Raw genomic sequence first — 55,910 nt, 5'->3', positions numbered from 1 at the left:
GTCGGTCTGACCGTCAGCGCCTCCCAGGAGCTGAAGATCTACCGCGAGATCCCGACGCTGTTCCTGGCCAACGACCTGACCGGCAACTCCGAGCTGTGCTCGTTGTTCCTGCACGCCGATTACCGCACTGGCCTCAACGGCCGCATGCTGGCCAAGGCGCGGATGCTGTTCATCGCGGAATTCCCGCAACTGTTCGGCAACAAGATCATCGCCGAGATGCGTGGCATGTCCGATGAAGCCGGGCGTTCGCCGTTCTGGGAAAGCCTGGGCCGGCATTTCTTCAAAATGGAGTTCAGCCAGGCCGATTACCTGACGGGGGTCGGCAACAAGGCTTTCATCGCCGAACTGATGCCGAAATTCCCGCTGTACACCTGCTTCCTCTCCGAGGATGCGCGCAAGGTGATCGCCCAGGTTCACCCCGACACCGAGCCGGCGCTGGCCATGCTCAAGAGCGAAGGCTTCAGCTATCAGGGTTATGTCGACATTTTCGACGCCGGTCCGGCGGTGGAATGCGAAACCGCCAAGATCCGTGCGGTGCGCGACAGCCAGGCGCTGGTGCTGGCCATCGGCACCCCGGGTGACGATGCCACGCCGTTCCTGATCCACAACCGCAAGCGCGACGACTGCCGCATCACTGCCGCTCCAGCACGTTACGCCGCGGGCACTCTGGTGGTCGATCAACTAACAGCCAAACGTCTTCAACTGACGGCAGGCGATCAGGTACGTGCTGTGCCGTTGTCGGCCCAGCCAGTTTCTCGGGAGTCGAAATAATGGGCACGCTATACATCGCGGGTGAATGGCTGGAAGGCCAGGGCGAAGTCTTCGAATCGTTGAACCCGGTGACCCAGCAAGTGCTGTGGTCCGGCAATGGCGCTAACGTCGCGCAAGTCGAGTCAGCCGTGCAGGCTGCCCGCCAGGCCTTTCCGGTTTGGGCCAAGCGCTCGCTGGAAGATCGTATCGGCGTGCTGGAGGCCTTTGCCGCCAGCCTGAAAAATCACGCCGACGAACTGGCCCGCTGCATTGGTGAAGAAACCGGCAAACCGTTGTGGGAGTCGGCCACCGAAGTCACCAGCATGATCAACAAGATCGCTATCTCGGTGCAAAGCTACCGCGAACGTACCGGCGAGAAGAGCGGCCCATTGGGCGACGCCACCGCGGTATTGCGCCACAAGCCTCACGGTGTAGTGGCGGTGTTCGGCCCCTACAACTTCCCGGGCCACTTGCCGAACGGGCATATCGTTCCGGCGTTGCTGGCCGGTAACAGCGTGCTGTTCAAGCCGAGCGAGCTGACGCCGAAAGTCGCCGAGCTGACGGTTAAGTGCTGGGTCGAAGCCGGCTTGCCGGCCGGCGTGCTGAACCTGCTGCAAGGCGGGCGCGAAACCGGGATCGCTCTGGCGGCCAATCCGGGTATCGACGGCTTGTTCTTCACCGGTTCCAGCCGCACCGGCAACCATTTGCACCAACAATTCTCCGGGCGTCCGGACAAGATCCTGGCGCTGGAAATGGGTGGCAACAACCCGCTGGTGGTCGATCAGGTCGCTGACCTCGATGCCGCGGTCTACACCATTATTCAGTCGGCGTTCATTTCCGCCGGTCAGCGCTGCACCTGCGCTCGTCGTCTGCTGGTACCGCAAGGCGCCTGGGGCGATTCGCTGCTGGCGCGTCTGGTGGAGGTCAGTTCGACGATTGCAGTCGGCGCGTTCGATCAGCAACCGGCACCGTTCATGGGCTCGGTGATTTCCCTCGGCGCCGCCCGCGCGCTGATGGAAGCCCAGGAACACTTGCTCGGTAACGGCGCCGTGGCGCTGCTGGAAATGACTCAACCCGTCACCCAGGCTGCGTTGCTGACGCCGGGGATTCTCGACGTGACCGCCGTGCAGGATCGCCCGGATGAGGAGCTGTTCGGCCCGCTGCTGCAAGTGATTCGTTACGCTGATTTTGAAGCCGCGATCGCTGAAGCCAACGATACTCAATATGGTCTGGCGGCCGGTTTGCTGTCGGATTCCGAAGATCGTTATCAACAATTCTGGCTGGAAAGCCGCGCCGGTATCGTCAACTGGAACAAGCAGCTGACCGGAGCCGCGAGCAGCGCACCGTTCGGCGGCGTGGGGGCCTCGGGCAACCATCGCGCCAGCGCCTATTACGCGGCGGATTACTGCGCGTACCCGGTGGCGTCGCTGGAAACACCGAGCCTGACGTTGCCGACGGCGCTGACCCCAGGCGTGCGCATGTCGTAAGACCGCATCGCGAGCAGGCTCGCTCCCACAGGGTTTTGCATCGTCCCTGAATATGGGATCTGCCACTCCCACAAGTACAGCGCAGCTCATGTGGGAGCGAGCCTGCTCGCGATTGCCGCGACTCGCAATTCCTGTAGGAGCGAGCTTGCTCGCGATGACCGCGAAGCGGTCGAACCGAATGTATAACAACAGATTTTCTGTGGAGCCTCACCGATGAAATCCTATGAAGTCAATTTTGACGGTCTAGTGGGGCCGACCCATAACTACGGCGGTCTGTCCTACGGCAACGTCGCGTCCCAGAGCAACAGCCAGCAGTCCTCCAACCCGAAGGAAGCGGCGCTGCAAGGCCTGGCGAAAATGAAAGCGCTGATGGAAATGGGCTTTCAGCAAGGTGTGCTCGCGCCCCAGGAACGCCCGGATGTGGCCGGCCTGCGTAAGCTGGGTTTCAGCGGCACCGACGCGCAAGTGATCGAGCAGGCGGCCAAACAGGCCATGCCGTTGCTGGTCGCCAGCTGCTCGGCCTCGAGCATGTGGGTGGCCAACGCCGCCACCGTCAGCCCGAGCGCTGACACCGCTGACGGTCGCGTGCATTTCACCGCCGCCAACCTCAACTGCAAATACCACCGCAGCATCGAACACCCGACCACCAGCCGCGTGCTGGGGGCGATGTTCGCTGACCAGAAACACTTCGCCCACCACGCCGCGTTGCCGGCGGTGGCGCAGTTCGGTGACGAAGGTGCGGCCAACCACACACGCTTCTGCCGTGAATACGGCGAAGCCGGCGTCGAGTTCTTCGTGTACGGTCGCAGCGCGTTCGATACCCGCTACCCGGCCCCGCAAAAGTATCCGGCGCGCCAGACACTCGAAGCCTCGCAAGCGGTCGCCCGCCTGCACGGATTGAGCGAGGAAGGCGTGGTCTTCGGCCAGCAGAATCCATCGGTGATCGATCAGGGCGTGTTCCATAACGACGTGATTTCGGTGGGCAATGGCGAGGCGCTGTTCTATCACGAGGACGCGTTCCTCGACACCGACTCAATGCTGGCTGAGCTGCAGACCAAGCTGGCCAAGCGTGGCGGCAATTTCAAGGCGATCTGCGTACCGCGCGCCCAGGTGACGGTCGAAGACGCAGTGCGTTCCTACCTGTTCAACAGCCAGTTGCTGTCGCGCGCCGACGGTTCGATGCTGCTGATCGTGCCGCAAGAGTGCCAGAACAACGACCGCGTCTGGCAGTACCTGCAAGGCCTGACCAGCTCCGGCGGGCTGATCCGCGAAGTGAAAGTCTTCGACCTCAAGCAGAGCATGCAGAACGGCGGCGGCCCGGCGTGCCTGCGGCTTCGTGTCGCGCTGAATGAAACCGAGCTGGCGGCGGTCAACTCAGGGGTTATCATGACCGCGCCGTTGTACGACACACTGACCCAATGGGTCGACAAGCACTACCGCGACGTCTTGAGCGAAAGCGATCTGGCGGACCCGCAATTGTTGCTTGAGTGCCGGACGGCACTGGATGAACTGACACAAATCCTTAAACTGGGCGCGGTTTATCCATTCCAGATCAATTGAAAGCCCGCGTCCGGTTCCATCAGAGCCAGGCGCGCCGCTTTATTTCCAGATGAGAACGTACTAATGAGCGATACCCTGCAGCTGATCCTTGAAGACACCGACGGCACTCAACTGGAAACGACCTGCACCCGCGTTGCGGTGATGTGGCAAGGCAAGGAATTGTGGATCCAGCACGACGGCCGCGGTCAGTTATTGATCGGCGTGGACGTCGAAGAAGGCGATGCTGAATACGCCAACCTGCTGTTGCGCCCATTGGCGACTAACCTTGTAAGTCTGCAACTGGAAATGGAACCGGCTGAAGTCGGTGACGACGACCACGTGCATGGCCCGGATTGCGCACACGACCATTAAGGAAATTGCTCTATGCTCGCCCTCGGCAAACTGCTTGAACTGACCCTCGCCGGCCGCGAACCGGCGGAGAAGACTCAACTGACTGTCGAAGGCGTGCGGATGCGCTGGTTGAGCGAAGGTGCGCTGGAAGTCCGGTCACCCGAGGCTCGCGACAACGGCATGGATCTGCTGTTGTCGGCCGGCATCCACGGTAACGAGACCGCCCCGATCGAGTTGCTCGACCGTCTGTTGCATGACATCGCCCGTGGTGATTTGAAGCCATGTGCACGCATTCTGTTCCTGTTCGGGAACCCCGAGGCCATGCGCCGCGGCGAGCGTTATATCGAGCAGGACGTCAACCGGCTGTTCAACGGCCGTCACGAACTGACCAGCGGTTCCGAAGCCTTGCGCGCTTGCGCGCTTGAGCGTCTGGCCGCGAGCTTCTTCAGCCTGCCGGATCGCAGCCGCTTGCACTACGACCTGCACACCGCCATTCGCGGCTCGAAGATCGAGCAGTTCGCGCTGTATCCGTGGAAAGAAGGGCGCCAGCATTCACGCCAGGAGCTGATGCGCCTGCGCGCCGCCGGTATGGACGCGGTGCTGTTGCAGAACAAACCTTCGATCGTGTTCAGTTCCTACACCTACGACAAGCTCGGCGCCGAGTCCTTCACCCTGGAGCTGGGCAAGGCCCGGCCGTTCGGGCAGAACGAAGGGGTCAACGTCGATCTCCTGGAAACCCGCCTCAAGCAAATCATCGAAGGCAACGAACCCTCATTCGCCGAAGACGGGCTGGACGGCTTGCAGCTGTTCAGCGTGGCGCGGGAAATCATCAAGCACAGCGAAACCTTCCACCTGCACCTGCCGGCGGATATCGAGAACTTCTCGGAGCTGGAAAAGGGTTACTTGCTGGCGGAAGACATCGCCCAGACTCGCTGGATCGTCGAAGAAGACGGCGCGCGAATCATCTTCCCCAATCCAAAGGTGAAGAACGGCTTGCGGGCCGGGATTCTGATAGTGCCGACCACCGCCAAAGACCTGGTCTGACCCGGATCTCGATCCAACACAAATCTAATGTGGGAGCGGGCTTGTGTGGCGAGGGGGCTTGTCGGAACGCCGCATCGCCCCGTTCGATTGCGAAGCAATCGCAAAACCGGTCACTGCATTTCTAATGCTAATTTGCGGTGACTGGCTTCAGGGGCGCTTCGCACCCCAACGGGGGCAAGCCCCCTCGCCACAACAAGCCCGCTCCTACAGGGTCTTGTGTTTAAACCGCTACCGCCCGCGGTTCGCTGCGACGCAGCGCGCGAGTCTTGTGCAGGGTATCGGCACAGGTCTTCGCCGCTTCCTGACCTTTATGCACAAAATGCTCGAAGAAGAACTTCTGATGTTCTTCGCCGGCATGGAAGTGGTGCGGGGTCAGTACCACCGAGAACACCGGGACTTCGGTTTCCAGCTGAACCTGCATCAGGCCGCTGATCACTGACTGGGCGACGAACTCGTGGCGGTAGATTCCGCCGTCCACCACCAGCCCGGCAGCGACGATGCCGGCATAACGGCCGGACCTGGCCAGCAGCTTGGCGTGCAGCGGGATCTCAAAGGCGCCGCCGACTTCAAAGAAGTCGATGTCACTTTCCTGATAGCCCTGGACGAGCATTTCAGCGACAAAACCTTTACGGCTCTGGTCGACGATTTCCTTGTGCCAGCAGGCCTGGATAAACGCGACGCGCTCGCCCTGATGGTTTTTGCTCTTGCTATCGATTGCGGTGGGTTGCATGTGTTCTGATTCCTGTTTGTGTGAAAAACAGGGCTTATGAATCGAATGGGATTTAAGGGTACGTTTCGGTCGATCGTGCAATTACCTGCACGAATGCCTTGAGACGGCCCTTTGGCGCCAATCCCGTTCTCTCTTCATCCGGACTATGACCGTCGGCCCCGGGATCACACCGGGTCTGCTGACCTTGCCGACGCAAACTGCCGAAGCCGTCCGTGTCACCAAGCGCTCGCGGGCTATGCGCATTGCGCGCAATTACCGCCGGTGGGGAGTTGCACCCCGCCCTGAGAACGTTGCCGCCAGCATTTCTGGCGGCGGTGAATTTTTAACACATATTTCTGAGCTGCGCATCGTTGCTTTTTGATGATATGAATCGAATTTTCCGTTGGCTTGAACAGGCTTTTCTTGGCCTGTGCCTTGATTATCCCGTGCGATGACCGCAGTAATTCAGTTCGAAAGGGATTTTCCCGTTAGTTAGCGGCGACGTTCGCGTCCCATTACCGAGGCCTGTTCCATGAGTGTTATCGATCTTCGTAGCGACACAGTGACCCAACCGACTGCCGGGATGCTTGAGGCCATGGCAACTGCCGCCACCGGGGACGATGTGTACGGTGAAGACCCAACGGTCAACCGCCTTGAAGCCGAACTTGCCGCGCGCCTGGGCTTTGCTCAAGCGCTGTTTGTCCCCAGTGGCACCATGAGCAACCTGCTGGCGTTGATGGCTCACTGTGAGCGCGGCGACGAATATATCGTCGGTCAGCAGGCGCATACCTATAAGTACGAAGGTGGCGGGGCGGCGGTGCTCGGATCGATCCAGCCGCAGCCACTGGAGGTCCAGGCCGACGGCTCGCTGGACCTGGCCCAGGTGGCCGCGGCGATCAAACCGGACGACTTCCATTTCGCCCGCACGCGCTTGCTGGCCCTGGAAAACACCATGCAAGGCAAGGTGCTGCCGCTGGAGTATCTGGCCCAAGCCCGCCGTTTTACCCAAGAGCATGGCCTTTCCCTGCACCTGGATGGCGCGCGACTGTACAACGCCGCGGTCAAGCTCGGTGTCGATGCGCGGGAGATCGCCCGGCATTTCGATTCAGTGTCGGTCTGCCTGTCCAAAGGCCTTGGCGCGCCGATTGGTTCGGTGCTCTGCGGCACGCCCGAGTTGATCGGCAAGGCGCGGCGCCTGCGCAAGATGGTTGGTGGCGGCATGCGCCAGGCCGGCATTCTCGCGGCGGCGGGGCTGTATGCGCTGGATCATCAGGTGCAGCGCCTGGCCGATGACCATGCCAATGCCCAGTTGCTGGCCGAAGGCCTGCGCGCGGCGGGTTATACGGTCGAGCCGGTGCAGACCAACATGGTCTACGTGCAGATGGGCGAGCGGGCGGAGGCGATCAAGCCTTTTGCGGCTGAGCGCGGGATCAAGCTCAGTGCCGCCTCGCGTTTGCGCATGGTCACTCACCTGGATGTCAGTCGCCCGCAGATCGAGCAGGTCGTCGACACATTTGCCGAGTTTTCCGGAAAATGATAATACGTTCGGTCTAATTGACCCTTTCTATCGTATAAACACGCTGTACCCAAAGCGCAGGGCCGATATAATGCGGCCCTTTGCCGTCGCTCCGTCTATTGACGTTTTGCACCGGCCTTTGGCCGCAGTCTCCGTGGAAGAACCTAATGAAAAGCGCAGAAATCCGTGAAGCCTTCCTTCGCTTCTTCGAAGAGCAAGGCCACACCCGTGTAGCCTCCAGCTCTTTGATTCCGGGCAACGATCCAACCCTGCTGTTCACTAACGCGGGGATGAACCAGTTCAAGGACTGCTTTCTGGGCCAGGAAAAGCGCGCCTATACCCGCGCTGTCAGCAGCCAGAAGTGCGTACGCGCCGGCGGCAAGCACAACGACCTGGAAAACGTCGGTTATACCGCTCGTCACCACACTTTCTTCGAGATGCTGGGTAACTTCAGCTTTGGCGATTACTTCAAGCGTGATGCGATCACCTACGCCTGGACCTTCCTGACCTCGGTCCTGGGCCTGCCCAAGGAAAAACTCTGGGTCACGGTCTACGCCAGCGATGACGAAGCCTATGACATCTGGACCAAGGAAATCGGGGTTCCGGCCGAGCGTATGGTCCGTATCGGCGACAACAAGGGCGCACCGTACGCTTCCGACAACTTCTGGACCATGGGCGATACCGGCCCGTGCGGTCCGTGCACCGAGATTTTCTACGATCACGGCGCCGACATCTGGGGCGGCCCTCCGGGCTCGCCGGAAGAAGACGGCGACCGTTACATCGAAATCTGGAACAACGTGTTCATGCAGTTCAACCGCACCGCCGATGGCGTGCTGCATCCGCTGCCGGCACCGTCGGTGGATACCGGCATGGGCCTGGAGCGGATCAGTGCCGTGCTGCAGCACGTTCACTCGAACTATGAAATCGACCTGTTCCAGAGCCTGCTGAGCGCTTCGGCCAAGGCCGTCGGTTGCACCAATGACAACCAGGCTTCGCTGAAAGTGGTCGCCGACCACATTCGCTCCTGCGGTTTCCTGATCGCCGACGGCGTGCTGCCGTCCAATGAAGGTCGTGGCTACGTGCTGCGCCGGATCATCCGTCGCGCCTGCCGCCATGGCAACAAGCTGGGCGCCAAGGGCAGCTTCTTCTATCAGATCGTTGCCGCACTGGTCGCCGAGATGGGCGATGCCTTCCCTGAACTGACCCAAGGCCAGGCGCACATCGAACGCGTACTGAAAGCCGAAGAAGAACAGTTCGCCAAGACCCTGGAGCAGGGCCTGAAGATCCTCGAGCAGGATCTGGCCGAGCTTAAAGGCGACGTAGTGCCGGGCGATGTAGTGTTCAAGTTGTACGACACCTATGGCTTCCCGATGGACCTGACCGGCGACATCGCCCGTGAGCGCAACCTGACCATCGACGAAGAAGGTTTCGAGCTTGAAATGGAAGCCCAGCGTGTACGTGCGCGGTCGGCCAGCTCGTTCGGCATGGACTACAACAGCCTTGTGAAGGTTGATGTGGCTACCGAGTTCACCGGCTATAAAGCCACCAGCGGTTCGGCCAAAGTGATTGGGCTCTATAAAGACGGGCAATCGGTCGACGTGTTGAGCGAAGGCGAAGAGGGCGTGGTGGTTCTCGATCAAACGCCGTTCTACGCTGAATCGGGTGGTCAGATTGGCGATTGCGGCTATTTGCAGGCCGGCGTTACACGCTTCGACGTACGCGACACCACCAAGACCGGCGGCGCGTTCCTGCACCACGGTGTGCTGGCTTCGGGCAGCCTGATCATCGGTGCAGAGGTCGAGGCTCAGGTCGACGCCGACGTGCGGCATGCCACTTCGCTGAACCACTCCGCAACCCACTTGCTGCACGCCGCGCTGCGTCAGGTACTGGGTGAGCACGTGCAACAGAAAGGCTCGCTGGTCGACAGTCAGCGTCTGCGCTTCGACTTCAGCCACTTCGAGGCGATCAAGCCCGAGCAGCTCAAGGCCCTGGAAGACATCGTCAACCGCGAAGTGCGTAACAACACCGCGGTCGAAACCGAAGAAACCGATATCGAAACCGCCAAGAAAAAAGGCGCCATGGCGCTGTTTGGCGAGAAATACGGCGACAACGTGCGAGTGCTGAGCATGGGCGGTGATTTCTCCGTCGAGCTGTGCGGCGGTATCCACGCCAATCGCACCGGCGACATCGGCCTGCTGAAAATCATCAGCGAAGGCGGTGTAGCGTCCGGTGTTCGTCGTATCGAAGCGCTGACCGGCGCTGCGGCGCTGGCGTATCTGAACGGCGCTGAAGAACAACTCAAGGAAGCGGCGAGCCTCGTCAAAGGCAGTCGCGACAACGTGATCGACAAGCTCCTGGCTGTGCTTGAGCGCAACCGCGCGCTGGAAAAGCAACTCGAGCAGTTGCAGGCCAAGGCCGCCAGTGCCGCCGGTGACGATCTGTCGGCTAATGCGCTGGATGTAAAAGGGGTGAAAGTGCTGGCCGTGCGTCTGGACGGTCAGGACGGCAAGGCGCTGTTGGCCTTGGTCGATCAATTGAAGAACAAACTCGGCCGCGCAGTGATCCTGCTCGGCAGTGTCCATGAGGAAAAGGTCGTTCTGGTTGCAGGCGTGACCAAAGACCTGACTGGCCAACTCAAAGCCGGTGATTTGATGAAGCAAGCCGCTGCGGCAGTGGGCGGGAAGGGCGGTGGTCGTCCAGATATGGCGCAAGGCGGTGGGGTTGACGCTGGCGCCCTGGATGGCGCACTGGCCCTGGCCGTTCCGTTTGTAGAGCAGGGTTTATAAGGCTGCGTGCCGAGCCCGTCGTCTAGTGACGGGCTTCGCAGCTGTTTGAGTGATTATTGGGCGCCCTTCATGGGCAGAGGCGGCTTTGAAATGGCTTTGATCGTACAGAAATTTGGAGGCACCTCGGTCGGCACTGTCGAGAGAATCGAGCAGGTCGCCGACAAGGTTAAGAAATTCCGCGAAGCCGGCGATGACCTGGTGGTTGTGTTGTCTGCAATGAGCGGCGAGACCAACCGTCTGATCGATCTGGCCAAAAAAATCAGTGGTGACGGCCAACCGGTTCCCCGTGAACTGGATGTGATTGTCTCCACGGGCGAGCAGGTGACTATTGCCCTGTTGGCCATGGCGCTGATCAAGCGTGGTGTGCCGGCGGTGTCTTACACCGGTAACCAGGTGCGGATTCTGACCGATAGCGCGCACAATAAAGCGCGCATATTGCAGATTGATGACCAGAAGATTCGCTCCGACCTGAAAGCCGGTCGCGTGGTTGTGGTCGCCGGTTTCCAGGGCGTCGACGAGCACGGCAACATCACCACCCTCGGTCGTGGTGGCTCCGATACCACCGGCGTGGCGCTGGCCGCCGCCCTGAAGGCTGACGAGTGCCAGATCTATACCGATGTGGACGGCGTCTACACCACCGATCCACGCGTCGTGTCCGTGGCTCAGCGCCTGGACAAGATTACCTTCGAAGAGATGCTGGAAATGGCCAGCCTCGGTTCCAAGGTGTTGCAGATCCGTGCGGTCGAGTTCGCCGGCAAGTACAACGTTCCGCTGCGCGTATTGCACAGCTTCAAGGAGGGTCCGGGCACCCTCATTACTATTGATGAAGAGGAATCCATGGAACAGCCGATCATTTCCGGCATCGCTTTCAACCGCGATGAAGCCAAGCTGACCATCCGTGGTGTGCCAGACACTCCCGGCGTGGCCTTCAAGATTCTCGGCCCGATCAGTGGCGCGAACATCGAAGTCGACATGATCGTGCAGAACGTTGCGCACGATAACACCACCGACTTCACCTTCACCGTGCACCGCAACGACTACCTGGCGGCTCAGTCGGTCCTGGAAAACACCGCTCGCGAGATCGGTGCCCGCGAAGTCGTTGGCGATACCAAGATTGCCAAAGTGTCGATCGTTGGCGTTGGCATGCGCTCCCATGCGGGCGTTGCCAGCCGCATGTTCGAAGCGCTGGCCAAAGAGACCATCAACATCCAGATGATTTCGACTTCGGAAATCAAGGTGTCGGTGGTCATCGAAGAGAAGTACCTGGAACTGGCTGTGCGCGCTCTGCACACGGCTTTCGATCTGGACGCACCGGTCCGACAGGGCGAGTGATGCGTTAGCCGAAGGGCGCGGTTTATCCGCGCCTTTTGTTTTCTTGATCGGCGCGGCTCAAACCTGTTCTTTTGCTCGCGCTAGTCAATACTTAGGCATGTAGGGCTACGACCGCTCCGGTTGTGGGTCGAGTGCCTTTTTTTTGCAGACTGTTGTCCCTGAAATGAAATGCGTGAGGAGAAAGGTATGCTGATTCTGACTCGTCGATGCGCAGAAAGCCTGATTATTGGTGATGGCGAAATCACTGTGACGGTGCTCGGCGTCAAAGGAAATCAGGTGCGTATTGGTGTCAACGCACCCAAAGAAGTAGCGGTTCACCGCGAGGAAATCTACCTGCGGATCAAGAAAGAGAAGGATGAAGAACCAAGCCATTAATTTTTATTGATTTTTTGCTTTGCAAACGGGGAAAAGGTTGGTTATTATACGCCCCGTGTTGCGGAGAGGTGGCCGAGTGGCCGAAGGCGCTCCCCTGCTAAGGGAGTACACCTCAAAAGGGTGTCGGGGGTTCGAATCCCCCCTTCTCCGCCATTATTTATCTAGTACGTTGTAATCTGGCTTCTTCGGTAAGTTATTGAAATTACTAGAAAAAAGCGCTTTACAAAGAGATTGAACGGACTATAATGCGCGGCAACAAATGCACTCGTAGCTCAGCTGGATAGAGTACTCGGCTACGAACCGAGCGGTCACAGGTTCGAATCCTGTCGAGTGCACCATTTAAGGGTTGTTTGCAGTGATGTGAGCAACTTGCTTCAACCAGCGGTGGTCTGGTCTAACAAACACAAATGCACTCGTAGCTCAGCTGGATAGAGTACTCGGCTACGAACCGAGCGGTCACAGGTTCGAATCCTGTCGAGTGCACCAAACATGAAAAGCGCCCCAGTCCTCACGGACTGGGGCGTTTTTTTTCGTGGTGATTTTTTTAGGTGGCGCAGGGTGCCCGCTCAATCGGCCGTGGTGATGCGAAGGTAGCTACGCTGCGTCCATTGGGCCCTTAGTCTCGGCGCCGCACCCCAAAGGGGCGTGTGGGGGCATTGAAGCCGCTATCGCGAGCAATCGGGCGTCGACCGGCTGCTCGTACCAGGTTGCTCGATCACCTGTAGATACTCCGTTACCGGCCTGCCTCTCGCGGATGTACCCAAATCCCACTGTAGGAGCTGCCGTAGGCTGCGATCTTTTGATCTTGGCTTTTGGTCGGTGTGCATATCCTGCGGTATCGGCCACTTAAGGTTTCGCTCTTGCAGCCAGCCCTTTCAAGGTATTTGCGCTTAAGTACCCGGTCTGTCGAACATGTTGCACGCGCAGCCTTGCGTCCGGAATTAGATGACCACTGCACGAGGCTACCGTTTAGAGGTGCCCCGGGCTTCTGCTATTTCGTGAAAATAGCGAGGCATCCCATCAACTAGCCATCGCTGTAGGCAGATTCGGCAAAGGTTATAGGGACGTTCCTGATGCGACTTCAGGGGGTGTCGCGGTCGCTCAAGATAATCCATCGTTCGGATTTCTCTGGCTGAACCCCTTCGCAAGGAGCGAACACCCCATGAGCAAGTTGTCCACTTGGCTTTTTGGCCGGAGCTACACTGACCGGAACTCTGTGTTTGATGTGCGCGATGCCCCGATTTTGCCGACGCCCGACACAGGCCCGGTCCGCGCATCTTTGCCCCCTGAACCAGGCGCCAACGCACTGCAACCGCTGAAAAACTGGAGCCATCCGTTCAACGACCAGCGCAACCCGCTGCAGCAGTTGACCCACTTGGCCAAGGCGACGGCGGGCTATTATCCGCTGGGGATCAATGGCCTCTGGCACGGCGGCGTGCATTTCGACAGCGGCACCGCCGACGGCCTGGATCAATCCAGCGTGCAGTGCCTGGCCGATGGAGAGGTGGTGGCCTACCGCATCGACACGCGCTCGCCGACCACGGCCTACTGGGTCCACAAGCTGTCCGTAAAGAAACCCTTCTCGCGCAATTTCGTGCTGGTCCGCCATCGCCTTCAGCCGCCCAAGATCGAGGGCAGCCCGGACACACCACCGAGCCTGACCTTCTACAGCCTGTACCTGCACCTGCAGGACTGGGCGGTTTACCAGGAGGACCCCGCCCTGGCCCGCCCGGCGTTCTGGCCTGAGGCGGCAGTCCGTCGGGTCAAGGCGACAGTGAACGACGTCCGCCCCGGCCAGCCAACGCAACGCGGCCTGAACGTGCGCAACCAGGCCGCCTGGCGGGGAACGGTGCTCGACCTCCTGCCACAGGGGGCGGAGGTGACGGTCAGCGGCGAGGGTGATTACCGCAAGCTGGAGAACACCCTCGCCCCGGCCAAGCTGACCACTGCCGAGGGCTCCCTACGCGGCTATGTTTCCATCACCCAGCTGAGACAGAGTGCCGGAAACGAATATCACGTCGCGACACGCTGGGGCTCGCTCAACGTTCGCGCCGAACCGAGCTTTCACAGCGCCGTTCTCGAGAAACTGCCGGATGGCACGAAAGTCACGGTCAGCGGTGAAGGCGAGTACCGCAAGCTGGAACACATCAACCAGTACGTGCATTTCAAATCGCTGCAAGGCGCACTGGAACCGCTGGCGCAGGATCGGGTGGTGGTGCTTGATTCGCCCGTCGCCATCAAGGCCGGGGAGTTGATCGGTCACCTCGGCCGGTATCAGGACTGCCATGCTGAGCGCCCGGAAAAGAAACTGCATCTGGAAGTATTCAGTGGCGATGACATCGATTTATTCATCGAAGCCAGTCGCGCCTGGGCCCAGCGCCTGCCGGATAAAGACAGAACCTGGTTGAAGCTCGCCCAAGGCACCGCTGTGGTGACTCATCAAGAAAATGCCACTGCCGCACAGCTGAAAATGTTGAGTGCAGCCAGCCCACTCAGTGCTGCCGACTTGCTAGTCCTAAAAAGCTTGCTTGATGGTCTGTCGGCCGACAGAAAAATCCAGGTGGCCGCGAGCGGTAGCCGCAAAGCCAGCAACTGGTATCGCCTGGATGGGCTGCTGCACGACGCGGACAACAAGCTGCTCGACGGCTGGGTGCGCGAAGAAGTAGGCGTCACGCCTTGGCTCAGTCCCTGGTCGTGGGAGGGCTATGACGTTATTTTCGACTACAGCACGCCCAAGCACGCCATGGCCTCGTTTCTCAGTGCTGTCGACCACTTCAGCGAAGCGCAACGCGAACGCTATCGGCCCCTGGCCGACAAAGACGACCAGGGGCCGATGAAGAGTCGGCTGTACGACATCATCGACCGCAACCGCGACGGCAAGATGACCGCCGAAGAACTGCAAGCGGTCCTCCACCTACCAGCCCACGCGCAAGCGATCTCGCAGCTGATCATCCGTAAAGAAAGCGAATGGTTTCACCAGACGCAGAAGTGGGACGCGCTGGATGAATTGCTCGGCCATGGCGGCTCGACTCCGCACTTGAACTGGTTGGCGGAGAAGCAGCGGATCGAGCAACTGAGTTGGTGGGGCGAGGTCGCGGAGAAAGTGGGGTTGCCGTCGTGGGGGAAGGTGTATCACTTTCATCCGGTGGGGTTGTTGGGGACCTTCTCAATCGCTAATCCTCTAGAAATTACTCATGAACAGTTGAAGCAGATATTCCCCGCTGCAGACGATGATGATATCGATGTTGTATTAAATGAGATCAACGGCCGCCTGGCTGAATTCAAATTAGACACCAGGCTAAGGCAATGCCACTTCTTTGCTCAAATCAAGGGGGAAGTAGGAACCTCCATGAAGGGGGTTACTGAAAGCTGGGAGTATTCGCCGACAACGCTTAAATCATTCAGTGTCTACTACCGTGCACATCCAGCCGAGGCAGAAGAGGATGGGTACTTAAAAGACGCGCAGGGGAGGTTTGTTCGCAGAGCGAATCAACGGGAGATCGGGCGTAAGCACTTTCAACGGCTCAATGGAAACCGAGATTCGCACCCTGATGATGGGTATAACCTCCGAGGAAGGGGATTGATACAGATTACAGGGTATGAAAAATATCACGGGTACATGCGTGATTATAATAAATACTGGGCGGGGGTTGCTCCTGACACAGTAAGCAACCCGGAATTGATTGGTTTAATGCCAAACGCCATCAGAAGTGCACTTTGGTTTTGGCTCTACAAGGAACCCTACGTTGAAGACCGTGGCCGAGGGCTTTCCGATGTAAGAGGTGTTACTCGTATCGTGAATGGTGGCGCAACTGGGTTGGATGATAGGGAGTTGGCCTATGTTTTAATTGAAGGAATATTGAAGTGAGCAGAAAAGTCGCGGTGCTTATATTTGCAGCTAAGTTAGTGATGCTTTTTCCATTGGTGACGCAAGGTGGCGAAAAAAACCTGTGTACCACTGCTGAAATAAATATTGCGTCATGTGAGACAACCAAGGGTAAATATGTGTCATTTTGCGCGAATCAAGGAGGTAATATACATTACAGGTTCGGAGGTCTCTCGAAATCTGAGTTGATCGTTAAGTTTTCTGAGAAAAGAAAAATGTTTCGCTGGGTTGATCTCGAAACATATACTACGTTCTTTGGGTTTAATAGGGGGGCTATTCATATGTTTTCGGAGTGCCACAAGAAACTTTTGGTGCCACAGCATTTTTAGTAGTAAAAAAAACCGATGAGGTGTTTTCTTATAATGATACTTATACATGTGTGTCCAATTCGTTTGGGGATAAGTATCTGAAAAACAAAGCAATACAGGATGTTGAAGATTCTCTGGTCAGGACGAAGGATGGTCTCATGTTCCCGCCATTAAAATAGTATTTTTTACGACTGTAAAAATTTAGCGTATCACGAATAGTGGATGAGAGATCAGGCTTGTTTTATATGCATTACGCGGTACTGTTTTTTACGCAGCGACCAAGTGTTTAGCAAGGAAATCCAGGATAAGTAACAAGTAGATTCGACTCCTGAGGAGCAGGCAAAAAAAATCCGGAGCCCTTATCAGGTTCCGGATTTTTTTCCTCATCAAGGAGCGCTCAACGATCCTCAGTCAGGCTCTCAGAACAACTTCAGCTTCGGCGCTTCTTCAGCCACTGGCTCGTTCTTCGCGGTCTGTTCGTTCCAGCCGCCACCAAGGGCCTTGTACAGATTGACCTCGCTGGCCAGCTGCGCAAGACGATCGGTGATCAATGCCTGCTGTGCGCTGAACAACTGGCGCTGGGCATCGAGGAAGGTCAGGTTGCTGTCGACGCCGATCCGGTAGCGACGCTCGGCCAGGCGGTAGTAGTCCTGGTTGGCGTTGACGAAGTCACGCTGGGCCTGCAACTGTTGGTTGAAGGTCTGGCGTGCGGCCAAGCCATCGGAGACTTCCTGGAAGGCGGTCTGGATGGACTTTTCGTACTGTGCGACGGTGATTTCTTTCTGGATTTTCGAGTAATCCAGGCTCGCTCTCAAGCTACCGGCATTGAAGATCGGCAGATTGATTTGCGGCTGGAACAACCAGACCCCCGAACCGCCTTTGAACAGACCGGACAGGTCCGGGCTTGCCGTGCCGGCGTTGGCCGTCAGGCTGATGCTCGGGAAAAACGCTGCTCGTGCCGCGCCGATGTTGGCGTTGGCCGCCTTGAGCTGGTGTTCGGCTTCAAGGATGTCTGGACGACGTTGCAGCAAGTCCGAAGGCAGGCCTGCGGGTACTTCGCTCAGCAGGTCGTTGGCTAGCGGCTGACTGCCTGGCAGGTTGGCCGGAATCCGGGTGCCCAGTAACAATGCGAGGCTGTTCTCGTCCTGTGCGACCAGACGGGTATAACGCGCATATTGAACCCGTGCGTTTTCCACGGAAGTCCGCGATTGGCTCAGATCCAGCGCCGAGGCCACCCCCACTTCGTTGCTGCGCGCGGTGAGTTTGTAACTCTCCTCGAATGCACGCAGGGTGTCCTTGGTCAGCTGGAGCAGTTCCTTGTCGGCCTGCCAGGTCAGGTAGGCGTTGGCCACGCTGGCCACCAGGCTGATCTGGGTGCTGCGCCGCGCTTCTTCAGTGGCGAAGTAGCTCTGCAGCGCTTGTTCGCTGAGGCTGCGAACCCGACCGAACAGATCCAGCTCATAGGCGCTGATACCCAGGGTCGCCGAGTACTGGCTGGTAATGCCCGACTCGCCGGTTTGCGACAGGTTCGCCGGAACCCGCTGACGGCTGCCGCTACCGGTCGCCGAGACGGCCGGGAACAGGTCGGCGCGCTGGATGCGGTATTGAGCCGCAAAGGCGTCGATGTTCAGGGCCGCGACACGCAGGTCGCGGTTGTTCTCCAGGGCGGTCTGAATCAGCTGTTGCAGCGCCGGATCATGGAAAAACTGCTTCCAGCCCTGTTCAGCGGCCGCCATGTTGGCGGCCTGGGCAGGGTCGTAGGCCGGACCTTGCGGGTACTGCGCCGCGACCGGCGCTTCCGGCCGCTGATAATCAGGTATCAGCGAGCAACCACCGAGCACGAATGCGGTAATTGCCAGGGAGAGTAGCGACTTGCTCATTGGCCAGCCTCGTTTGCAGTTTCAATGGAATCGGGTTCGTCCGCGACTTTTCTTTGGCCTATGGAGGACACGGTGACAAAGAACAGCGGCACCCAGAAGATCGCCAAAACAGTCGCGGTGATCATACCGCCAATTACCCCGGTACCGATCGCATGCTGGCTGCCGGAGCCCGCACCGGTGGAGATTGCCAGCGGCACCACGCCGAGCACGAAGGCCAGCGACGTCATGATGATCGGTCGCAGACGCATCCGGCAGGCTTCAATGGCCGCCTCGGTCAGGGTGCGTCCCTGTTCGTGCAGTTCCTTGGCAAACTCGACGATCAGAATGGCGTTTTTCGATGCCAGACCGATGGTCGTCAACAGGCCTACCTGGAAGTACACGTCGTTGGACAGACCGCGCAGGCTGGTGGCGAGCAGGGCACCGATGATCCCCAATGGCACCACCAGCATGACCGCGATCGGGATCGACCAGCTTTCATAGAGTGCCGCCAGGCAGAGGAACACCATCAGCAGCGACAGTGCATACAGCGCTGGCGCTTGCGAGCCGGACAGACGCTCCTCATAGGACAGACCGGTCCAGGAGATGCCGACACCCGCCGGCAGTTTCTTGGCCAGGGCTTCGACTTCGGCCATGGCTTCACCGGTACTGTAACCGGGTGCCGGGGCGCCGAGGATTTCCATGGCTTCCACACCGTTGTAGCGCGACAGCTTGGGTGCACCGTAAATCCACTCGCCCTTGGCAAAGGCGCTGAAGGGCACCATGGTTCCGCTGGCGTTGCGCACGTACCATTTCTTGATGTCTTCGGGGCTCATGCGGGCGCCGGGCTGGCCTTGTACGAAGACCTTCTTCACCCGACCGCGGTCGATGAAGTCGTTGACATAACTACTGCCCAGTCCGATCGACAGGGTGGTGTTGATGTCCGTCATGGTCAGGCCCAGGGCGCTGGCGCGTTCGTCATCGATAGTCAGCTGGTATTGCGGTTCATCGTTCAGGCCGTTGGGACGGACCTGCGACAGCACCTTGCTTTGCGCTGCCATGCCGAGGAACTGGTTGCGTGCCGCCATCAGCTTGTCGTGACCGATACCGGCACGATCCTGCAGGAATACGTCGAAACCGGTGGCGTTACCCAATTCCAGTACCGCTGGTGGCGCGAAGGCGAACACCATGGCGTCACGGAAGGTGAGGAAGTGCTGCTGCGCACGGGCGGCGAGTTTGAATACGCTGTTTTCCGCAGAGCGTTCATCCCAAGGCTTGAGCATGATGAAGGCCATGCCCGAGCTTTGGCCACGGCCGGCGAAGTTGAAGCCGGTCACGGTAAATACCGAGTTGACCGCATCGCCTTCACCGCCGTCGGCGCTTGGGCGCAGCAGGAACTCACGCATTTCGTCGACCACCACCTGAGTCCGCTGGGCACTGGAACCGGCCGGGGTCTGCACCTGGGCGAACAGTACGCCTTGGTCTTCTTCCGGCAGGAAGGCTGTGGGGATGCGGGTGAACAGCCAGATCATGCCGACCACGATGATGATGTAAGCCAGCAGGTACGGGGCCTTTTGCTTGAGCATGTTGGCGACACCGCGCTCGTAGCTTTTTACGCCACGGTCGAAGTTGCGGTTGAACCAGCCAAAGAAGCCGCGTTTCGGTACGCCGTGCTCGCCCTTGGGAATCGCCTTGAGCATGGTGGCGCAGAGCGCCGGCGTGAAGATCAGGGCGACCAGAACCGAGAGCGCCATGGCCGAAACGATGGTGATCGAGAATTGCTTGTAGATCACCCCGGTCGAGCCACTGAAGAACGCCATCGGCAGCAGTACCGCCGAGAGCACCAGGGCAATACCGACCAGGGCACCTTGGATCTGCCCCATGGATTTCTTGGTGGCTTCCTTGGGTGAGAGTCCTTCTTCGCTCATCACCCGTTCGACGTTTTCCACCACGACGATCGCATCGTCCACCAGCAAGCCGATGGCCAGCACCATACCGAACATGGTCAGGGTGTTGATGCTGAAACCGAAGGCCGCGAGGATCCCGAAGGTCCCGAGCAGTACCACCGGTACGGTCATCGTGGTGATGACCGTGGCACGGAAGTTTTGCAGGAACAGGAACATCACCAGGAACACCAGTACGACTGCTTCGACCAGGGTTTCAACCACACCCTTGATCGACTCGGTTACCACCGGGGTGGTGTCGTACGGGAATACCACTTCCATCCCTTCCGGGAAGAAGGGTTGCAGGTCACTGATGGTCTTGCGCAAGGCTTTTGCGGTGTCGAGTGCGTTGGCGCCGGTGGCCAGTTTGACCGCCAGACCGGAGGCCGGACTGCCGTTGAACTGGGCGCTGATGCTGTAGTTCTCGCCGCCCAGGCCGACATCGGCCACATCACCCAGACGCACTTGCGAGCCGTCTTTGTTGACCTTGAGCAGGATGGCCTGGAACTGCTCGGCAGTCTGCAGGCGCGTCTTGCCGATGATGGTGGCGTTCAGTTGTTGCCCCGGAGCCGCTGGCAAACCACCGAGTTGCCCGGACGAGACCTGGACGTTCTGCGCGGCGATGGCGGCTTTCACGTCCACCGGAGTCAGGTTGAAATTGTTCAGCTTGGCCGGGTCGAGCCAGATACGCATGGCGTACTGGGCACCGAACACCTGGAAGTCACCGACGCCCGCGGTCCGCGAGATCGGGTCCTGCATGTTGGAAACGATGTAGTTGGACAGGTCGTCCTTGGTCATGCTGCCATCGCGCGAGACCACGCCGATCACCATCAGGAAGTTCTTCACTGCCTTGGTCACGCGGATACCCTGCTGCTGCACTTCTTGCGGCAGCAGCGGGGTGGCCAGGTTCAGTTTGTTCTGAACCTGAACCTGCGCGGTATCGGAGTTGGTGCCCTGTTCGAAGGTCGCGGTAATGGTCATGCTGCCGTCGGAGTTACTTTCCGAGGCCACATAACGCAGGTTGTCGATACCGTTGAGCTGCTGCTCGATGACTTGCACCACGGTGTCCTGCACGGTCTGCGCAGAAGCGCCGGGGTAGGTCACCTGGATCGCGATAGCGGGTGGCGCAATGCTTGGGTACTGGTTGATCGGCAACTTGAGGATCGATAGAGCCCCGACCAGCATGATCACCAGGGCAATTACCCAGGCGAAAATCGGACGGTCGATAAAAAATTTCGACATGGTTTACTCCCCTTTGCCGCCTGCAACTGCGTTTGATGTCTGTGCAGGGGCCGGGTTTTTCGTAGTCACGTTGGTCGCCTCGGTGGCCTTGACTTCAACGCCAGGTTTGACGTATTGCAGGCCTTCGGTGATCAGGCGATCGCCGGCTTTCAGGCCATCCTCGATCAGCCACTGGTTGCCGACCGTGCGGCTGGCCTTGAGCTGACGCAGTTCGACCTTATTATCCGGGCCAACCACCAGAGCGGTCGGAGAGCCTTTCAGGTCGCGGGTCACGCCCTGCTGTGGGGCGAGAATCGCGGCGGCGTTCACCCCGGACTGCAACTGCGCGTGGACGAACATGCCCGGCAGCAGCGTGTGATCGGGGTTCGGGAACACGGCACGCAGGGTCACGGAACCGGTGGTTTCATCCACCGAGACTTCGGAGAACTCCAGTTTGCCGTCCAGTTTGTACTGGCTGCCGTCTTCCAGGGTCAGCTTGACCATGGCCGCATTCGCGCCGGCCTTTTGCAGGCGACCGCTTTCCAGTTCGCGGCGCAGCTCGAGCAGCTCAACCGAGGACTGAGTGACGTCGACATAGATCGGGTCCAGTTGCTGAATCACCGCCATGGCATCGGCCTGGCCGCTGTTGACCAGTGCACCTTCGGTGACCGAAGAACGACCGATACGCCCGGACAGCGGGGCGAGCACTTTGGTGTAGCGCAGGTTGATCTGCGCGCTTTGCAGGCTGGCTTCCGATTGCAAACGATTGGCCACGGCCGTGTCGTATTCCTGGCGGCTGACGGCTTGCTCGCTGACCAGCTGCTTGTAGCGATCGGAAATCGACTTGGTCGATTGCAGGTTCGCCTGTGCGCTTTTCAGAGTGGCTTCATAGACCGATGGATCGATCTGGTACAGCTGCTGGCCGGCCTTGACCTCGCCACCTTCCTTGAACAGACGCTTGAGAATGATGCCATTGACCTGAGGGCGGACTTCCGCCATGCGGAACGACGTGGTGCGGCCCGGAAGCTCGGAAGTCAGGGTAAAGGCTTGAGCTTGCAGGGTAACGACGCCGACCTGAGGGGCTTGTGGGGCAGGGGCTGCCTCTTCCTTTTTGCATCCGCTGAGCAGCGCTGCCAGGGCAACGGCAGCAACCAGAGCGGTGATAGCTGGCTTGAATTGCATGAAAATCCTCGGGTCAGGCGCGCAAAAGCGCACTAGAAAGGTGGAAGGGTAAAAAATGTGCGCTGAGTAGATAAGTAGCTTGCTAAGTAATATACTTACGTTCATGGTTGTTTGTAAATACCTTGGTTACGTATCGATACCGTTACAAAAGCCATAAAAGGTGTGATTTGTAGGCCGGGGACGAGACCCGAGAGACTCGCCCCATATTTGTTCAGATGATCGTTACCCATCGCCTGAAACGCCCTGATTGAGGTAGTACTGTCATGGTCCGTCGTACCAAAGAGGAAGCCCTGGAAACCCGTAGCCAGATACTCGAAGCGGCAGAGAAAGCCTTTTATGAGCGGGGTGTGGCGCGGACCACGCTGGCGGACATCGCAACGCTGGCGGGTGTTACGCGCGGGGCCATTTACTGGCATTTCAGCAACAAGGCGGATCTGCTCCAGGCCATGCTCGACACCTTGCATGAGCCGTTGGATGAGATGGCCAGGGCCAGTGAAGATGAAGCCGAACTCGACCCCTTGGGTTGCATGCGCAAGCTGCTGATTCATTTGTTTCATCAAGTTGCCCTGGACCCGAAGACCCAACGCATTAATGACATTCTGTTTCATAAGTGCGAACTCACCGATGAAATGTGCGATCTGCGTCAGCAGCGCCGCATCGCCACCCTGGATTGCAATGTGCGGATCGGGCTGGCCTTACGCAATGCGGTGAATCGAGGGCAGCTTCCCGAGAATCTGGATACCGCCCGAGCTGCGATCAGCATGCATGCGTTTATCGACGGCATCCTTTACCAGTGGCTGCTGGCACCCGACGCCTTTGAGCTGCACAGGGAAGCCGAACGCCTGGTCGATACCGGATTTGACATGCTGCGCTTGAGTCCAGGCCTGCGCAATCAGGACAAAATGAGTAATTAAGTGCGGTTGTGTCAACAGTAAGGCGCCGGAAGATCGACCGTTAGTTCGCCTTGTTTTGATGGGGTGCCTTTATATACGTGATAGCGCTATCTTGACAGGTAGCGAGCTATGTATTTTGTAGGGAATTTGTTGCGAGTCTGTGAATGAGTGTGAACACCCCGCCGTACAAGGGCTCCGAGCAGCCGGTCAAAGGCATCGTACTGATTGGTCTGGCGGTATTGCTGTTCTCCAGTCACGACGCGCTGTCCAAATATTTGTCGGGTTTTTATCCCATCGTCATGGTGGTGTGGGCTCGTTACGTGGTGCACACGCTATTGATGTTGGTGATCTTTGTGCCCCGCAGCGGTTTTTCCGCGGTGGTGCGCACCAAGCGCCCCGGGCTTCAGGTATTGCGCGCGCTATGCCTGATCGGTACCAGCCTGTTTTTCACCACGGGCTTGCGTTATATCCCGCTGGCCGAAGCCACGGCGGTCAACTTCCTCGCGCCGTTGCTGGTGACGGCCTTGTCCGTTCCGCTGCTCAAGGAGCAGGTGACCCGTAGCCAATGGTTGGCGGTGTTGGCCGGTTTTGTCGGCGTGCTGATCGTGGTGCGTCCAGGCGGCGCGCTGTTTACCCCGGCGATAATCCTGCCGTTGTGCTCGGCGCTGTGCTTTGGCTTCTATCAATTGCTGACCCGCAAGCTCAGCGGCATCGACAGCCCGACTACCAGCAACTTCCTTACCGGTATTCTCAACAGCCTGATCATGAGTGCGCTGCTGGCATTTTTCTGGAGCACGCCCACACTCATTCACGCGTTGTTCATGATCGGCCTGGGCACCTGCGGCATGCTCGGCCATATGCTGCTGACCCAGGCCTTTCGCCACGCCGCACCGGCGATGCTCGCGCCCTTCAGCTACGGGCAGATCCTGTTTGCCGGGATGTATGGCTACCTGATCTTTGGTCATACGCCGGATATATTCGGCGTCATCGGCATTCTAGTGATTTGTGTCAGTGGTCTGGCCGTGGCCTGGGGGCAGCGCAAGGGCTAAGCTGACGCAGTAGCGAAAATCGGGGAAGACAGTGCTGGATGGCTCTATCTTCTCCCGGCCCGAGCAAACAGGCCGTGGCCGCATACGTGTGCGTCGTGGTGAATTCGAGGAAGAATACGTGAACAAGATTTACTCGAGTGCTGAATCCGCCCTGCAGGGGCTCGTCGAAGACGGTATGACTCTCGCAGTCGGTGGCTTTGGGTTGTGCGGTATTCCTGAGGCCTTGATCGAGGCATTGCGCGACACCGGCAAGCGCGAGCTGACGGTGATCAGTAACAATGCCGGCGTCGATGGCTTTGGTCTGGGTCAGCTGCTGACCACCCGGCAGATCCGCAAGATGATTTCCTCCTATGTTGGCGAGAACAAGGAATTCGAGCGCCAGTACCTGGCCGGTGAGCTGGAGCTGGAGTTCACTCCCCAAGGCACCCTGGCGGAAAAACTCCGGGCCGGTGGTGCAGGCATCCCGGCGTTCTTCACCAAGACCGGCTACGGCACGCTGGTGGCCGAAGGCAAGGAAACCCGTGAGTTCGATGGCGAGTGGTACGTGATGGAGCGCTCGCTGCGCGCCGACGTGGCCCTGGTCAAAGCCTGGAAGGCCGACAAGTCCGGCAATCTGCTGTTCAACAAGACCGCTCGCAACTTCAACCCGCTGGCGGCTATGGCGGCCAAGGTTTGCGTGGTCGAGGTGGAAGAAATTGTCGAGATCGGTGAGCTGGATCCCGATCAAGTCCACTTGCCGGGTATCTACGTGCAGCGACTGGTGCTCAATGCCCAGCCGGAAAAACGCATCGAACAACGCACTGTGCGGAGCGCCTGATCATGGCCTGGACTCGTGAAGAAATGGCGCAACGCGCCGCCCAAGAATTGCAGGACGGTTTTTACGTCAACCTCGGTATTGGCTTGCCGACCCTGGTGGCCAACTATATTCCCGAAGGCATGGACGTCTGGTTGCAGAGCGAGAACGGCTTGCTCGGCATCGGCCCGTTTCCCCTCGACAACGAGGTCGATCCGGACCTGATCAATGCCGGTAAACAGACCATCACCACCTTGCCCGGCAGTAGCTTCTTCAATAGCGCTGACTCCTTTGCCATGATCCGTGGCGGTCATATCAACCTGTCGATCCTCGGGGCCATGCAGGTCTCGGAGCAGGGCGATCTGGCCAACTGGATGATCCCCGGCAAGATGGTCAAGGGCATGGGCGGGGCGATGGACCTGGTGGCCGGCGTCAAACGTGTGGTGGTGTTGATGGAGCACACGGCCAAGGGTGGTAGCCATAAATTGCTCAAACAGTGCGACCTGCCCCTGACCGGTGTCGGCGTGGTGGATCGGATCATCACCGATCTGGCGGTGCTGGACGTGACCGAGCAAGGTTTGAAGCTGGTTGAACTGGCGGCGGGTGTGAGCCTGGAGGAATTGCAGGCAGCGACCGGGTGTCCGGTCAGCGCTTAAAGGGGGGCTGAAAAGATCGCAGCCTGCGGCAGCTCCTACGCCGGGCCGGGTTCACCTTTTAAATAGCAGGTGTACACAGAACTTGAGCTGCCGAAGGCTGCGATCTTGGCGATCTGGTACGCGCTGAAAGTCTCTGGTTTATCCCCAAAAAGCCCCGTCTCTCACAAGTCGGGGCTTTTTGCTTTTATAGCACTGGGTAATCGATATAACCCACCGGACCTTTGGCATAGAAGGTTTCCGGATGCGCCTGGTTCAGTTCGGCATCGGCCTTCAGGCGTGCCGGCAGGTCCGGGTTGGCGATGAAGGGCACGCCGAAGGCGATGGCATCGGCCTTGCCGCTGGCCAGCCAGGCGTTGGCGCTGGCCTTGGTGAAGCGTTCGTTGGCGATGTACGGGCCGCCGAAGGCTTCCTTGAGTTGCGGGCCGAGGCTGTCGGCACCTTCTTTCTCACGGGAGCAGATGAACGCGATGCCGCGTTTGCCCAGTTCACTGGCGACGTAGGTGAAGGTCTCGGACAGGTTGTCGTCACCCATGTCGTGGGAGTCGGCCCGCGGTGCCAGGTGCATGCCGACCCGGCCAGCACCCCAGACTTCGATCACTGCGTCAGTCACTTCGAGCATCAGCCGTGCGCGGTTTTCCAGGGAGCCGCCATAGTGGTCGGTGCGCTGGTTGGTGCTGCTTTGCAGGAACTGGTCGAGCAGATAACCGTTGGCGCCATGGATTTCCACTCCGTCGAAACCGGCGGCCTTGGCGTTCTCGGCACCCACGCGGTAAGCGTCGACGATCTCGGCGATTTCAGCGGTTTCCAGTGCCCGTGGTGTCGGGTAGTCGGCCAGTGGACGAACCAGGCTGACATGACCTTTGGGCTGAATGGCGCTCGGGGCCACCGGTGCTTCACCGTTCAGGTAGGACGGGTGGGAAACCCGCCCGACGTGCCACAGTTGCAGGAAGATCCGCCCGCCAGCGCCGTGAATGGCCTTGACCACGTTGGTCCAGCCGCGTACCTGGTCGTTGGACCAGATGCCCGGGGTGTCCGGGTAGCCGACGCCCATTGGCGTGACCGAAGTGGCCTCGCTGAGGATCAGGCCGGCGGAGGCGCGCTGAACATAGTATTCAGCCATCAGCGCGTTCGGCACACGGCCTTCATCGGCGCGGCAGCGAGTCAGCGGTGCCATGATGATGCGGTTCGGCAGTTCGAGGTCGCCGAGTTTGATGGGATCGAAAATAGTTGCCATGGATACAACCCTCTTGATGATCAGTTGGTAGCAGGGGCCAGCTCGGCATTGCCGCTCTGACGAAAAGTTATCAGCGTCACCAGCAGTGCGAGGACCGCCAGTGCTGCAGCGGCCAGGGGCACGCTGGTCAAGCCGAAACCGTGGGCAATCACGCTGCCGCCAACCCAGGCGCCGAGGGCGTTGCCGATGTTGAAGGCGCCGATATTCAGGGTCGACACCAGGTTCGGTGCGGCCTTGCCGAAGGTCACGACATTCACTTGCAGGGCCGGTACCGCGGCGAACGACGCGGCGGCCCAGAGGAACAGGGTGATTTCAGTCGGGATCACTGCGGTGCTGGTCCAGCTCAATACGGTCGAGACCACGGCCATGGAGATGAAGACTCCGATCAGCGTGGCCGCCAGGCGTTTGTCCGCCAGCTTGCCGCCGATGATGTTGCCGACAGTCAGCCCCAGGCCGATCAACAGCAGGGTCCAGGTCACGCCTTTGGGCGAGATGCCGGTGACGTCGCCCAGCAGCGGTGCCACATAGGTGAAGAGGGTGAACATCGACGCGGAGAACAGTGCGGTCATGCTCAGCGACAACCAGATCCCGGCGCCTTTGAGCGCGGCCAGTTCCGAGCGCATGTCGAGTTTTTCTTCATCGCGTTTAGCCGGCAGGAAGCGGATCAGGCCGATCAACGCCACCACACCGATCACGGTCACTGCCCAGAAAGTCGAACGCCAGCCGGCTTCCTGACCCAGGGCTGTGCCCAGTGGCACGCCCAGCACGTTGGCCAGGGTCAGGCCGGTGAACATCAAGGCCACCGCCGACGCGCGTTTGTTGGCCGGTACCAGGCCGGCGGCGACCACCGAACCGATACCGAAGAAGGCGCCGTGACACAGGGCGGTCACCACTCGAGCGAACATCAGCACGTTGTAGTCACTGGCCATCGCGCAGAGCAGGTTGCCGACGATAAAGATGCCCATCAACGCCACCAAAGCGGCCTTGCGCGGCAGCCTGGCGGTGGCCATTGCCATGAACGGCGCGCCGATGGCCACGCCCAGGGCGTAGCCGGTCACCAGCCAACCGGCGCCGGGAATCGACACACCAAGGTCGGCCGCCACTTCGGGCAGCAAACCCATGATGACGAACTCGGTGGTGCCGATGGCGAAGGCGCTCAGGGCCAGGATGATTAGCGAGAGGGGCATGTGCAGTCCTTGTAAAGCTCTGGGTCAGAGCTCTTTGCTGATGGCTCGGAGGAATTCCTGAATCGCTTCCTCGTTGCGTTTGAAGAAGTGCCATTGACCGACTTTCCGGCTGCTGATCAGACCCGCACGTTGCAAGGTCGCCAAATGAGCAGACACGGTCGATTGCGACAGGCCGCAGCGCTGATCGATCTGTCCGGCACAGACGCCGTGCTCGTTGCTGTGACTCTGGTCGGGAAACTCGACCGTCGGGTCTTTGAGCCAGTGAAGGATTTCTCGCCGTACTGGGTGCGCCAGGGCTTTTATTATTTCGTCGAGGTCGATGGACATGGCGGTTGCTCGTGATGAGTAAAACGTTATATCGCGATAAGGCGAACTTTAAATCGTTGAATCGCGATATACCAATATGATTTTGATCTGAGGTCAATGTAAATCGGTATATCGAGTTATAACGATATGTGAGGCGTGGTGCTAAACTGGACGCCATGAATTATCTCGCACATCTTCACCTCGGCGGCCAACTTCCGTCCCAACTGCTCGGCAGCCTGTATGGCGACTTCGTCAAAGGCCGCCTGCAGGGGCAGTTCGATCCCCAGACCGAGGCGGCGATTCAGTTGCATCGCCATATCGACGTGTTTACCGATCGCCATCCGCTGGTGGACGTATCGCTGTCGCGGTTTTCGCTGACACGGCGGCGATATGCCGGGATTGTCCTGGACGTGTTCTTCGACCATTGCCTGGCGCGGGACTGGCAGCTGTATGCCGACCGCCCGCTGGATAGCTTCACCGCTGAGGTTTATCGGGTGCTGGCCGCTGAACCGCAATTGCCCGGACGCCTGGCGGACATTGCGCCGCACATGGCGGCCCATGACTGGTTGGGTTCGTATCGGGATTTTACGGTGTTGGAGCAAGTGCTGCGGGGCATCTCGCGACGCTTGTCACGGCCCGAGGAGCTGGCCGCTGCGATGCAGGAACTGGAAAGGTTGTATGAACCGTTGAGCGAGGATTTTCGGTTGTTCTATCCCGAGTTGCAGGTGTTTGCGGCGCGGCATATTTAGTCAAGATCAAGATCTAAAGATTGCAGCCTGCGGCAGCTCCTACGCGCCTGTGGGCGCTGCCGCAGGCTGCGATCTTTTTTGCATTGACATTGAAATGTTCAGGCAGCGACCAGCTCGCCGGCACGACGCGGTACAGCAGGCTGAACGACCTCACCAAACAACGCTTTCTGCACCGCTTGCTGCGCCTGAAACGCCAGCGCCGCACGTTCCTGGCCATTGCAGGCAATCGGTTTGAGCAGATGAATTTCCACCTCGCCCTGATCATTGGCAAACAAGCGCATCAGGTGCGACAGCAGATCATCGTCGCCAATGAAGGGTGCCAGCGGGTCGATCTGACCGTCACGCAAGTAGCGAATAGCCACCGGTTGCAGGGCGACGTCGGCGTCGATGGCGGCGGACAGCAAGCGGCCGTGGAAGGTGCGCAGCGAACGGCCATCGGTAGTGGTGCCTTCCGGGAACATCAGCAGCGGATGCTCTTGCTGCAGATGACGGCCCATCTGTTTGCGGATCAACTGGCTGTCGCCCGAGCCGCGACGGATGAACAGACTGCCGGCCTTGGCCGCCAGCCAGCCGGCGACCGGCCAGGTGCGCACTTCGGCCTTGGACAGGAACGACAGCGGCGCCAGCATGCCGAGCAGCGGAATGTCGGTCCAGGACACATGATTGCTGACCCACAGCATCGGCTGCTGCGGCAGTTCACCGTGAACGGTCACGCGAAAGGGCAGGGCATTGCCCAGCCGCGCCATGAAAAACCGCGACCAGCGCTGGCGCCGAAGCATGGAGTTGGCCACGCCCATGCGCTCGAACAGGCCGAACAGGGTGGCCATGGTCAACCCCAGGGCAACCACCACCAGCACTCGCGCAATTCGCGCATACACTCGTAGCCGGCTCATCAGACAGCCGCCTTGAAGTGCCGGGCGTAGCGCGGGCACAACTCATCACGTTTGAGCAGGATGAACACGTCGGCGACCTGGAAGTCCTCGTCCCAGCACGGTTCGCCGCAGATTTTCGCGCCCAGACGCATGTAGGCCTTGAGCAGCGGCGGCATTTCGGCGATTACGTTGGACGGGATGTCGAGGACCGGCAGTGGTTTCTTCGGTTCGGCGCGCAAGTGCTCGGTGCACAGGTAACGTTCGCGCAGGCGTTGCATGATCGCCTGGGCCTGAATCCCGCCGTCCTGCATCGGGATGCTGGCGCAGCCCATCAGGTAGCTGTAACCGCCTTCGTTGAGTACTTCGGCCAGTTCGCCCCAGAGCACGGCGATGGTGCCGCCGTTGCGGTAGGCCGGGTCGACGCAGGTGCGACCGATCTCGAGGATCGGGCCCTTGAGGTGCACCAGGCCGTGAAGGCTGAATTCTTCTTCGCTGTAGAAACGTCCCAGGCTGCTGGCGGCATGGTGGTCGAGCAAGCGGGTGGTGGCAACCAGACGGCCAGTATTGAGGTCACGTACGCCGATATGAGCGCAGTGAACATCATAGTCATCCATGTCCAGACCGAGCTCGGCGCCTTTCAGCCTGGCGTTGAACTCGCCGCTGAAAACGTTGAAGCGCAAGGCCTGGGCTTCCTGCAAGGCCTCGGCACCGATCAGGCGTTCGGCTTGCAGGCGGCGTTCATTGCCGGTGTCGCTGAGGCGGGCGATCTGAGTCATTGCGAATCTCCATACGGGCTACTTACTCGTCGTGGGTTGCAGCCGATCGACTTTCTTTATGCAAACTTGTTGTGCAAAGTCAGGCTATGTAGCCCCGGTGTCATCGCCATGAAGCTTTGGTGATGCTTCTATGACAGCCCCTTGAGGAACCTCCCATGCCTTGGCAAGCCCTGTTGTCCCACTGCAAACGTCTGCCCGCCAATCCGGATCTGGCCGAGGGTTTTGGGGCGTTGTTACAGCAACTGGGCAGCGTCACCCCGTTCGAATTGGCCGTGCGTGGCGGTCGATTGATGGCAACGCCCGGGCTGGCATTTCTGGTGGGTTATCAGGCGGCGCTGCGTATGCTTTGGCCCAGTGCGCCGCCGAGCCTGGGTGCCTTGTGCGCGACCGAACAGCGCAGCCTGCGCCCGGCGGACATGCAGACCCGTCTGGATGACTTGCGGTTGAGCGGGCGCAAGGATTTCGTCACCGCCGGTGATGCGGCGGACTGGTTGCTGATTGCCGCGCGCTGCGAGGCGCCGGGTGAATTGCCGCGGTTGAGTCTGGCCGTGGTGTACCCCGGTGAACCCGGGGTACGACTGGAGAAACTGCCGGCGATTCCGTTGATGCCGGACATCAGCCACGGTCGGCTGTTTCTCGACAATGCCTTCTGCGAATTGCTCGCAGGGGATGGTTGGGACGCCTACGTCAAACCGTTCCGCACCCTGGAAGACATCTATGTGCTGAGTGCCATGAGCGCCTGGTTGTATGGCGTCGGCCAGGACAGCGACTGGCCGCAGAACCTGCAACTGCGGTTGTTGGCGTTATTGGCGGGGTGTGCGCAAGTCAGTCGGCAGAACCCGGGTTCGAGTGCCGGGCATGTGTTGCTGGGTGGTTTGTTCGCGCAGTTCGATGGGCTCCGGTCCGAGTTGAACGAAGCATTCGCCGATGGCCCGTCGGAGTGGGCGGCGTTGTGGGGGCGTGATAGGGCCGTGCTGGAATTGGCGGCCGGGGCGCGGGCCAAGCGCTTGGCGAAGGCGTTGCAGGCGTAGGAGCTGGCGTAGCCTGCGATCTTTTGATCTTGATTCTCTGTGATACCGGTGTGTTTGCGAAAAGATCGCAGCCTGCGGCAGCTCCTACGGGATCTGTGTTTACCATGAGAGATTTCAAAACTGTCATCTATCCCGGCTAGGCTCAGCAGGTTCATCCTCCTGAGTCTCCGCCATGTTCAAAGGCTCGACCCTGCTGATCGCGCTGTTTTTCATGAGTGCTCATGCCGTCGCCGAATACTGGCCTGCCGAACAATGGTCCCAGGGTCCGCAGGTCTCCGGTCCGGCGCTCAATGCCCTTGAGGACTACGCCTTCCAGCCCCGCGACGACAGTACTCACAAAGGCATCCGCACCGATGCCTTGCTGGTGATCCGCGACGGTCAGTTGATCTATGAACGTTATGCCGGGCCAACCACCGCCGATACCCCGCATCTGACCTGGTCGATCAGCAAAAGCCTGATGGCCACGGTGTTGGGCGTGGCTTATGGCGAGGGCCGTTTTACCTTGCAGGACCCGGTGGCGAAGTTTTATCCGCCGCTGCAACGGCATCCGGCGATTTCCATGGCCGATCTGCTGCACTGGGCGTCGGGCCTGGATTGGCAGGAAGACTATGAGTACGCCCCGTTGAAGTCATCGGTGGTGGCCATGCTGTACACCCGTGGCCGCAGCGATATGGCTGCATTTACCACCGCTCATGACCGGCTCAGCGCGCCGGGCCAGGCGTTTCGCTACTCCAGCGGCGACAGCAACCTGTTATCCGCAGCACTGAAGAACATGCTCGGCGCGCAGTACCCGGACTATCCCTGGACGGCGCTGTTCGAGCCCTTGGGCATTCGCAATGCGGTATGGGAAAGCGACGCCAGCGGTACGTTTGTCGCCTCGTCCTATGCCTACCTGACGGCTCGCGATCTGGCGCGAATCGGTCTGTTGATGCAGCGCGACGGTCGTTGGCGGGAGCGGCAACTGCTGCCCAAGGACTGGGTCGAGTTCAATCGCCAACCCTTTGCCCACTATCAAGCCAGGCAGGACGAAGCCGTACCCGGTGGTCATTGGTGGCTCAATCTTGCGCTGGATGGCACAGGCAAACCCTGGCCGGCGGCGCCCGCCGATACCTTCGCCGCACTGGGTCATTGGGGCCAGGCGCTGTATGTGATTCCCAGCGAAAAGCTGGTGATCGTGCGTTATGGCGATGATCGCGATGGCAGTTACTGGCACAACGAATTACTCGAACGCGCCCTGGCCGTATTTGGCCCAGCGGTGCAGCCATGAGCCGCCGGGGTTTTGTCCGTCGCCGACCGTTCAGCAGCCTGCTGCTGGTGCTGATGCTGGTGCTGCTCGGCTGGGGCTGGCAGGAAAGGGAGGCGTTGCAGGCGTTCCCGGACATCATCAGCGCCTACACCGCCAAGGAGTATTGTTCCTGCCGCTATGTGATGAACAACCCGGCGGAGTATTGCCAGGCCTATGTGAAGCAATACCTGCCCACTAGCGGGTTTGTTGATGATCCGGCGAACAAACGGGTGACAGCCAGTGGGATGGGGCGAACCCACAGCGCTGGATGGATCGGCGAGAGCCAGGGTTGCCGGCTGTTGCCTTGACTGTGGCGAGGGGGCAGGCCCGCTCGCCATAAGGGAGGTGCTCGGCTCTGTATCTGGGGTGCGGCCAAGCAACCGAAGGTTTGCAACTCGCCTGCGGCCAGTTAAGGTTCAGCTCAAGTTTATTCGCCCATGAGTTGTTATGCCCAACGCTTCGCTCTTCAAACTGTGCGCTTTGCTGCTGACGACTTGCGCCTCTGTGTCCGCCCACGCCAACTGGTACCTGGATGGCGAGTCTTCGCGTCTGTCGTTTATCACCACCAAGAACGCAAATATCTCCGAAGTTCAGCGCTTTTTGGTGCTGCACGGCAAGGTCGACCCCAAGGGGATGGCGCAGGTGCAGGTCGATCTGGATTCGGTCAATAGCGGGATTCCGCTGCGTGATGAGCGCGTGCGCCAGGACCTGTTCGACATCAAGACCTTCCCCCAGGCGCTGATCTCTGCACAAATCAATCTGCAGCCGATCAACGATCTGGCTCCTGGCGCGCAGCTCGAACTGCGGCTGCCGCTGACGGTAAAGCTCCACGGCAAAGAGCAGAACTACAATGCCGAACTGCTGGCTACCAGGCTGGACGATCGGCGTTTCCAGGTGGTCACCCTTGAGCCGCTGGTGCTCAATGCCGAGGACTTCGATTTGGCGCCGGGCTTGAATGCGTTACGCAAGACTGCTGGATTATCGGCGATCAGTCTTTCGGTGCCGGTAGGTGCGGTGCTGATTTTTACGGCGCGCTGAGATGAGTGGTCCGGTATTCCCCTGGCGTGAAGGTAACAGCTTCGAATTGCTGATCGACGGGCCGGGTTTCTTCCCGCGCATGCTGGTGGCGATTGCCCGTGCCGAGACTCAGGTTGAGCTTGAGTTGTACCTGGTGGAGGCCGGAGCCTGTGCCGAAGCGATGGTCCAGGCGCTGGTGCAGGCGGCCGAACGCGGCGTTCGAGTACGCTGCCTGTTCGACGATTACGGCAGCCTGGCCTTCACCTTGAGTTTGCGCAACCGACTGATCCTGGCCGGGGTCGAGCTACGGTTCTACAACCGCCTGAGCTGGCGGCGTTGGGTGCGCAACCTGTATCGCGATCATCGCAAGCTGCTGTTGGTCGATCAACGCATGGCGGTGGTCGGCGGCACCGGTGTCACCGATGAGTTCTGGACGCCCGGCGAGGACACCAGCGAATGGCATGAGGTGATGGTGGAAATCGTCGGCCCGCTGGTGCAAGACTGGCAGATGCTGTTCGACCGGCAATGGATTGCCAACCGTCATCGCAAGGCCTGGAAACCGGCCTCGAGCTTTGGCCTGCAGCGCCTGCCAAAGGTACCGTCGGCGGGGCAGGGCATGGGCCGGGTGGCGTATGCCGACGCCCGTCAACATCGGGATATCCTGCAATCACTGACGCGTGCCTTGAACAGCGGGCAGCGGCGGATCTGGCTGGCGACCCCGTACTTCCTGCCGACCTGGAAAGTCCGCCGCTCGTTGCGCCGGGCCGCAACACGGGGCATCGATGTGCGTTTGCTGCTCACCGGACCGCGCACCGATCACCCGTCGGTGCGCTATGCGGGGCATCGCTACTACCCGCGTCTGCTCAAGGCCGGGGTGAAGATCTTCGAGTATCAGCCGTGTTTTCTGCACCTGAAAATGGTGTTGATCGATGATTGGGTGAGCATCGGTTCGTGCAACTTCGATCACTGGAATCTGCGCTTCAACCTGGAAGCCAATCTGGAAGCCCTCGACCCTGAGCTGACGCGTGCGGTGGCGGCGAGTTTCGAGGCGGACTTTGCCCAGAGCCAGGCCGTCAGCCTTGAGGCGTGGCGACGCCGGCCGCTGTGGCGACGGGTCAAGCAGCGGGTCTGGGGTTGGGTGGATCGGGTGGTGGTGAATCTGCTGGATCGGCGGGGGTAGGGCGGTCCATAAGATCAAAAGATCAAAAGATCAAAAGATCAAAAGATCAAAAGATCAAAAGATCGCAGCCTGCGGCAGCTCCTACGGGATTCGCGGATGTACGCGGTCGGTGTAGGAGCTGCCGATAGGCTGCGATCTTTTCGCTTTTGCGGTCTTACAACAACTCGAAACTCTGCTGGATTACGTCCTGGGAATCCAGGCCGATCTGCACGTTGAACTTGCCGGGCTCGGCAGCGAATTTCAGCTGGGTGTTGTAGAACTTCAGGTCCTTCTCTTCGATGCTGAAGTGCACGACTTTCTCTTCGCCGGCCTTGAGCATGATTTTCTGGAAGTTCTTCAACTCCTTGATCGGGCGGATCATCGAGCCGGTGACATCCTGGATATACAGCTGCACCACGGTTTCGCCATCGCGCTTGCCAGTGTTTTTAACCGTCACCCTGGCGTCGAGCTTGCCGGTCTTGTTCAAGGTGGTGGCCGACAGCGCCATGTTCGACAAGCTGAAGTCGGTGTAGCTCAAGCCGAAGCCGAACGGGTACAGGGGACCGGTGGTGTCGTCGAAGTACTGTGAAGTGTAGTTGCCTGGCTTGCCCGGGGTGAACGGCCGGCCGATGGTCAGGTGGTTGTAGTAAGTCGGAATCTGCCCCACCGAGCGCGGGAAAGTGATGGGCAGTTTGCCAGACGGGTTGTAGTCGCCGAACAGCACATCGGCAATCGCATTGCCGCCTTCGGTGCCGGCGAACCAGGTTTCGAGGATCGCGTCCGCCTGTTGCTGCTCTTCGAGAATCGACAGCGGACGGCCGTTCATCAACACCAGCACCAACGGTTTGCCGGTGGCTTTGAGGGCCTTGATCAGCTCACGCTGGCTGGCGGGAATGTTCAGGTCGGTACGGCTCGAGGATTCATGGGACATGCCGCGCGATTCTCCGACCGCTGCCACAACCACATCGGCCTGCTGCGCGGCCTTGACCGCTTCTTCGATCAGCTCCGCTGCCGGGCGCGGGTCGTCCACCACTTCCGGGGCATCGAAGTTGAGGAAGTTCAGGTAACCGACGATTTTCTGGTCGGCAGTGATGTTGGAACCACGGGCGTAGATCAGCGTCGACTGATTGCCCAGTGCGCGAGTCATGCCGTCGAACAGGGTCACCGACTGATCCGGTCTGCCAGCGGCGGCCCAACTGCCCATCATGTCGATCGGCGCTTTCGCCAGCGGGCCGACCAGGGCGATTTTCGCGGTTTTCTTCAGCGGCAGGGTTTCACCCTGGTTTTTCAACAACACCAGGCTGCGGCGCGCGACGTCGCGAGCTTCTGCGCGGTGCATGCGGCTTTCGGCATAGGTATCGGCCGGATCGTCCTCGGCTTTGCCGATACGCAGGTACGGGTCCTTGAACAGGCCCATGTCGTATTTGGCGCCCAGCACTTCACGCACGGCGTTATCGATATCGCTCTGGGCAATCTCCCCGGACTTCAACAGCCCCGGCAATTCCTGGCCATAGAGGGTGTCGTTCATGCTCATGTCGATGCCGGCCTTGATCGCCAGCTTGGCGGCCTCGCGGCCGTCCTTGGCGACGCCGTGTTTGATCAGCTCGAAAATCGCCCCGTGGTCGCTGACTGCCAGGCCTTTGAAGCCCCAGTCCTTGCGCAGCAGGTCCTGCATCAGCCACATGTTGGCGGTGGCCGGCACGCCGTTGATCGAATTCAGGGCAACCATGACCCCGCCGGCGCCCGCATCGATGGCGGCGCGGTAGGGCGGCAGGTAGTCCTGGTACATCTTGACCGGGCTCATGTCCACAGTGTTGTAGTCGCGACCGCCTTCGATCGCGCCGTACAAGGCAAAGTGCTTGACGCTGGACATAATGCTGTCCGGCGCGCTCGGGGTCTCGCCCTGGTAGGCCTTGACCATCACTTTGGCAATCCGCGAGACCAGATAGGTGTCTTCGCCGAAGCCTTCGGAGGTGCGGCCCCAACGAGGATCGCGGGAAATGTCGACCATCGGCGCGAAGGTGATGTCTAGGCTGTCGGCACTGGCTTCCTTGGCGGCGATGCGCCCGCTCAGGGCGATTGCGTCCATGTCCCAGCTCGAGGCCAGGGCCAGGCTGATGGGGAAAATCGTCCGGTGGCCGTGAATCACGTCATAGGCGAAGAACATCGGGATCTTCAGCCGGCTGCGCATGGCCGCGTCCTGCATCGGCCGGTTTTCCGGGCGGATAATCGAATTGAAGGTGCCGCCGATGCGCCCGGCGGCGATTTCCTTGCGGATCATCTCGCGGGGCATTTCCGGCCCGATGCTGATCAGGCGCAACTGGCCAATCTTTTCATCGAGGGTCATCTGCTTCATCAGGTTGGCGACGAAAGCATCTTTGTTCTGAATAGGTGCCGGCTTGGTGTCGGCCATGACAGGGTGACTGGCCAGGCCGATAACAAGGCCCAGCAAACACAACTTCTTCATGAATAATTTTCTCGCAGGCTAAACCGATACTGTTGAAACGCGCCGGTTAGCCATAAATTAGGGAGCGACTATTGTTGTTCGGATAAATGCAGCACACTTCTGAACTCTTTTTCGCGCAGGGCATCTTTTAGCTGATTGGCTCGATGCAATCCAGTGGCGGGGGCAGATTATGCCCCAAGCGCTCGATTTAAGGGTCGCAGGTTCCATTCCATAGGGTTGCACAAGGGAGCGTCACCAATATGCAGGTACAACAGCGCTATCGCTCGGGCTGGCAAATCGCGGTGTTGATGCTGCTGAGCACATTCCTCACCGGCTGCGGCATCAATACCATTCCGACCCTCGACGAACAGGCCAAGGCGGCCTGGTCGCAAGTGCAGAACCAGTATCAGCGCCGAGCCGACCTGATTCCCAACCTGGTGGAGACGGTCAAGGGCTATGCCCAGCATGAGCAGGAGACCCTGACCGCAGTAATCGAAGCCCGGGCCAAGGCGACTTCTATCCAGGTCGATGCCAGCACCCTCGACAACCCGGAAAAGCTCAGGCAGTTCCAGCAGGCTCAGGATCAGCTGACCGGCGCCCTCAGTCGTTTGATGGTGGTTTCCGAACGCTACCCGGACCTCAAGGCCAACCAGAACTTCCTGGCCCTGCAATCGCAACTCGAAGGCACCGAGAACCGCATCAGCGTGGCTCGTCGTGACTTTATCCTCGCGGTGCAGAAGTACAACACCGAGATTCGCACCTTCCCCGGTCGCCTGTGGCACACCGTGCTGTACAGCGATCTGCCGATCCGCGAGAACTTCGAGGCGACCAGCGCAGATGCCGATAAAGCGCCGGAAGTGAAGTTCTGAGCTGCGCCGGGCACCCCTGTACAACGGTGCCCGGCGGTAGATCAGGCGAAGTGTCACCACGGATGAGGTTCCAATGCGCGTGTTGAAAGTTGGCCTGGTGCTGTTGCTCTGGGTGTTTGCAGTCACGGCCCAGGCCGAGTTGAAGTTTCCGGCGCTGACCGGAAGGGTGGTGGATAACGCCCAGATGATCGAGCCATCGGTGCGCGAGCAAGTGACGCAACAGCTCATGGCCCACGAACAGGCCACCGGCGAACAGCTGGTGGTGGTGACCGTGCCGGACCTGCAAGGCGCCAGCATCGAAGACTTCGGTTACCAGTTGGGACGGCACTGGGGGATTGGCCAGAAAGACCAGAACAACGGCGCGTTGCTGATCGTCGCTCGCGATGAGCGCAAGCTGCGCATCGAAGTCGGTTATGGCCTGGAAGACCGCCTGACCGATGCGCAAAGCTCAGTGATCATCAATCAGGTCATCACCCCCGCCTTCAAAACCGGCAACTTCAGCAAGGGCATCAGCGACGGGGTTGCCGCGATGCTGGTGGTGCTGGGCGGTAACCCGCTGGATGAGCCTGCCAACCTGGCAGGATCGGGAGGCGGGCGCGACAGCGACTTCGTCGAAAGCCACCCAGGCGTGTTCGTGTTCCTGGTGTTGCTGTTTATCGTGACGATTTTCGTCTGCCAGATGCTCGGCATTCTACCCAGTGGCGGCGGTCGGGGAGGCTCGGGCGGTTTCGGCGGCGGTGGCTTTGGTGGCGGTTCCGGGGGCGGCGGCTTCAGTGGCGGTGGTGGTAGCTTTGGCGGCGGCGGATCGTCGGGCGGCTGGTAACTAAATAATGAATGAGTATGTAAAAACATGGCATTACTGAGTGAACACGAACAGCGCAAGGTTGCCGAAGCGATTGCGCGGGTCGAGCAACACACCGATGCCGAACTGGTCACCGTCCTCGCTGCCCGGGCCGACGACTATGCCTACATCCCGCTGCTCTGGGCCAGCCTGCTGGCGCTGATCGTACCGGGCGTCGTGCACTACCTGTCCGGCTGGATGAGCATGCATAGCTTGCTGCTGGTGCAGTGGGTCAGCTTTATCGTCCTGTGCCTGCTGTTCAGGATCCCGAAGATCACCACCCACCTGATCCCGCGCTCGGTTCGGCATTGGCGCGCCTCGAACCTGGCGCGGCGGCAGTTTCTCGAACAGAACCTGCACCACACCGTCGGCAGCACCGGCATGCTGATCTTCGTTTCCGAGGCGGAACGTTATGTCGAAATTCTGGTGGACGAGGGTATCTCCAAGCGTCTGGACAACCGCGTATGGGAAGCTATCGTCAAGACATTCACCGAACACGTGAAGCAAGGCCAGACGCTGCAAGGCTTCATCACCTGTATCGAGGCCTGCGGTGAGCTGCTCAGCCAGCATGTCCCGGTCACGCACGTGCGCAATGAACTGCCGAATCGCCTGGTAGTTCTTGGTTAGTTATCCCCGCCGTTTTGTCCCTCTAGTCGTTACAACCCCGGCGCATTGCCGGGGTCGAGGCGTGTCTCCAACATCTCTTTGCATTGATGAACGCGCTGCACACAGGCGTTCGGCCAGTAGAGGGAGTTCAAATCATGTCATACCGTCAACCGGACGAGTCCGTCGTCCGTAGTGGGCAGCGTCATAGGGGGGATACAGACACCCCGGTCGTGCTGACAACCAAAGAAACGCAAGTTCTGTTGTGGAGTTCCCAGGGGAAAACCTCTTGGGAAATCGCGCGGATTCAGAATTGCACAGAAGCCACGGTCAACTTTCACTTCTCCAATATCCGTCGAAAATTCTCGGTCGGCTCACGCAGCGCGGCAGTGCTCAAGGCCATTGAGTTCGGGATTATTTCCATGGTCAAGCATCGAGATGCCCATGAGCCTGACTGATTCGACCTACAACAGCATCAGCGGGCTGCTGCTGGGGCTGGGTGTTGCAACGACACTGCCGCCGATCGATGGTGGCGCACTGTTTGGTGCAACCCTCGGAGCCTGGCTGGTGACCACGACGCGGAAGAACTTCAAGGCTTGGCAACGCATAGGATCATTGTTGTTGTCAGCGGGGGTCGGCTACCTGTTCACACCGGTGACGTTGCCACTCGCCCCCTTCCTGACCAGCGGCGTCGCGGCATTCCTGTGTGCGTTGATGGTCATTCCCATCAGCATCAAGGCGATGCAGTGGATCGACGGCGCCAATCTCGAAGAAATTATTCGGCATCTGAAAGGGGGAAGGTGAAATGGGCGGCATGATGTTTATTCTTACGCTTACAACAGCCATTTCTTATCTGCTCAGCGCTTTCAGGCTGGCGTGTTACCAACGCAACGAAAAACGCCATTGCTGGCGTGATGGCCTGCTGACCAGCCTGTGTGGCGTCGTATTTTGCTTTGCCGGCATGGATGTATTGCTGACACGCCACCCGGTGAGTCTGTGGCAAGCACTTATCAGTGTTTTGCTGTGCGGCCTGATCATTCGCTCTGGCGGCAATCTCGTCGTGCTGTGGCGCACCGTGAAACCAGAGCGTGTCGAGCCACTATGACTGTTGCGAGTCGATCGCGTATTGGAGTGTCGACAGGGCTGAGGTTACTTCTGCTAGTTTTAGTTCCAGATCCCGCAGACGCCTCTTCTCTTCCAACGCACTTTGTATCGCGCAGCGATCATCTTCATCGAGCAGCCGCCACAAAGCGAGAATTGTATGTTCCCGCGTGGCGCCTTCCTGAGTGATGTCTGTGGCGTCGATTGCCACATTGCGCAGTATCGGCCCTTCGCCTAGTAACAACCAGTCAAGGGAAATGCCGCGGTCTTGGGCGATATCTATGCATATTGCGTAAGGTGTGCTGTCGCGTCCTTTCCAGCTACTTAGGGTCTGAGGGCTGATCTGCAACGCTGAAGACAAAGCTGCATCGGTGCTTGTTCCGGTGATCAGTTTTAAGCGAGTCAGAACAGCTTGTGATTTCTTGCTACGCAATTTGAGCCTCTGCCTTTTGACTTATTCGTTTTGAGTGCCTAATTTATGCGTAATGAGTACTTGTTCAGGTATGTAACCAACCATTAACTATGAATCAGACGAACTTAATTTTGAAACTTCCTAATAATATCAGGGAAATTTCCCGCAGCCTTTGCGCATGCCGACTACGCGCCAGTCAGGTTCACTTGGTTTTATCTGCTGAGGGTCATCCACTGGGCCGTGCTGGGTCTGTCAATACCTTAAATAGTATTGCGTTTGATCAAGTTGATTGCCACCAACTAACATCCCGGAGTCAAGCATGAGTACCTACAAAATGGTTTGCCCGCACTGCTTGAATCGGATGCGCATTCGAACCAGCGAAGGCAGACATATCTTTTTACGAGTGGCGTACTTGCAATGTACGTCAGAAGCATGCGGTTGGTCAGTTCGGGCAGAGTTCGAGATGACCCATGAGCTTTCCCCAAGCGGCATGCCCAACCCCGCCGTCAGATTGCCGAGCGCCGGGCCCGATCTGCGTCGTGCCGCGCGGCCTGTTGAGGTGAACAAGGCGCCGGAGGAGCAAGAAATGGAGTCGTCAGCATGAGTGGCATTGATGAGAGCATGGAGCTGAATGGCGAACTCCTGGTCACGGCTCAAGCGTTTCTGACTCGACATGAAAGCGATTACCCCCACGACGACCAATTACTTTTTTGCCGTGCCGTGAAGCACTTGCAGGGATTGAATGTACCGATGCATCTGGCGGAAAAACTGGTCAGCCATGCCTATGGAACGCTGAAATCCATCAACGATCGCCGACGCCTGGACATTGCCGCAAGCTCCGAAACCGTCGCCGTGGTCACGGACCCCTTCAGCGGTCTCACCTGGGCGGTGCCGGTGGGGCTGATCGTCAAGCACATCATCAATTCCCCGGCGAGTCGTCGATTGCGACTGGTTGATCCCTGAGAACAGGCCGGCGTATTCAGGGCTCGGAGCCCGCAATCCGGGCCCGTCGGAAAATAACCCCGTGCCCTCAACCTCCATCCCCCCTAAAATACCCGTCATTCCCCGATCCGCACCGCCCGAGGCGTTTTTTACATGTCTGTCACCGCAACTCCCGCCAGCCTCGCGCCGGATCATCACGCGCAGTTCATCGACCTGCTGCAATCGAGCCTCGAGCAGAACGCCTTCATCAAACTGGTGCTGGCCAAGTATGTCGGTGCCGAGGCGGACTTGCAGCGGCTGATTATCAAGCAGCTAACGGTGAAGGATCAGCCCTGCCTGTCCTTCGTCTACCGCTACAAAACTCGCGACATCACCAAGAATCTGCCAATTAGCGAAGGCGTAGCGACGATTGCGGCGCTGTTGCCGGCGTCGTTCAAGAATGCGCATTTACTGTCGCTGACCGACGAAGCCCAGCTCGAATACAGCAAAAAGGGCAAGAGTTCGCTATTCAAAAGCAAACCCCAGCAATTGCGTGAAGTACCGTCCGCCGAACATAACCGTGAGAAGAACCGCTTCCTCGACCTGAGCCGGCCCTTTCTCGCCGACCTCGGTGTGACGAACAAGCAGCATGAGCTGATCCCGGCGATGTCGCGCAAGTGGAAGCAGATCAACAAGTTCATCGAAGTCTTCAGCCATGCGCTGACCTCTTCGCCTCTGGCGCTGGACAAGCCGGTTCAGGTCGCGGACTTCGGTTCGGGCAAGGGTTACCTGACCTTCGCGATCCATGACTACCTGCGCAATACCTTGAAAACCGAAGCCGAAGTGACCGGCGTCGAGTTACGCGAAGACATGGTCGACCTGTGTAACGCCGCGGCGGCAAAGCTGGACCATCCGGGACTGGTATTCAAATGTGGTGATGTGCGCAGTGTGGCCCCGAGCGAGCTGGACGTAATGATTGCGCTGCATGCCTGCGATATCGCCACCGATTATGCGATTCACACCGGTATTCGTTCCGGCGCCTCGATCATCATGTGTTCACCGTGCTGCCATAAGCAGATCCGCCTGCAAATCCAGAGCCCGGCGCTGCTCAAGCCGATGCTGCAATACGGCCTGCACCTGGGGCAGCAGGCGGAAATGATCACTGACAGCCTGCGTGCGCTGTTTCTCGAAGCCTGCGGGTACGAGACCAAAGTCTTCGAGTTCATCTCCCTGGAGCACACCAACAAGAACAAGATGATTCTGGCGGTGAAACGCGCCGAGCCGGTCGATCCGGCTCAGCTGCTGGTGAAGATTCAGGAGCTCAAGGCTTTCTACAACATCAGCGAGCATTGCCTGGAAACCCTGCTGCGGGCCGACGGATATTTGAGTTAAGCCTGAAAAGATCGCAGCCTGCGGCAGCTCCTACGGATTTGCGTTCGACATGACTTCGCAGCGCCTATGGGGTTCGGGTGTAGGAGCTGCCGCAGGCTGCGATCTTTTGATCTTTAGCCGGGTGCACGCTGGTCTTGCGCCCGAGCATCACGGTGACGATCACACCAAAGGCGAATAGCCAGGTGATCGGCTCGATGTGCTCGCCGAAGAACAGTGCGGAAAAGGCGATGGTGAAGAAGATCTGCAGCAGCTGGATCTGACTGACCCGGGCGATGCCACCCATGGCCAGCCCGGCGTACCAGGCAAAAAAACCGATGAACTGCGAGAACAGCGAGACATAACCGAACGCCCACCAGGTCTTGCTGGAAATTGCCCCCTGGTGCTGCAGCGCCAGGTAGGTTACGGGTCCGATCAGCAGTGGCGTCGACAGCACCAGCGCCCAACAGATCACCTGCCAGCCTCCCATCTCCCTGGCCAGCCGGCCACCTTCGGCATAACCCAGGCCACCGATGGCAATCGCCCCGAGCATCAACAAATCACCGGCCTGAATACTGCCGGCGCCGCTAATCAAGGCGTAACTCAATACCAGTGCACTGCCCAGCGCCGCACAGGCCCAGAAGGCTTTCGACGGTCGCTCATGGGACAACCACGCGGCATACAGCGCCACGCACAGCGGCTGCAAGCCATTGACCAGCGCACCATGGGACGCCGGCAAGGTCTGCATGGCCCAGGCCGACAGCACCGGGAACCCCAGAATCACCCCGGCGATCACCAGGCTCAGGCCTTTGATCTGTTTCCAGGTCGGCCATTTCTCCCGGCGCCAGAGCAACAACAGCGCCGCCGGAATCGCCGCAAACAGCGCGCGACCGAGGCCGTTGAGCAGCGGGTGGATTTCCTGCACGACGATCCGTGTGAACGGCAGGGTCAGGCTGAAGATGACGACGCCAAGCAGGCCCAAGGCCATGCCGGTGTTTTCGCGGGAAGACATGATGGCAACCAGAGTCGAGGGTGATGTTAGGTGTCTTCATCTAGCCATAAACCGCAGGCGCTGCTCTGTTACAGCTAGGCGCAGAGTTATCCGTACAGTTGGGGTAATCCCCCAACGCGTAGGAGCTGTCGGGCGCAGCGAGGCTGCGATCTTTCTTCCAGCCGCGCCACCATCCCAATATCCAAATAACCTGGAAGATCAAAAGATCGCAGCCTCGCTGCGCTCGACAGCTCCTACACAGGGGATACCGTAGTAGCTGGTTATTACCCACCCCTGCGGATAAGGACTACCTTGAATACTCTTGCATGCCCACGCATTTCCCAGAGGAGTCATCCCCATGGCCGCTAAAAAAATTCTGATGCTGGTCGGCGATTACGTCGAAGACTACGAAGTGATGGTGCCATTCCAGGCGCTGCTGATGGTCGGTCACACCGTGCATGCGGTCTGCCCGGATAAAACCGCCGGGCAGACCGTCCGCACTGCGATCCACGATTTCGAAGGCGATCAGACCTACAGCGAAAAGCCGGGGCACCTGTTTGCCCTGAATTTCGACTTCGCCAAGGTCGATGCCGCGGATTATGACGCGCTGCTGGTGCCCGGTGGTCGTGCCCCGGAATACCTGCGGTTGAACGAGAAAGTCCTGCAACTGGTGCAGGCCTTCGACAAAGCTGGCAAACCGATTGCCGCGGTCTGCCATGGTGCGCAATTGCTGGCGGCGGCGGGTATTCTTGAAGGTCGCGAGTGCAGCGCCTACCCGGCCTGCGCCCCGGAAGTTCGCCTGGCTGGCGGTACGTTCATCGATATTCCGGTGACCGAAGGCCATGTTCAGGGCAATCTGGCCACGGCTCCGGCCTGGCCGGCGCATCCAAGCTGGCTGGCGGGTTTCCTCGGTTTGCTCGGTACCAAGATCACCTTGTAAGAAAGAGGCTCATCCGATGTGCGAGCTCTACGTCAAAGCCGATCCGATTCTCTACGAGTCACGCTCCCGCTCGCTGCGCATTTGCGGGGTGGTCACCACCTTGCGCCTGGAAAATCAGTTCTGGGACATCCTCAGCGAGATCGCCGAAGTCGACGGCATGACCACCAATCAACTGATCGCCAAGTTGTATGAAGAGGTCATGGACTATCGCGGTGAAGTGGTGAATTTCGCCTCGTTTCTGCGGGTCAGTTGCACCCGTTATCTGACTCAGCGACGAGTGGCAGCGCCGGAGTTGAGTGTGGTGCGGTCGGCGGTGAAGTAGGACTGATTTTTGGGTTGGCCTTGCTGGCCCCATCGCGAGCAAGCTCGCTCCCACAGGTGTATGCGATCACCTGTGGGAGCGAGCTTGCTCGCGATTGGATATAACAGACAAAACTCTCCTGGAAATCCGTGAGTGATATTGGCTAAACGCCGGACAAGGTCTTTACTCTGATGGCGCAGCAAGCCTTATCAATCGACAGGAGTTAGAGCATGTCTGGATGGTATGAGTTGAGCAAAAGCAGTAATGGTCAGTTCCGCTTTGTTCTCAAGGCGGCCAACGCCGAAACTATTCTCAGCAGCGAGTTGTACTCCACCCGCAGTGCTGCCGAGAGCGGCATCGCGTCGGTCCAGGCCAATAGTCCGCTGGACGAGCGCTACGAGAAAAAAACCACCAAGGATGGCCATCCGTACTTCAACCTCAAGGCTGCCAACCACCAAATCATCGGCAGCAGTGAAACTTATTCCTCCGATGCAGCGCTGCAAAAAAGCATTGCCAGCGTCAAGTCCAACGGTCCGAGTGCCGTGATCAAGGACAAGACCTTGCCGGTTCTGTGATCGTAAAAATCAAAAGATCGCAGCCTGCGATCTTTTGATTTTCCTCCCTGTGCTCCTAACGCTCGACCGGCACCGACAGCTGTGGACTCCCCAATCCATGGCTCTTCGAATCAAAAAACCGCAACGTCACATCCAACCCTTCGAACAGCTTCGTGTAATGGCGTTTCTGGTGCTGGATAAACGCCTTGCTGCGCGGGTAGATCGAGAAGGCGATGGTCTTGAGTTGCGCCTGGCGCAAGGCGTGGACGATATGGCCGTCTTGCTCGCCGAGGCTGTGGCCGAAGATGCACAAGGCACCGTTGTGGCTCAGCAGTTGTTCGTAGCAGAAGGACAGATAGTCCGAACTGCGGATGATCTTGAGCTTGTCCTGGCTGGTGCCTTCGCTGATGAACAACGGCACATCGTCCAGGGTCTTGATGGTGTTGTTGATGGCGAAACTGCCAAGCAGTGTGCCTTCAGTGGAGGTCAGCTTGCGTGCGCTGCCGTCGGAATTTCTCACCAGGTGCAGGCCGCCGTGCAGGTAGAGCACGCGCGCCTTGTCCGTCCGGGTATTGCTCAAGTCGAAGTTTGAATCGGCACCATTGAACAGGTCGGTAATGGCCTGCGGGTCTTGCATGATCGCCCAGTAATTGAGCAGGTCGTAGTTGGTGGTGAACACCGTCGGGTAGCTGCCCAGCTCTTGATTGATCTTCGCCAGGCTCGACGCCTGCATCAGACGCCAGGGGATATGCACCCCATGCACGGTGTTGATCAGCGCTTCCTTGATCGCGTAGTAGCGATTGCGCGGCGCGGCCGAACTGACGGCCAGGGCCTTGTTGACCCGGCTGGTGGTCTTCAATGCGCTCAGCACCTGTTCGAAAATCCGCGTGCCCATGGCTTCGAAGACGCTCAGCTCGGACTGGCTCAGGGGTTTTTCTTCGACGGTGCGGGCGTTCTCGAACAGCGAGTCATAACCGAAGTCGTCCCACACCACGCGGCTGGCGCCGTTACCCACCAGCAGACCGGTGAACGAGGTGGTTGCGCGCACGGCGTTCCAGTCTTCAAGTTCGGCATCAAATTCCTGGAAATCCATAATCACGGTTTGTCGTCTCAAAACTGAAGGTGTGCAGGGCGCAGACTTTATCACGACATGGAATTGAGCCAGATCAAGATATGCCTGCACTTATGGGTCGATCCTGCAGGCACCCGCTGGATCGGTATTGTCGGTTCAGCCACAACAAGAGGATTAGCCATGAGCAGCACGTTTTTCATTCCCGCGGTGAACATCATGGGCATCGGTTGCCTCGACGAAGCCATACAGGCTATTAGCAAACACGGCTTTCGCAAGGCGTTGATCGTCACCGACGCAGGACTGGCCAAGGCCGGCATCGCGAAGATGATCGCCGAGAAGCTGGCGATTCAGGATATCGACTCGGTGATTTTCGATGGCGCCAAGCCGAACCCGAGCATGGCTAACGTCGAGAACGGTCTGGGGCTGCTCAAGGAAAGTAAATGTGATTTCGTGGTGTCGCTGGGCGGCGGTTCGCCCCATGACTGCGCCAAGGGCATCGCCCTGTGCGCCACCAACGGCGGGCAGATCCGCGACTACGAAGGCGTCGACCAATCGAGCAAGCCGCAATTGCCGCTGATCGCCATCAACACCACCGCCGGTACTGCCAGCGAAATGACCCGGTTCTGCATCATTACGGATGAGTCACGCCACGTGAAAATGGCCATCGTCGATCGCAACGTCACGCCGCTGATGTCGGTCAACGACCCGGCACTGATGGTCGGCATGCCCAAAAGCCTGACTGCCGCCACGGGTATGGACGCACTGACCCACGCCATTGAGGCCTATGTGTCCACCGCCGCCACCCCGATCACCGACGCCTGTGCGCTGAAAGCCATCGAGCTGATCAGCGCCAATTTGCGCCTGGCGGTTCGCGACGGCAGTGACTTGGCTGCACGGGAGAATATGGCCTACGCGCAGTTCCTCGCCGGGATGGCGTTCAACAATGCATCCCTGGGATTTGTGCATGCCATGGCTCACCAGTTGGGTGGTTTCTATGACCTGCCCCATGGTGTATGCAACGCCATACTGCTGCCCCACGTGCAAAGCTTCAACGCCAGCGTCTGCGCTGAACGCCTGACCGACGTCGCCCGGGCATTGGGTGCCGACGTCCGCGGTCTGAGCGCGGAAGAGGGCGCCCAGACGGCCCTCTTGGCGATCCGCTGCCTGTCCGGGGACGTTGAGATTCCGGCCGGGCTGCGCGACTTGGGAGCCAAGTTGCAAGACATTCCGATCCTGGCGGCCAACGCTCTGAAAGACGCCTGTGGGCTGACCAACCCGCGCGCAGCGGATCAACGGCAGATCGAAGAGATATTCCGTGGCGCGTTTTAGCGGTTAAGCAGTAACAGCGGCGTGTCATACGCCGCTTTTTTCGTTGGGCTGCTGGCAGGCTATGAACCACACGCAGAGCATTGCGCCTACAGCCAGCAAGGTGCACAACAGCGCCAATGGCCAGGCCTGTTGGCTCACCAGCAGGCTGGCAAGCCCACCGATTACGGAGGCCATGAGTTGGTGGATAAAACCGCTCAGGGCCATGGCATAGGCACCACTGATCGGCGAGCCATCGTTGGCCACGGCCAGGCTGATGGGGTAGATCAGCGATTGGCCGAACACGGCGAAACAGTAAGGCAGCCAGAACAGCGCGGCGGTGCTACCGAGCAAACTGCCGAACAGCATGGTCGTGCTACCGGCCACTACCAGCGCCACTCCCCAGCTCAGCAAGCGCCGTTGACCGGTGCGCAATACGAACTTATTGACCACCAGTGCACCGAGAAAATAGGCAGCGCTGATCGGCCATCCCAACAGCCCGTATTCAATGGCTGACCAGTTGAACGATCCTTGCAGAATCAGCGGTGCTCCAGTGTTAAAGGCGATGATCACTCCGTACCCGAGACCACCGGCGAGCGCCGGCAGCAGAAAAATCCGATGGCGCAGAATGCACCAGTAGTTTCGCCAACTGGATTGCTGATGCGCACGCTCAGGCAGCGCAGGAAAGCTCATTCGCCATACCACCCAAGCCATCAGCAGACTCGTACCGCCCAGCACATGGAAGATGGCCTGCCAGCCGAACGCCACTTGCAATAACGAGCCGAGGTATTGGCCGATACCCAGCGCGATCACGAAGGATATCGATAGCCAGGACAGTGCCTTGGCCAACAGATTGCCGCTGAAACTGTCGCGTATCAGCACCCGGGCCATGACTGAAATGCCGCTGGCGCCAATGCCCTGAAGCAAACGCAGGGCAAGGAACGACTCGATCGTCGTACCGACAGGCAGGGCGATATTGCCCAGTGCATAGATCCCCAGAGCCGCCAGCAACACCGGCTTGCGCCCGATACGCTCGCCAAGACTGCCCCAAAACAGCATGGGCAGCGCCATGCCGATCAAATACGCCGCCAGCCCCCATGAGACTTGCGAGGCGCTGGCGGACAGGTCGCGGGCAATCTCAGGCAGCGCCGGCAAATAAATACTCATTCCCAGCTGAGCCATGAAAACTGTGCAGCAGGTGATGAGTAAGGTGGTTCTGCTCTTCATTGATTGCCTTGGGTTGTTTAGTGGCGGATATCCAGGCCGTGCTCGCGTAGCAAACTGGTTATGAGTTCACAAAATGTCTTGATCAGATTGGGTGTCATGTCCGCTCGCAAGGTGATTCTGATTGCAGCCTTACCTTGGGGGACCACGGGAAAGAACACCGCCGACGTGAAAAATCCCCTATCGGCCAGTGCTGTCGCGACATTGTTGGCAATTGCCGCCTCGCCGCAAGTGACCAAACGTATCGCCATGCAGCTCGCGCTTTGTTCTGTTCGGATGAGCCGGTCAAAGAGCTGGATATTAGCCTGTAATTTTTCTTGTAACGCTGAAAATTCAAGCGTCCGGTGGAAGCGGATTGACGCTCTGCCTGCACCAATGGCTGCGGTATTCAGGCTTTGCGACCAGTTGCTGGGGCCGCCATAGCGATGGACGAGCTTTTCTGTCTCTCGCTACCGAACATCACTACCCCGCCACTGGCTGCAAAAGACTTTGCCAAAGAGGCAACGATCACGATGTCATCGTCCAGTACCGGGATTCTTGGCCGAATGTATCCCGCGCCGAGCGTTCCTACGGCGGAGAGTGCGTGGGAGTCGTCCATGTAGAGAAAAAGCCCGTAGCGAGCTTTCAGATAGAGCAGGCTATCGAGGTTGGCGACGCCGCCCATGCTGTAAACCCCGTCGGCGACATAGGCAATTTTTTGGCTTTTTTGCACATGTCCTCAAGAAAATCCATGTCATTGTGAGGCGATGTGAAAACTTCAGTTTCGTCGGCGCAAGAGGCCTTGAGGTGATTCATTGAGTAGTGCGACAGTTTGTCGAATACCATGACTGGAGGTTTGTTTTTAGTGAACACTCCGCTGGCCAGTAAAGGCAAGATGCCGGCACTAGCAGCACTGCACGACAATGTGCTGAGGCAACTGGCACCAAAAAGTTCTGAAAGCTCAGTTTCGTATTGATCCAGTATTGCCAATTTGCAGCGATTCTTTGAATTGGCAATACGCAGTGTGCCGGCCTCCTGTAAGGCTTCTATCGCGCCATTGAGGATTTCTGGGTGATAGTCCAGACCCAGATAAGATGTGGTACAGAAGTGATGAAGTGTTCGCCCAAATTGATCGAGCAGATGATTTGCACTTTTGACTTCGACGTTCAAGCCAGAGACTCTGCCTGATTCGGCGGTCTCCCAATCCTGATCAGCTAACGAGATAACTTTCTTATAGTTTGAGAAGGTGTGGGTGGAGTGCGTTGCATGGCTCATTAAGCATCAGTCCTTGGTGTTAAAGGGGCGATCCATTGCTTTTTGTTTCAGCTTGTTTGTAGTTGCGAGACTTTACAGAGCATGACTACCTGGTTTGAATCAGCAGTTTCCTGCGCAGATGAGAGTTGATGGAGACTTATCTGTAGGGCATTGCTGTTGTCTATGAACGATAGATTTACTGGGAGCTTCATTCGAATACCGCCGATCAACTGCTGAAAATCCCCGCTTCGCGCAGACCGCAATCGGTTCTGGAATCGCGGGATCAATCAACAGTCAACGGCTCGCTGAATTGGCGTTATCCTGCGGTCTTCGACTAAGCCGATATCGCCGAGCCTTTGATGCTGCACAAAAGCCTGATACGTCGCCTGGATCTGCTCACGCTGCAGTTGTTCGTTGCCGTTCACGAGGAGGGCACGCTGACTCGCGCTGCCGCCCGTGAGGCGATTGCGGTGTCGGCGGCGAGCAAGCGTCTGATGGAGCTTGAAGAGGCGCTGGGCATCAGCTTGTTCGTGCGCCAGGCCAAGGGCATGGCCCTGACAGCCGCTGGCGAAACCCTGTTGCATCATGCGCGGCAGATGCTGTTCAACGTCGAGAAAATGGGCCTCGAACTCGGTGAGCACAGCCACGGCGTGCGCGGCTATGTGCGGATGTTGGCCAACCTTTCGGCGATCATTCAGTTCTTGCCCGAAGACCTGCGGGACTTCTCCGAACGCCATCCGCAAGTCAAGACCGACCTTGAAGAACGTCCCAGCAATGGGGTGATTCAGGGAGTGCTGGATGGCGTGGCCGACCTCGGTATCTGTTCCAGTGACAGCGATACAAAAGGTCTGCACAGCGTGCCTTACCGGCAGGATAAGCTGGTGGTGCTGATGCGTCCGGATCATCCGTTGGCCATTGAGCATGAGCTGGCGTTTGCCGACACGCTGGACTTCGATTACGTCGGCCTGCACGCCGCCAGTTCGATCAACATGCGCACCCATGCAGCGGCGCGCAAGGCGGGCAAGGTGCTGCGCCTGCGGATTCATGTGCCGGGATTCGACGCCATGTGTCGCATGGTCCAGGCCAATATGGGCATCGGCATTCTGCCGCAGCGCGCCTATGAACTGTTTGGCCGGGCGCTGGGCCTGCACGCAGTGCCGCTGAGTGATGACTGGTCGGAACGCACGCTGATACTGGTGGTGCGCGATGAGGCGGCGTTGTCGCCAGTGAGTCAGTTGTTGTTTGAAGCTTTACGCGGGTCGGTTTGATAGCTTCGCTGACTGTTCTGGCCTCATCGCGAGCAAGCTCGCTCCTACATTAGATTTGCGGCGGGTAGAAAAATGGCGCCTGACTCGGTCCACTGTGGGAGCAACTGTCTTGATGATTTTTATTTTGACGGCATATCAAAAGACAGCTGCACTCCCACAGCGTTAGCTTCGTCCTCGCCTGGCACAAGCGCCGCGGCGGCGATCAGGTGTTGAGCTGGTTGAATGGGCAGATTGAAAAAGTAGTAGGGCGGGGTTGAAGGGAACTCGGCTTACCGCGTTTACCCAGCACTTGGCGGGAGCCGGCGAGTGTGGAAAACACGCAGGATCTGCAAGTGTCCATGGCGGACACGATAAGGAATCAAGTAGGGACGATCCGGCAGTACCCACTCTCGTGTGCCTGCCAAGCGACCTTCGCGGCCAATGGCAGGAAGTTGAGCAAGGTGTTCTACGCTGGCAAAGATGGCCTGGACGAATTCTGCGGCGGCAGTCGGGTTTTCCAGTGCGATGTAAGCAGCTTCGTCATCGAGATTTTTAAGTGCGGTACGCAGCCACTCAACGCGCATTGCCACCCCACTTGTCAGCTATCGCTTTCACTTCTTCGGGACTGGCGAAGTCACCAGCATCGGCTTCTTTCAGAGCTTGCTGTATCTCGTTGATTTGCCAAGCTTCGCGCGCCAGGTATTCACGCAAGGCATCAACGGCGAGAAAAGATTTACTGCGACCGGTCGCTTTTGCCAGATTGGCTAGGGTATCGGCCATTTCGTCAGGTAAACGCAAAGACATGACGGACATGATGGTCTCGGTGTAGTTATGTGTAATACAACATACTACATCGTCATAGGGGGCTTGGCGCCAGTCCCATTCGTCTCAAGTGTCGTGTGTCCTCGACCCGGATGATGTCGAGATGAAAATCCTCGTTTCTCACCCGCGCTTGCCGGACGGTATCCCGCAACCCGCCTGGCTTGCGCTAGAATCCGGGCCGTTCGCCCACCGATTGGGCATGGCGCTTGCTGAGAATCTTTGATGACACCCTCGCTGCTCCTGGCCGTACTGGCTTCCGGCTTTATCTATGGCATCACCCCCGGCCCTGGGGTGCTGGCGGTGTTTAGTATCGGTGCGGCCCGCGGGCGACGTGCCGGGGCAGGTTTTCTCTGTGGGCATTTGCTGGGCGATGTGGTCTGGTGCAGCACCGCGCTGATCGCCATCGTCGGCGCGCGGGAGATCGGCAGCACGGCGTTTGATGTGCTGGGTGTGCTCAGCGGGCTCTACCTCTTCTGGCTCGGCGCACGGGCGATTCGCGCCCGTCGCAGCAGCTCCGAAACACCTCAGGGTCCGGCGCGGCAACCGTTCTGGCACGGCATCATGTTCGGCCTGACCAACCCCAAAGCTTATCCGGTGGCCGTGGCGACCTTCACCGCGTTGCTCTCCAGCCGTGCCGAGTTATTGAGCTGGTCGATGCTGCCCTGGCTGATCTTCCTGAGTTTCGTTGGCGGGATCGTTGCATACGCTATTCTCATCGCAGTGGTCGGCGCACGGCGGGTGCGCAGGGTCTACCAACGGCATGAGCTGGCGATCACCCGGATTTGCGGGGTGATGTTCATCGGCTTTGCCATCAATGCCCTGCTGCATGCTGTGCCGGGGTTGTTAGCGAACAAGACTTGAGGCTGACTGCAGGGATGCGGCGGCAAAAATTAGCTCATCGGCAATCACCGTTGATCGGATCGAGGGATTGATACTCAGTGCTTCAATTTTAAGGGCAGTATCGATTCCTGATGGCAAGCAAGACCTCCGCGCCGCTGGCGAGCTACATCGACCTGTTATTGGATGCCGTGTGCGCGGTTGATGCAGAGGGCCGCTTCGTGTTTGTCAGTGCCGCTTGCGAACGTATCTTCGGCTACACACCGGAGGAGCTGATCGGCCAGCCGATGATCAATCTGGTGCATCCTGCCGATCGCGAGCGAACCTTGATGGCAGCCCGGGAAATCATGGACGGTCAACCCAAGCCGAACTTTGAGAACCGCTATCTGCGCAAAGACGGGCAAGTGGCGCACATCATGTGGTCGGCGCGCTGGTCGGAGGTCGATCAACTGCGCATCGCCGTGGCCCGGGACATCACCGAGCGCAAACTGGCCGAGTCCAAGCAGGCGGCGCTCTATGCAATTTCTGAAGCCGCCCATGCCGCCGAGGATTTACTGGCGCTGTTCGAGCATATCCACCGGATCATCGGCGAATGGCTGCCGGCGCTGAATTTCTCCGTGGCGCTGTACGACGAACAATGCGGGCAGATCAGCTTTCCCTACCATGTCGACGACCATGAGCAATGTCCTGGCACCGCGGGTACGGCGACCGGCAGCCTGTGCGCCGAGGTGATTCGCAGTGGCCAGCCGATCCTGATGACCCCTGATGACTACGGTCCGCTGCCCGAGTTCCTGGAACTGATCAGGGGGCAGGACTCCCCTTGCTGGCTGGGGGTGCCGCTGAACTCTCAGAAGGGCACCATCGGTGCGCTGATCGTAAAAAGCACGCCCGGTGGCGAGCGTTACACCGAGCAGGACAAAGAATTGCTGCAATACGTGTGCGCGCAGGTTGCGGCGGCCATCGAGCGCAAACAGCTGCTAGCCCGGCTGCAGTACATGGCGCAGTACGATCAATTGACCCATCTGCCTAACCGGGTGTTGCTTCACGAGCGGGTGAACGATTCGCTGGCGCGGGCCAGAAAAGAGCCTGGACGCATGGCGCTGCTGTACGTCGACCTCGACAAGTTCAAGCAGGTCAACGACACCTATGGGCACGGGGTTGGCGACCTGCTGCTGCAAGCCATCGCCAATCGGCTCAAGGGCTGTGTGCGCGAAACCGATACGGTGGCGCGCATCGGCGGCGATGAGTTCGTGGTCCTGCTCGACAGCATTCAAGAGGCGCAGGATGCCAGCATCGTCGACGCTAAAATTCGCCACGTACTCAACCAGCCACTGCGACTGGATGGCCACAGCCTGAGTGTCCAGGCGAGCATTGGCATCGCGCTCTACCCCGAGCACGGCAGTCAAGAAGAACAGCTGTTCAAACATGCCGATGAGGCGATGTATGAGGTCAAGCGAGCTCAGCGAATACTCGCCTGATTCAATCGTCAGGCAGTCCCTGTACCTGTCCCATTCAACGCCAAAGCCCGGTC

Annotated in this window: 52 protein-coding genes, 3 tRNA genes, 1 pseudogene and 1 riboswitch (1 of these 57 running past the window's edge); of the genes and pseudogenes, 39 read left to right on the top strand and 17 right to left on the bottom strand. The window is 59.0% G+C overall.

The genetic code is table 11. From position 1 onward, the window contains the following. From astA to astE, 5 genes are all read left to right on the top strand, one after another. Positions 1-771, top strand: partial view of an arginine N-succinyltransferase gene (astA, locus tag ACA064_RS25100; protein ID WP_497670533.1) — the 3' portion only. The gene continues 264 nt to the left of window position 1, outside the view; only the last 771 of its 1,035 coding nucleotides appear in the window; its start codon lies off the left edge, out of view; it ends in the stop codon at positions 769-771. Beyond that, positions 768-2,237: a succinylglutamate-semialdehyde dehydrogenase gene (gene astD, locus ACA064_RS25095; RefSeq protein WP_497674323.1), complete on the top strand. Its 1,470-nt coding sequence runs from the start codon at positions 768-770 to the stop codon at positions 2,235-2,237. The genes astA and astD overlap by 4 nt, the downstream gene beginning before the upstream one ends. 213 nt (positions 2,238-2,450) lie before the next feature. Beyond that, a complete protein-coding gene (gene astB, locus ACA064_RS25090) occupies positions 2,451-3,797 on the top strand; it encodes an N-succinylarginine dihydrolase (RefSeq protein ID WP_497670532.1) in 1,347 nt (448 codons plus the stop codon). A gap of 63 nt (positions 3,798-3,860) precedes the next feature. Further along, positions 3,861-4,148, top strand: coding sequence for a topoisomerase II (locus tag ACA064_RS25085; protein WP_497670531.1), 288 nt, complete (start codon positions 3,861-3,863; stop codon positions 4,146-4,148). Positions 4,149-4,160: 12 nt separating this feature from the next. Beyond that, entirely contained in the window at positions 4,161-5,171 is a 1,011-nt protein-coding gene (gene astE, locus ACA064_RS25080; RefSeq protein WP_497670530.1) for a succinylglutamate desuccinylase, read from the top strand. Positions 5,172-5,391: 220 nt separating this feature from the next. Here the strand turns inward: astE and ACA064_RS25075 are convergent, their stop codons facing one another. Continuing rightward, positions 5,392-5,901 (bottom strand): 6,7-dimethyl-8-ribityllumazine synthase, encoded by a 510-nt coding sequence (locus tag ACA064_RS25075; RefSeq protein WP_150644901.1) that lies wholly within the window; start codon positions 5,899-5,901, stop codon positions 5,392-5,394. A 121-nt stretch (positions 5,902-6,022) separates the two neighbouring features. After that, positions 6,023-6,194, bottom strand: a riboswitch (FMN riboswitch). A 218-nt stretch (positions 6,195-6,412) separates the two neighbouring features. On the opposite strand from ACA064_RS25075, the gene ltaE reads away from it, so the two are divergent. From ltaE to ACA064_RS25035, 8 genes are all read left to right on the top strand, one after another. Beyond that, entirely contained in the window at positions 6,413-7,417 is a 1,005-nt protein-coding gene (gene ltaE / locus ACA064_RS25070; protein ID WP_497670529.1) for a low-specificity L-threonine aldolase, read from the top strand. 146 nt (positions 7,418-7,563) lie between these two features. Continuing rightward, on the top strand, positions 7,564-10,182 hold the full coding sequence (gene alaS, locus ACA064_RS25065; RefSeq protein ID WP_497670528.1) for an alanine--tRNA ligase: 2,619 nt from the start codon (positions 7,564-7,566) through the stop codon (positions 10,180-10,182). A gap of 90 nt (positions 10,183-10,272) precedes the next feature. After that, positions 10,273-11,514 carry an aspartate kinase gene (locus ACA064_RS25060; RefSeq protein WP_497670527.1) on the top strand — a complete coding sequence of 414 codons (1,242 nt, stop codon included), beginning with the start codon at positions 10,273-10,275 and terminating at the stop codon, positions 11,512-11,514. Between the two features lie 186 nt (positions 11,515-11,700). Then, positions 11,701-11,889: a carbon storage regulator CsrA gene (gene csrA, locus ACA064_RS25055; RefSeq protein WP_002554426.1), complete on the top strand. Its 189-nt coding sequence runs from the start codon at positions 11,701-11,703 to the stop codon at positions 11,887-11,889. Between the two features lie 62 nt (positions 11,890-11,951). Continuing rightward, positions 11,952-12,042: transfer RNA gene (locus ACA064_RS25050), tRNA-Ser, on the top strand. A 108-nt stretch (positions 12,043-12,150) separates the two neighbouring features. Then, positions 12,151-12,227: transfer RNA gene (locus tag ACA064_RS25045), tRNA-Arg, on the top strand. 71 nt (positions 12,228-12,298) lie between these two features. Next, positions 12,299-12,375: transfer RNA gene (locus ACA064_RS25040), tRNA-Arg, on the top strand. Positions 12,376-13,051: 676 nt separating this feature from the next. Further along, a complete protein-coding gene (locus ACA064_RS25035) occupies positions 13,052-15,757 on the top strand; it encodes a hypothetical protein (protein ID WP_497670526.1) in 2,706 nt (901 codons plus the stop codon). Positions 15,758-16,502: 745 nt separating this feature from the next. Here the strand turns inward: ACA064_RS25035 and ACA064_RS25030 are convergent. The 3 genes from ACA064_RS25030 to emhA are packed head-to-tail and all read right to left on the bottom strand — an operon-like array spanning position 16,503 to position 22,285. Continuing rightward, positions 16,503-17,963 (bottom strand): AdeC/AdeK/OprM family multidrug efflux complex outer membrane factor, encoded by a 1,461-nt coding sequence (locus ACA064_RS25030; protein WP_497670525.1) that lies wholly within the window; start codon positions 17,961-17,963, stop codon positions 16,503-16,505. Beyond that, positions 17,960-21,124, bottom strand: coding sequence for an efflux RND transporter permease subunit EmhB (emhB, locus tag ACA064_RS25025; protein WP_497670524.1), 3,165 nt, complete (start codon positions 21,122-21,124; stop codon positions 17,960-17,962). Before emhB ends, ACA064_RS25030 begins: the two co-directional genes overlap by 4 nt. Positions 21,125-21,127: 3 nt before the next feature. Further along, entirely contained in the window at positions 21,128-22,285 is a 1,158-nt protein-coding gene (gene emhA, locus ACA064_RS25020) for an efflux RND transporter periplasmic adaptor subunit EmhA (protein ID WP_497670523.1), read from the bottom strand. Positions 22,286-22,548: 263 nt separating this feature from the next. On the opposite strand from emhA, the gene emhR reads away from it, so the two are divergent. The 4 genes from emhR (at position 22,549) to ACA064_RS25000 (ending at position 25,676) form a co-directional block, all read left to right on the top strand. Continuing rightward, the gene (emhR, locus tag ACA064_RS25015; RefSeq protein WP_497670522.1) at positions 22,549-23,199 is read left to right on the top strand and encodes an efflux system transcriptional repressor EmhR; all 651 of its coding nucleotides are present in this window, start codon (positions 22,549-22,551) and stop codon (positions 23,197-23,199) included. 143 nt (positions 23,200-23,342) lie between these two features. After that, positions 23,343-24,227 carry a DMT family transporter gene (locus tag ACA064_RS25010; RefSeq protein ID WP_497670521.1) on the top strand — a complete coding sequence of 295 codons (885 nt, stop codon included), beginning with the start codon at positions 23,343-23,345 and terminating at the stop codon, positions 24,225-24,227. Positions 24,228-24,345: 118 nt separating this feature from the next. Then, positions 24,346-25,044, top strand: a complete 699-nt coding sequence (locus tag ACA064_RS25005; RefSeq protein WP_497670520.1) for a CoA transferase subunit A — start codon at positions 24,346-24,348, stop codon at positions 25,042-25,044. A gap of 2 nt (positions 25,045-25,046) precedes the next feature. Further along, positions 25,047-25,676: a CoA transferase subunit B gene (locus ACA064_RS25000; protein ID WP_150645145.1), complete on the top strand. Its 630-nt coding sequence runs from the start codon at positions 25,047-25,049 to the stop codon at positions 25,674-25,676. Between the two features lie 184 nt (positions 25,677-25,860). Here the strand turns inward: ACA064_RS25000 and ACA064_RS24995 are convergent, their stop codons facing one another. Genes ACA064_RS24995 through ACA064_RS24985 form a run of 3 tightly spaced genes read right to left on the bottom strand, consistent with a single transcriptional unit; the run spans position 25,861 to position 28,424 of the window. Continuing rightward, on the bottom strand, positions 25,861-26,910 hold the full coding sequence (locus ACA064_RS24995; RefSeq protein WP_497670519.1) for an alkene reductase: 1,050 nt from the start codon (positions 26,908-26,910) through the stop codon (positions 25,861-25,863). A gap of 20 nt (positions 26,911-26,930) precedes the next feature. Beyond that, positions 26,931-28,097, bottom strand: a complete 1,167-nt coding sequence (locus tag ACA064_RS24990) for an MFS transporter (protein ID WP_497670518.1) — start codon at positions 28,095-28,097, stop codon at positions 26,931-26,933. Positions 28,098-28,121: 24 nt separating this feature from the next. Continuing rightward, the gene (locus tag ACA064_RS24985; RefSeq protein ID WP_497670517.1) at positions 28,122-28,424 is read right to left on the bottom strand and encodes an ArsR/SmtB family transcription factor; all 303 of its coding nucleotides are present in this window, start codon (positions 28,422-28,424) and stop codon (positions 28,122-28,124) included. Between the two features lie 155 nt (positions 28,425-28,579). Between ACA064_RS24985 and ACA064_RS24980 the strand changes: the two genes are divergently transcribed. Continuing rightward, on the top strand, positions 28,580-29,152 hold the full coding sequence (locus ACA064_RS24980) for an acyl carrier protein phosphodiesterase (protein ID WP_497670516.1): 573 nt from the start codon (positions 28,580-28,582) through the stop codon (positions 29,150-29,152). Positions 29,153-29,250: 98 nt separating this feature from the next. Here ACA064_RS24980 and ACA064_RS24975 read toward each other — a convergent pair whose 3' ends face one another. Both ACA064_RS24975 and olsB read right to left on the bottom strand, forming a co-directional pair. Continuing rightward, positions 29,251-30,045 carry a lysophospholipid acyltransferase family protein gene (locus tag ACA064_RS24975; RefSeq protein ID WP_497670515.1) on the bottom strand — a complete coding sequence of 265 codons (795 nt, stop codon included), beginning with the start codon at positions 30,043-30,045 and terminating at the stop codon, positions 29,251-29,253. Next, complete coding sequence (gene olsB, locus ACA064_RS24970) at positions 30,045-30,800, bottom strand: L-ornithine N(alpha)-acyltransferase (protein ID WP_497670514.1); 756 nt, start codon at positions 30,798-30,800, stop codon at positions 30,045-30,047. Before olsB ends, ACA064_RS24975 begins: the two co-directional genes overlap by 1 nt. A gap of 155 nt (positions 30,801-30,955) precedes the next feature. On the opposite strand from olsB, the gene ACA064_RS24965 reads away from it, so the two are divergent. The 5 genes from ACA064_RS24965 (at position 30,956) to ACA064_RS24945 (ending at position 35,313) form a co-directional block, all read left to right on the top strand. Beyond that, positions 30,956-31,831 carry an acyl-CoA dehydrogenase gene (locus tag ACA064_RS24965; protein ID WP_497670513.1) on the top strand — a complete coding sequence of 292 codons (876 nt, stop codon included), beginning with the start codon at positions 30,956-30,958 and terminating at the stop codon, positions 31,829-31,831. A 172-nt stretch (positions 31,832-32,003) separates the two neighbouring features. Further along, entirely contained in the window at positions 32,004-33,098 is a 1,095-nt protein-coding gene (locus ACA064_RS24960; protein WP_497670512.1) for a serine hydrolase domain-containing protein, read from the top strand. Next, positions 33,095-33,424: an amidase gene (locus tag ACA064_RS24955; RefSeq protein ID WP_497670511.1), complete on the top strand. Its 330-nt coding sequence runs from the start codon at positions 33,095-33,097 to the stop codon at positions 33,422-33,424. The genes ACA064_RS24960 and ACA064_RS24955 overlap by 4 nt, the downstream gene beginning before the upstream one ends. Positions 33,425-33,563: 139 nt before the next feature. Next, complete coding sequence (locus ACA064_RS24950) at positions 33,564-34,154, top strand: YceI family protein (protein ID WP_497670510.1); 591 nt, start codon at positions 33,564-33,566, stop codon at positions 34,152-34,154. Between the two features lies 1 nt (position 34,155). Further along, on the top strand, positions 34,156-35,313 hold the full coding sequence (locus ACA064_RS24945; RefSeq protein WP_497670509.1) for a phospholipase D-like domain-containing protein: 1,158 nt from the start codon (positions 34,156-34,158) through the stop codon (positions 35,311-35,313). A gap of 154 nt (positions 35,314-35,467) precedes the next feature. On the opposite strand, the gene bglX is transcribed toward ACA064_RS24945, so the two are convergent. Beyond that, positions 35,468-37,759 carry a beta-glucosidase BglX gene (bglX, locus tag ACA064_RS24940; RefSeq protein ID WP_497670508.1) on the bottom strand — a complete coding sequence of 764 codons (2,292 nt, stop codon included), beginning with the start codon at positions 37,757-37,759 and terminating at the stop codon, positions 35,468-35,470. A gap of 239 nt (positions 37,760-37,998) precedes the next feature. Between bglX and ACA064_RS24935 the strand changes: the two genes are divergently transcribed. The 6 genes from ACA064_RS24935 to ACA064_RS24910 all read left to right on the top strand — a co-directional run bounded on the left by ACA064_RS24935 (position 37,999) and on the right by ACA064_RS24910 (position 41,156). Continuing rightward, positions 37,999-38,607 carry a LemA family protein gene (locus ACA064_RS24935; protein ID WP_497670507.1) on the top strand — a complete coding sequence of 203 codons (609 nt, stop codon included), beginning with the start codon at positions 37,999-38,001 and terminating at the stop codon, positions 38,605-38,607. Between the two features lie 73 nt (positions 38,608-38,680). Beyond that, a complete protein-coding gene (locus ACA064_RS24930) occupies positions 38,681-39,430 on the top strand; it encodes a TPM domain-containing protein (RefSeq protein ID WP_497670506.1) in 750 nt (249 codons plus the stop codon). Positions 39,431-39,457: 27 nt separating this feature from the next. Continuing rightward, positions 39,458-40,075 (top strand): TPM domain-containing protein, encoded by a 618-nt coding sequence (locus ACA064_RS24925; RefSeq protein ID WP_497670505.1) that lies wholly within the window; start codon positions 39,458-39,460, stop codon positions 40,073-40,075. Positions 40,076-40,209: 134 nt separating this feature from the next. Then, a complete protein-coding gene (locus ACA064_RS24920) occupies positions 40,210-40,509 on the top strand; it encodes a response regulator transcription factor (protein ID WP_497670504.1) in 300 nt (99 codons plus the stop codon). After that, a complete protein-coding gene (locus ACA064_RS24915) occupies positions 40,496-40,855 on the top strand; it encodes a putative holin (protein ID WP_497670503.1) in 360 nt (119 codons plus the stop codon). Before ACA064_RS24920 ends, ACA064_RS24915 begins: the two co-directional genes overlap by 14 nt. A gap of 1 nt (position 40,856) precedes the next feature. Then, positions 40,857-41,156 (top strand): phage holin family protein, encoded by a 300-nt coding sequence (locus ACA064_RS24910; RefSeq protein ID WP_497670502.1) that lies wholly within the window; start codon positions 40,857-40,859, stop codon positions 41,154-41,156. Here ACA064_RS24910 and ACA064_RS24905 read toward each other — a convergent pair. Next, positions 41,151-41,585 (bottom strand): helix-turn-helix domain-containing protein, encoded by a 435-nt coding sequence (locus tag ACA064_RS24905; RefSeq protein WP_497670501.1) that lies wholly within the window; start codon positions 41,583-41,585, stop codon positions 41,151-41,153. The two genes, ACA064_RS24910 and ACA064_RS24905, sit on opposite strands and share 6 nt — an antisense overlap. A gap of 298 nt (positions 41,586-41,883) precedes the next feature. Between ACA064_RS24905 and ACA064_RS24900 the strand changes: the two genes are divergently transcribed. From ACA064_RS24900 to ACA064_RS24890, 3 genes are all read left to right on the top strand, one after another. Continuing rightward, on the top strand, positions 41,884-42,168 hold the full coding sequence (locus ACA064_RS24900) for an Ogr/Delta-like zinc finger protein (RefSeq protein WP_497670500.1): 285 nt from the start codon (positions 41,884-41,886) through the stop codon (positions 42,166-42,168). Beyond that, complete coding sequence (locus ACA064_RS24895; RefSeq protein WP_497670499.1) at positions 42,165-42,527, top strand: hypothetical protein; 363 nt, start codon at positions 42,165-42,167, stop codon at positions 42,525-42,527. Before ACA064_RS24900 ends, ACA064_RS24895 begins: the two co-directional genes overlap by 4 nt. A gap of 132 nt (positions 42,528-42,659) precedes the next feature. Continuing rightward, on the top strand, positions 42,660-43,877 hold the full coding sequence (locus ACA064_RS24890; RefSeq protein ID WP_497670498.1) for a class I SAM-dependent methyltransferase: 1,218 nt from the start codon (positions 42,660-42,662) through the stop codon (positions 43,875-43,877). Between the two features lie 64 nt (positions 43,878-43,941). Here ACA064_RS24890 and ACA064_RS24885 read toward each other — a convergent pair whose 3' ends face one another. Beyond that, complete coding sequence (locus ACA064_RS24885; protein ID WP_497670497.1) at positions 43,942-44,865, bottom strand: DMT family transporter; 924 nt, start codon at positions 44,863-44,865, stop codon at positions 43,942-43,944. 337 nt (positions 44,866-45,202) lie between these two features. Here ACA064_RS24885 and ACA064_RS24880 point away from each other — a divergent pair, with 337 nt between their 5' ends. The 3 genes from ACA064_RS24880 (at position 45,203) to ACA064_RS24870 (ending at position 46,660) form a co-directional block, all read left to right on the top strand. Further along, the gene (locus ACA064_RS24880; RefSeq protein ID WP_123428182.1) at positions 45,203-45,784 is read left to right on the top strand and encodes a DJ-1/PfpI family protein; all 582 of its coding nucleotides are present in this window, start codon (positions 45,203-45,205) and stop codon (positions 45,782-45,784) included. 16 nt (positions 45,785-45,800) lie between these two features. After that, positions 45,801-46,106, top strand: coding sequence for a ribbon-helix-helix domain-containing protein (locus ACA064_RS24875; RefSeq protein WP_150807229.1), 306 nt, complete (start codon positions 45,801-45,803; stop codon positions 46,104-46,106). A 209-nt stretch (positions 46,107-46,315) separates the two neighbouring features. Then, complete coding sequence (locus ACA064_RS24870) at positions 46,316-46,660, top strand: YegP family protein (protein ID WP_497670496.1); 345 nt, start codon at positions 46,316-46,318, stop codon at positions 46,658-46,660. 55 nt (positions 46,661-46,715) lie between these two features. Here ACA064_RS24870 and ACA064_RS24865 read toward each other — a convergent pair whose 3' ends face one another. Continuing rightward, positions 46,716-47,735, bottom strand: coding sequence for a DUF4917 family protein (locus tag ACA064_RS24865; RefSeq protein WP_497674322.1), 1,020 nt, complete (start codon positions 47,733-47,735; stop codon positions 46,716-46,718). A gap of 156 nt (positions 47,736-47,891) precedes the next feature. Here ACA064_RS24865 and yiaY point away from each other — a divergent pair, with 156 nt between their 5' ends. Next, complete coding sequence (gene yiaY / locus ACA064_RS24860; RefSeq protein WP_497670495.1) at positions 47,892-49,040, top strand: L-threonine dehydrogenase; 1,149 nt, start codon at positions 47,892-47,894, stop codon at positions 49,038-49,040. Between the two features lie 24 nt (positions 49,041-49,064). Here the strand turns inward: yiaY and ACA064_RS24855 are convergent, their stop codons facing one another. Both ACA064_RS24855 and ACA064_RS24850 read right to left on the bottom strand, forming a co-directional pair. Then, on the bottom strand, positions 49,065-50,243 hold the full coding sequence (locus ACA064_RS24855; RefSeq protein ID WP_497670494.1) for a multidrug effflux MFS transporter: 1,179 nt from the start codon (positions 50,241-50,243) through the stop codon (positions 49,065-49,067). A gap of 17 nt (positions 50,244-50,260) precedes the next feature. Continuing rightward, a pseudogene (locus ACA064_RS24850) lies at positions 50,261-51,494 on the bottom strand (8-amino-7-oxononanoate synthase family protein). A gap of 338 nt (positions 51,495-51,832) precedes the next feature. On the opposite strand from ACA064_RS24850, the gene ACA064_RS24845 reads away from it, so the two are divergent. Continuing rightward, a complete protein-coding gene (locus tag ACA064_RS24845; protein ID WP_497670493.1) occupies positions 51,833-52,741 on the top strand; it encodes a LysR family transcriptional regulator in 909 nt (302 codons plus the stop codon). Between the two features lie 278 nt (positions 52,742-53,019). On the opposite strand, the gene ACA064_RS24840 is transcribed toward ACA064_RS24845, so the two are convergent. Then, positions 53,020-53,304 (bottom strand): type II toxin-antitoxin system RelE/ParE family toxin, encoded by a 285-nt coding sequence (locus ACA064_RS24840; RefSeq protein ID WP_497670492.1) that lies wholly within the window; start codon positions 53,302-53,304, stop codon positions 53,020-53,022. Next, on the bottom strand, positions 53,294-53,533 hold the full coding sequence (gene relB / locus ACA064_RS24835; RefSeq protein WP_497670491.1) for a type II toxin-antitoxin system RelB family antitoxin: 240 nt from the start codon (positions 53,531-53,533) through the stop codon (positions 53,294-53,296). The genes ACA064_RS24840 and relB overlap by 11 nt, the downstream gene beginning before the upstream one ends. A 231-nt stretch (positions 53,534-53,764) precedes the next feature. Here relB and ACA064_RS24830 point away from each other — a divergent pair, with 231 nt between their 5' ends. Next, positions 53,765-54,403, top strand: a complete 639-nt coding sequence (locus ACA064_RS24830; protein ID WP_497670490.1) for a LysE family translocator — start codon at positions 53,765-53,767, stop codon at positions 54,401-54,403. Positions 54,404-54,513: 110 nt separating this feature from the next. Beyond that, positions 54,514-55,857: a diguanylate cyclase domain-containing protein gene (locus ACA064_RS24825; protein WP_497670489.1), complete on the top strand. Its 1,344-nt coding sequence runs from the start codon at positions 54,514-54,516 to the stop codon at positions 55,855-55,857. Positions 55,858-55,910 lie beyond the last annotated feature (53 nt).

The organism is Pseudomonas sp. LBUM1658, assembly GCF_059716055.1.
This window is presented reverse-complemented; position numbering and strand designations above follow the sequence as displayed.

What these genes read in the sequence shown, in the direction of transcription:
- astB (WP_497670532.1), top strand. Translation starts at nt 2,451, where the DNA reads ATGAAATCCTATGAAGTCAATTTTGACGGTCTAGTGGGGCCGACCCAT.
- ACA064_RS25085 (WP_497670531.1), top strand. Translation starts at nt 3,861, where the DNA reads ATGAGCGATACCCTGCAGCTGATCCTTGAAGACACCGACGGCACTCAA.
- astE (WP_497670530.1), top strand. Translation starts at nt 4,161, where the DNA reads ATGCTCGCCCTCGGCAAACTGCTTGAACTGACCCTCGCCGGCCGCGAA.
- ACA064_RS25075 (WP_150644901.1), bottom strand. Translation starts at nt 5,901, where the DNA reads ATGCAACCCACCGCAATCGATAGCAAGAGCAAAAACCATCAGGGCGAG.
- ltaE (WP_497670529.1), top strand. Translation starts at nt 6,413, where the DNA reads ATGAGTGTTATCGATCTTCGTAGCGACACAGTGACCCAACCGACTGCC.
- alaS (WP_497670528.1), top strand. Translation starts at nt 7,564, where the DNA reads ATGAAAAGCGCAGAAATCCGTGAAGCCTTCCTTCGCTTCTTCGAAGAG.
- ACA064_RS25060 (WP_497670527.1), top strand. Translation starts at nt 10,273, where the DNA reads ATGGCTTTGATCGTACAGAAATTTGGAGGCACCTCGGTCGGCACTGTC.
- csrA (WP_002554426.1), top strand. Translation starts at nt 11,701, where the DNA reads ATGCTGATTCTGACTCGTCGATGCGCAGAAAGCCTGATTATTGGTGAT.
- ACA064_RS25035 (WP_497670526.1), top strand. Translation starts at nt 13,052, where the DNA reads ATGAGCAAGTTGTCCACTTGGCTTTTTGGCCGGAGCTACACTGACCGG.
- ACA064_RS25030 (WP_497670525.1), bottom strand. Translation starts at nt 17,963, where the DNA reads ATGAGCAAGTCGCTACTCTCCCTGGCAATTACCGCATTCGTGCTCGGT.
- emhB (WP_497670524.1), bottom strand. Translation starts at nt 21,124, where the DNA reads ATGTCGAAATTTTTTATCGACCGTCCGATTTTCGCCTGGGTAATTGCC.
- emhA (WP_497670523.1), bottom strand. Translation starts at nt 22,285, where the DNA reads ATGCAATTCAAGCCAGCTATCACCGCTCTGGTTGCTGCCGTTGCCCTG.
- emhR (WP_497670522.1), top strand. Translation starts at nt 22,549, where the DNA reads ATGGTCCGTCGTACCAAAGAGGAAGCCCTGGAAACCCGTAGCCAGATA.
- ACA064_RS25010 (WP_497670521.1), top strand. Translation starts at nt 23,343, where the DNA reads ATGAGTGTGAACACCCCGCCGTACAAGGGCTCCGAGCAGCCGGTCAAA.
- ACA064_RS25000 (WP_150645145.1), top strand. Translation starts at nt 25,047, where the DNA reads ATGGCCTGGACTCGTGAAGAAATGGCGCAACGCGCCGCCCAAGAATTG.
- ACA064_RS24995 (WP_497670519.1), bottom strand. Translation starts at nt 26,910, where the DNA reads ATGGCAACTATTTTCGATCCCATCAAACTCGGCGACCTCGAACTGCCG.
- ACA064_RS24990 (WP_497670518.1), bottom strand. Translation starts at nt 28,097, where the DNA reads ATGCCCCTCTCGCTAATCATCCTGGCCCTGAGCGCCTTCGCCATCGGC.
- ACA064_RS24985 (WP_497670517.1), bottom strand. Translation starts at nt 28,424, where the DNA reads ATGTCCATCGACCTCGACGAAATAATAAAAGCCCTGGCGCACCCAGTA.
- ACA064_RS24980 (WP_497670516.1), top strand. Translation starts at nt 28,580, where the DNA reads ATGAATTATCTCGCACATCTTCACCTCGGCGGCCAACTTCCGTCCCAA.
- ACA064_RS24975 (WP_497670515.1), bottom strand. Translation starts at nt 30,045, where the DNA reads ATGAGCCGGCTACGAGTGTATGCGCGAATTGCGCGAGTGCTGGTGGTG.
- olsB (WP_497670514.1), bottom strand. Translation starts at nt 30,800, where the DNA reads ATGACTCAGATCGCCCGCCTCAGCGACACCGGCAATGAACGCCGCCTG.
- ACA064_RS24965 (WP_497670513.1), top strand. Translation starts at nt 30,956, where the DNA reads ATGCCTTGGCAAGCCCTGTTGTCCCACTGCAAACGTCTGCCCGCCAAT.
- ACA064_RS24960 (WP_497670512.1), top strand. Translation starts at nt 32,004, where the DNA reads ATGTTCAAAGGCTCGACCCTGCTGATCGCGCTGTTTTTCATGAGTGCT.
- ACA064_RS24955 (WP_497670511.1), top strand. Translation starts at nt 33,095, where the DNA reads ATGAGCCGCCGGGGTTTTGTCCGTCGCCGACCGTTCAGCAGCCTGCTG.
- ACA064_RS24950 (WP_497670510.1), top strand. Translation starts at nt 33,564, where the DNA reads ATGCCCAACGCTTCGCTCTTCAAACTGTGCGCTTTGCTGCTGACGACT.
- ACA064_RS24945 (WP_497670509.1), top strand. Translation starts at nt 34,156, where the DNA reads ATGAGTGGTCCGGTATTCCCCTGGCGTGAAGGTAACAGCTTCGAATTG.
- bglX (WP_497670508.1), bottom strand. Translation starts at nt 37,759, where the DNA reads ATGAAGAAGTTGTGTTTGCTGGGCCTTGTTATCGGCCTGGCCAGTCAC.
- ACA064_RS24935 (WP_497670507.1), top strand. Translation starts at nt 37,999, where the DNA reads ATGCAGGTACAACAGCGCTATCGCTCGGGCTGGCAAATCGCGGTGTTG.
- ACA064_RS24930 (WP_497670506.1), top strand. Translation starts at nt 38,681, where the DNA reads ATGCGCGTGTTGAAAGTTGGCCTGGTGCTGTTGCTCTGGGTGTTTGCA.
- ACA064_RS24925 (WP_497670505.1), top strand. Translation starts at nt 39,458, where the DNA reads ATGGCATTACTGAGTGAACACGAACAGCGCAAGGTTGCCGAAGCGATT.
- ACA064_RS24920 (WP_497670504.1), top strand. Translation starts at nt 40,210, where the DNA reads ATGTCATACCGTCAACCGGACGAGTCCGTCGTCCGTAGTGGGCAGCGT.
- ACA064_RS24915 (WP_497670503.1), top strand. Translation starts at nt 40,496, where the DNA reads ATGAGCCTGACTGATTCGACCTACAACAGCATCAGCGGGCTGCTGCTG.
- ACA064_RS24910 (WP_497670502.1), top strand. Translation starts at nt 40,857, where the DNA reads ATGGGCGGCATGATGTTTATTCTTACGCTTACAACAGCCATTTCTTAT.
- ACA064_RS24900 (WP_497670500.1), top strand. Translation starts at nt 41,884, where the DNA reads ATGAGTACCTACAAAATGGTTTGCCCGCACTGCTTGAATCGGATGCGC.
- ACA064_RS24895 (WP_497670499.1), top strand. Translation starts at nt 42,165, where the DNA reads ATGAGTGGCATTGATGAGAGCATGGAGCTGAATGGCGAACTCCTGGTC.
- ACA064_RS24890 (WP_497670498.1), top strand. Translation starts at nt 42,660, where the DNA reads ATGTCTGTCACCGCAACTCCCGCCAGCCTCGCGCCGGATCATCACGCG.
- ACA064_RS24885 (WP_497670497.1), bottom strand. Translation starts at nt 44,865, where the DNA reads ATGTCTTCCCGCGAAAACACCGGCATGGCCTTGGGCCTGCTTGGCGTC.
- ACA064_RS24880 (WP_123428182.1), top strand. Translation starts at nt 45,203, where the DNA reads ATGGCCGCTAAAAAAATTCTGATGCTGGTCGGCGATTACGTCGAAGAC.
- ACA064_RS24875 (WP_150807229.1), top strand. Translation starts at nt 45,801, where the DNA reads ATGTGCGAGCTCTACGTCAAAGCCGATCCGATTCTCTACGAGTCACGC.
- ACA064_RS24870 (WP_497670496.1), top strand. Translation starts at nt 46,316, where the DNA reads ATGTCTGGATGGTATGAGTTGAGCAAAAGCAGTAATGGTCAGTTCCGC.
- yiaY (WP_497670495.1), top strand. Translation starts at nt 47,892, where the DNA reads ATGAGCAGCACGTTTTTCATTCCCGCGGTGAACATCATGGGCATCGGT.
- ACA064_RS24855 (WP_497670494.1), bottom strand. Translation starts at nt 50,243, where the DNA reads ATGAAGAGCAGAACCACCTTACTCATCACCTGCTGCACAGTTTTCATG.
- ACA064_RS24845 (WP_497670493.1), top strand. Translation starts at nt 51,833, where the DNA reads ATGCTGCACAAAAGCCTGATACGTCGCCTGGATCTGCTCACGCTGCAG.
- ACA064_RS24840 (WP_497670492.1), bottom strand. Translation starts at nt 53,304, where the DNA reads ATGCGCGTTGAGTGGCTGCGTACCGCACTTAAAAATCTCGATGACGAA.
- relB (WP_497670491.1), bottom strand. Translation starts at nt 53,533, where the DNA reads ATGTCCGTCATGTCTTTGCGTTTACCTGACGAAATGGCCGATACCCTA.
- ACA064_RS24830 (WP_497670490.1), top strand. Translation starts at nt 53,765, where the DNA reads ATGACACCCTCGCTGCTCCTGGCCGTACTGGCTTCCGGCTTTATCTAT.
- ACA064_RS24825 (WP_497670489.1), top strand. Translation starts at nt 54,514, where the DNA reads ATGGCAAGCAAGACCTCCGCGCCGCTGGCGAGCTACATCGACCTGTTA.